Source organism: Yersinia aleksiciae, assembly GCF_001047675.1.
In the GTDB taxonomy this organism is placed as follows: domain Bacteria; phylum Pseudomonadota; class Gammaproteobacteria; order Enterobacterales; family Enterobacteriaceae; genus Yersinia; species Yersinia aleksiciae.
This window is the reverse complement of record NZ_CP011975.1, coordinates 3,800,132-3,855,785: the sequence shown is the minus strand read 5'-3', so window position 1 is coordinate 3,855,785 and position 55,654 is coordinate 3,800,132. Positions and strand designations below refer to the sequence as shown.

Genomic DNA, 55,654 nt, shown 5'->3' with positions numbered 1-55,654 from the left:
GCGCTGGTGAAAGTCAGCGAACACACCTGCGTTTATCGTGGATTTTCTATTACCCGCCTGAAGCGGAACAAAATAAATTTGATTACTCGCTACCAAGTGAGCCAAGGCGATCAGTCGTACGGCAAGTTTGATGCTCAGGCACAGGCAACAGCTTATGTTGATCAACTGCATCAGATGAGGAATGTGTCATGACTCAAGTCCAGCAGTGCCCATCCCTCGCCGCTTTATTGGTGAACGGCCAGCAAGTCACACATTACCGTCACCAACGCGGATGGTTAGAAACACCAGACGGTCGGCACTTCCAACCGAAAGCTAGCGAAGTGCAGTTTATCCCAGGACTGAGAACACCTTATATGGCGAAACCCAGAGCACCACGTCGCTGGTTTTCCCGCCTTATGGGGATATTCGCTTAACTCATCTTTGCCGGAGGTATTGCTATGCAAAAGTCTGCAAGAGCAATTGAACTCACAGCGGAGCAAATAAAAATCGGCCTTATTCAAACGGCCAACGTCCGGCTAATGCTTAACAAAGCATTAAGGAGAACAAACAGAGTTGCCGCATTTTTATCAGGTGTGTCATTTCGCCACAGAGGATTGATCTACTTCACTGCTGGACTGCACCGGGATAAGCATAAATTGAAGTTTCACGAATTAGATAAATCAGACCGATTAGGGGTGATTAAGGCCATGAGAGAATTATCCGAATTAACGGCCTCATTTCCTAAAGAACTACCCGATGCTGACGCTGTAATCAATCAAGACCAGTAATTAACCACCCGAAAGCCACAGGCGTTTTATATCGCGCCGGGATTCTTATTGTCTGAAAACAAGGAATAGCAAAATGATGAATCGCAGACTTGCCGCAATATCCACTTCAACTGAAGCCATGCACCAATATTTAAATAGCGCCCGAATGGAGGAACGAAAAGCCTTTGCGCTTAATTTGTCAGAAAAGTTAACGGCCCTTTCAGATCATATTTCCCAACGTGACCTTAACAGCATTGAAGCTATTGAATTAATTCGCCAAGTTGCTGACAACCTCAAAGCCATTTCTGGGGGCCAACACTGATGCCTGATTTAATCGATCTCGTCCAAGAACGGCAAGAGATGGTATTAGCCGCTCAGATCGCCAATGCTCGCAGTAAGCCAACTGCACCATCTGCTTTTATCTGTGAATCCTGCGAGGCTGCAATTCCAGAGCAACGGCGCGTTACCGTGCCGGGAGTGGTTTTTTGTGTTACTTGCCAGCAAATACATGAAGAGAAAAAGAAACACTATCGGGGTGCTTTATGAATCGCTCCCCATTGAAATGGGCCGGTTCAAAGGCTCGTATCATGCCAACCTTGCGCCAACACTTACCAACAGGTAAACGACTGATAGAGCCGTTCGCTGGCTCCTGTTCTGTCATGTTAAATACGGATTATGATAAATATCTGATAACGGATATCAATGATGATCTGATTAACTTCTATGAAGTCGCCAAAAGAGAAACGAGCGACTTAATCAATGTGGCTTCCGCACTGTTTCTTACGGCTAACTCCCCCGAACAGTATTATATTTTCCGCAAAATATTTAATGCGCGAAACCGCGATGATATATCCAGAGCAGCAATCTTCCTTTATCTAAATCGTCACTGTTTTAATGGTATTTGTCGCTATAACCAACAAGGGCAATTTAACGTCCCCTATGGCAAGTACAAAGCGCCCTATTTCCCCGAAGCCGAGATCCGTTTCTTTGCTGAAAAAGCCAAGAAAGTGACCTTCTTATGTTGCGATTTTACCGAAGCGCTGGATATGGCTGTTGCAGGCGATGTGATTTATTGCGATCCACCTTATATCCCAGTATCCCGTACCGCTGATTTTACGAGTTATCACACCGACGGTTTCAGCGCTGATCAGCAATTTCGGTTAGCTCGCCTACTGGCAAGAGCGGCTGAAAATGGTTGTCATGTTGTTGCGTCCAATAGCGATAACCCTATCACCCGCGATCTCTATAGCTGTTTCACCCTCCACTCAATTACGGCTCCGCGCTCTATAAGTTGTAAGGGGGATGGTAGAAAAAGCACTGGGGAAATCATCGCTACTCTTAGGCACAATTGAATGGCTAACCATTCTCGCGGTCGTAGCGCCCCAACCCCGTCTGAACCTTACCCCGGTAACACTGAAACGTTTACCGGGGCTTACTCATGGAATGCGCCACGACCAGCGATTACGACTGCTGCCGGTGAGAAACCGATCAGCGAGGATTTATTCAGGCGCTTTGCTCAAATCAATGAACCCATTCCGCGTGCGCGTCGTGTTATGCGCCGCCTTGAGTCGCTGCCTCACTATATCCGCCGTTACTACACCCAACGAGTGGAGAACATCAAACAAAACAATGGAGCCAAACGAGCCAATAGCTATTTAATTAACTCAATCGAAAAGTATCTATTGCCGCGTATCGACTGTGTAACGGAACAATATCAGATTGATATCCAATCCCATGTATTGCTTCCATTTTACGATGATTTTCGCCGTATTCCGTACTATGGCAAGCGTGAGATAAAACGATTGGCCTATCGCCTGTCAGATTGTATGGCTGGCGAGTTTATCCGCGAATACGATCATCAAATGGGATTGCCTGACGGTGATATAGAAACCGCGATTGTATCCGGTTATGGCTATATAGGTTTTCTTTCTCGTCAGCTAAATACCTGTGCGCCGGGTTGGGGACTATACGAAAACCGAACGATGACAGCCGACGAAGCATTGCGCGCAACTGCACGTATTGAGTCCCCTTCATGGTGGTTGCGCCGTCTGAAGCATATCCATGATCAGTGGCGTGAACACCTGATGATTGCGGCGGGTTATGTTCACGCCAAATCAGCACCCTATTGCAGTGATCCCACCCTCAAAGAATGGCAAGCACAGAAGAAATCTAACCGTGAATTTCTGCAGGCGTTTGAACTAGAAGATGAAGACGGAAACCGGATTTCGCTGGTTGATAAATACAACGGTAGCGTAGCCAATCCCGCGATCCGCCGTTGCGAATTAATGACCAGAATGCGTGGGTTTGAAGATATCGCTGAACAAGAAAATTTAGCCGGTGATTTCTACACCTTAACCGCGCCCTCGAAATACCATTCAATGTACAACAGTGGCAAACGCAATCATAAGTGGCGCGGTGCCAGTCCGCGGCAAACGCAGAAGTATTTATGTCGTATCTGGTCACAAGTTCGCGCAGCTTGGAAACGCGCCGATATCCGGGTATTCGGTTTTCGTGTGGTAGAACCTCACCATGACGAAACACCCCACTGGCATATGCTGCTGTTCATGTTGCCCGCTGATATCGAATTGGCACGCGACATTTTTTGCACCTATGCCCGTTGGGAAGACTCGGAAGAACTGCAATCACAAGATGCGCTTAAAGCCCGTTTTCATGTCGTTCCCATTGATAAAGAACTGGGTAGCGCCACCGGCTACATTGCCAAATATATATCAAAGAATATCGACGGTTACGCGCTTGATGATGAGCTGGACGACGAAAGCGGCAAACCTCTGAAGGAAACGGCCAAGCGGGTCAGTGCTTGGGCTTCTCGTTGGCGTATTCGTCAGTTTCAGCAAATTGGCGGCGCGCCTGTCACGGTATACCGTGAATTACGCCGTCTGCGGGATAAGGAGCTGTATTTATTCCCAGAGATATCACCAGCTCAGGTTGCCGCCGATGAGGGTAACTGGGCGGGTTACACCCTCGCACAAGGCGGCCCGCTAGTCGCCCGTAAAGATTTGCGCGTAAGGCTCAATTACGATATCACCGAGAATGGCAACGATTACGGGGATAACGTCAGCCGGATCACTGGCGTTTTTGCCCCTGAATCGGGTTCTAATTCAATTATCTATACCCGCACCACCACTTACAAAATTGTCCCTAAAATCAAAGCTGACGCGGATTTTTCTGTTGACGTTCAGGGCGGCCCGCCGCCCCTTGGAGTTCTGTCAATAACTGTACGCGGTAGCGATCCTCAACCGGAAAAATCGGTTGAAAGCACTCCGCCAAGCGCAGAATTTAGTTATCCAATATTACCCAAGAACGCCACAGCCAAGCAGATAAAACGCTATCACCAGCAAACTAGCCAGCTTTTTGAGGATATGAGGCGTAAAGAACAGCGAGAACTAGCCGAACGTATCCACAATGAAGGGAATCAAGGTAGAAAAGCGCCTGATAGTAGCCAGGTGAAAAAAGCAGACGTAGCGGCTCAGTATCAGCCTGTTGGCGAATTAGCGGATCAGGTGCTGAGTTTCCTGCGAAAAATTGGCATAGAGCCGGAGCCGTGGGAATTGCGGGCGTTTGTAATGGGGGGGAAGGTGGATTTTGGGGAAGGAATTATCCTAGATAGATGTTAGAGAATATTAAATATTTTCAGTAAATACTCATTGTAACGAAATAGTAAAAGAATAAAGAATAAAGAATAAAGAATAAAGAATAAAGAATAAAGAATAAAGAATAAAGAATAAAGAATAAAGAATAAAGAATAAAGAATAAAGAATAAAGAATAAAGAATAAAGAATAATTATTTTACGTTAGGAAAAAGTTAGAATTATATATTTCTATGTACATCAAGCATCCTAGATAACATTTTTGTATTGAATCTAGACACATCATCAACTCTGATTTTTTTCACTTCAGTTTGGTGATTATCGACATCATTATCTAATTCATCACAAATTTGATCTAAGCTATCTATACTGGCTTGCATATTTGGAAAACAGTTAAGCATACTGAAAGTATCACGTAACTCCCCCATTTTCATCAATACAACATCCTCGTATTGTCTTGCAAATTCAGTTATATCCAACTCGAAACTTGCTTTTAACTCATTACAAAAATCAAACATTAACCCATTGATTTTTGGGAAAATAACCTCACGCAACCAAAAACCTTCGTTTATGGCATCTTTTTTTTGCTTACGATGCAGTAACCAAGGAACTAACACTGATGATAGTAACGCCAGTACTGATATACCTATAGCCCAATAGTCCGTTTTACCATCTGGAATTTTGATAATATTATATATTTCTCCATCGCCAATGAGATAATGCTCATTGGCATATTTATTCGTGTCTTTCGATAAATACTTTGGCGAAAATGAGCTATCAATTTCTTTATATATTATTAGTGGATTTTTCTCAATTGAATTTGTGTATACATATTCATTTAAGTTCATTGTTTTATTGGGTAGAAAGTTCTCATCTCGAGTGGATATTTGTTTTCCACTAGTTGCAAATGTAACTTTGCCTGACAATGCTATATAAAAAATGACAGTGATAACTGTCAATCTTGAAAAAACTAAATAATTAGAATAGTGGTGCATTTTTCCGGAGTCCTCTTTTAACAGCTCTGTCGAATTCTGCTAACATACCTTCTTTATAATCTTTACCATCAAGTAAAGTAATCTTATAGAAATCAGAAGGTTTAGAAAACTTAGGAAGAATATTTTCGAGCATACCTAAAAAATATGAACTTGAAACCACTATGTCATTAGGTATAAAAATAGAAATACGATCACTGCTTCCTGTATTAAATTCATTTAACTTAAAATAATCGTATGCCTGCTGACCATTAGCTCTACCAGCAAAAAGCTTCTTCGCTGAACCTAAAACTAACTTATTGAAATCTATTGTAATATTAGACATTTTCATTATTCCTATTCCTATTCCTATTCCTTAAATTTGTGTCTTCTTCTGAAGAGGAAAACGAATATTAACCATTACGCCAGGGAAATAGGCATTTTTCATCTCATTAAGATAAGCTCGATCTGGTGCACTTGCAAGGCTCTCACTATTAAATGGATATGAGAAAGTCTCACTCTCTTCATCCTCTTCCACTTTACAAATCAGTGGGTAACGGCCATCAAAAGAGATATGAGTTCTCCCTGAAATCAATGACATTCGCGGTTTTTCCACTTCTACTCCCCTGATTCTTCTTATGTTATCATGCATATCTTGGAAAAACTTTAATAACTCAATTGTCCCAGTACCAGAGCTATCTGAAACGGTAACATTTTTACAACTAACTCGTCCCTGCAAGGCAGCTACAGTTATTAATCCCTCTTCAAACATTCCTTTTTTGTTTAAGTGACGATTTACATATGGTTCTACCTGTTTTTTTAATGAATAGTGCACATCTGGTAAATTTTTAAATGTTTCCGCGATTGTTGTACCGAAATTTATAATTGCTAGCTCACAAACTGGTTGACGTGCATTATTATTTACATACCCCCTTACGAACCAGCGTGGGCGCTGTATAAGACCACAATGTCTTTCAGCATTATCTAATAACTCACCCATGCACGAAGTAAGATGTTTTTCCGCCGCTTCTTTTAACACTAAGCTATGGTCATTCAAACATTCGTTTATATATGCAGTAAACTTTTCTGCGGTTATATTTTTCCGATCCTGAGCAAAGGCTGATGGATCCTCTTTACCTATTGAGTCTACCTTAAATATTCTTTGTTTAGGGTTTTCATTTTTTTTAGTAAAATCCTTTACGATCCCTGGATTAGCTTCATCCATTTCTTTAACAATGCCAATACTCTTAATTATTTCACGATGCGATTCTCTTTTGGGATAAATACCATTAACAGTAACATTACTATCAAAGTTAATGTTTGACTGTCTAGCTTCGGTAACAACCATACCTAATAAACACTCAGCCCCTAAACAATTATACTTCGCTGATGTATAGTCAATCGTAACAGACTTGCGCTCCCCCCTACATATTGACTTACTCGCAGAGTGTATAAATAAAAGTGATTCTTCGGGATTATCATAAAAACTAAAGTTACGTGGAACTCTGATTTTTTCTTTAGCAAAAAATTGCTTAGAAACACCTTTTTTTAATGAGATTTTTTCGATAAACGTAACTATAGGGTTTTGCACAATACATGTTTCATCTTTAATTATTACATTCGAGTTACTTCCTCCATAGCTACATCTGCCCTTTCTACGAAGCACTACATAAAGATGCTGATTCCAAGCGCGGAGAAATGCTTCTTTTCCTGATTTTTTTAGCTTTCTCATTTTGCCCCTATGATAATTTACTTGCTATCTTTCTCGCCATACTGATAACTAGCTACAAAGTGATTTTAATCATATAACTAGAGTTCAATGTACACTATTTTGGATTGAAAGATTTGCACAAAAATGAACAAATTTCTAGTTTTCTTAAATTCTCTTTCAGCCCAGAACTGGCGCGGTCTGCGGCCACTTGCACAGATGCACAAAAAACACCCCTTTTTGCGTGCAGGCGTGGAGGGGAGACAATCGCGCGCTGAAGGGTCTAGGGGAGGTCGAGCACCTCCGGCTGACTCGCCGCTTGTGGGTCATGGTGATGTGCTTTTGGGTGATGGGGGTCGTGTTCGGATACGTCAGGCTTGCGCCTCGCTAAGGGGCGCACAGCGCGTTACAGCGTGATCGGAATATCGCACGGGTTGCAATGTGCGCCCGTGCAGATGTGAATGAAAATTATTGAATGAATCCGTTAGGCAGGCTTAAGCCTCGGCCAGTGCGTAGGGGTTGAACTGGAATACATCAACACCGATCCAATCATTCAGGGCTTTGAGATCTTCCATGATGGGGTACAGCTCGTTGATGGCGAACACCTTCGCGGCCTTCTCCACATCCCCAAAACCGCTGGTATTGGTCGGCATGATCCCCATCAGCTGTGGCGGTACGCGGTGCGCGGCCAGTAAATCATCACGAGTCACGTTCTTGATGCCATTAAACTCATCCTTGGCGGTTATTTCACTGAAGGGCATGATTTGCAGGCCGTCTTTCTTCCCGCCTGCCGCGTACACAAATACGTTCTTGAATGCTCCCTTCCCTCTGGCATCGGTCAGGGTGCGTTTTAGTGCCTGCACATCGGTATCGTTCTGCATGGCATCAGACAGATAAACAATCACCCCGGCATGACTGCCGTTAATATAATACTTGCGCCGGAACAGCGTAGCGTCCTCATTGAGCAACGCCGACGGGATGGCCGCCAGATACCCCGGCAAGCCGTAAATTTCCTGATGGATATCCGGCTCGGCCAGATGGAACACCGATCCAGCCGCAAAGGCGTAGTCCTCTTTCTCGTAGGTCACAAACCAATACTGATCCAAATCGCTCCCGCGCCGCATGTACTTGGCCGGGACATGCTTCAGTGCCAGCGGGCCGCCCAAGCGATTCTTGCGCAGTTCAAGATAGGCATTACCGAACACCAGAAAATCCTGCACGAATGCCCCGGCATCAGCACGGGACAATAACGGGTGCGGCCGGTAGCAACTCATCAATACCCGGCGTTTAAAATTAAGCGGTGATTGGTGGTGAATGGCTGAGTGAAAAATACGCGCCAGCCCATAGAAGCTGATCGGCGTCTCATACCAGTCACCATTGCGGGCGCACTCCATGCAATCCAATAAGTCGCGCTGATCCAATACCGGCGTCGGGTCGCCAAAAGTGAACGATTCCATTGTCGAGATGGGCTGCTGGGTTGGCGGTGCATCAGCGGGTGTTGCGGGTAAAATAGTCTTCATTTCCACGGTTAAAACTCCTGTACAAAGCCGCCGCCGGTGCTGCCGGTTTCTGCGCCAATCGGTTCATTTTGCAATGCGTGCATGATGGCCCACGCCACGTCGCCGTGGCTGGCCCCTTTGGAACGGTCAGACACATAGGTCGTCATTCCGCCCGGTGTCACTGATTTACGGATAGTCATAAAGGATTGAGCGATAACACTTAGCCCAGCGTCATACTCAAAACGGCCTCGACGCATCACCATCTGCGCCTTGAGGACCAAAGCAGACTTCACGCTGATGCTGTAGACAAATTTCACGGCGGTCGGGAAGAATTTCAGTACCAGCGAATGCACCGCGCCGCCAATGCCGGTGCCGTCAATACCGATAAACTGCACGTTATAGCGCTGGGTCATTTTCCTGATCTCCTCCGCCTGAAGTTCAAACGGCATCCCGCGCAACTGAATAGCTTCCAGCACGCGGAACTTACCCCCTTCCACCTGTGGCGGCGCAATTGCCACCAGTCCGGCACTGTCGCCCCCTTCACCTTCCCCGTTGGGGTCGTAGCCAATCCACACCGGCGTATTGCCCAGCGGTCGTGGCGAATAGGGCCGCCAGTCGTCCCACACGCCCGCATTCCAGCCATCCACGCCGCAGTTAATCAACTCACTGTAAGAGAATGGCCGCTCGCCATTGGTGATGGGCTGGCACATGTACAGGTTGTTGAATTCATCCGGGGATTTCTTGGCGATTAGGTCGTCAATATCGATACGGTCAAAACCCAACCCCGCAGCGTCTTTCACTGTCACGATCTGCTTCCACTGCATATCCGCGCAAATCTTGCCGTTTTTCAGGTTCTTGTGGGTGATATCAATGTTGACGCGGTCAGCCTTTTTGCGGCCGTCGTTGAACAGCTCGCCCGACCAGAAACGATAGGCTTCGTGTTCCTCACTGGAGATGGTAGAGAAATAGGTTTCTATCAGCCCGCTCTGTGTTGCCATCCCAGCGGCCACGCTGCGCAGATTGATAAAATTACTCGTCCAAAAATATTCATCGAAATACAGGTTGCCGGTATACGATTGCGCCGACGCCGCCGAGGTGCCAAGGAAATGCAGCTCGGCACCGTTGGACAGCATAATCGGATCGCCTTTCAACTCGACGCCCACCTCGGCGGCAAACTTGATAATAAAGCGCTTAAACTGATGCGCCTGAGCGCGAGAGGCGGACAGGAATATCTGATTACGGCCGGTTTCCAATGCATCGATCAGCGCTTCGCGGGAAAAATACCAAGTTGCCCCAATCTGGCGCGACTTGAGGATATTGCGGATAGTGATCGCCAGACTTTTGGCTTTATACCAACGCTTTTGGTGCTCATAAAGCCCATCGTAAAACCGCGCTCTCAACTGCGCGATCTGTTCATCACTGAAATGATTTTTCGGCAGTTTCTTACGACCCTCGCCACCCTCATTATTCAGCTGGCGGTCAAAGCGCACCAGTTGGCGCGCCAGCAAATCAATCTCTTTAAAATCCCGCCCGCTTTTCTCGGTTTTATCAATCAGTTGGTTATAACGGGCCTCAGTGGTAAAGCGCACCCGGTCAAGGGGCGCGGTTTTGTCCCAGTTCTCACGCTTGCGCCGGGAGTACAGCGTATGCACGTTGAAACCGGTCAGTTTGGCGATATGGGATATCTGGTATCCCTGCCAGTAAAGACTACGGGCATCGCGTGCAGAATCGGGGGCTAATTTGTTCATGAGGCTAGGCTATCGCGCCCGCGTGACTGTCGGCGAGGCGATAAAGTTGTAGCAGGTCTCTTACAATAACAAGGCTTTGCGCGGGTTTAGCCGCTGGGGTGATGATGGTCTCCGCTGCTTATTGCACACCGATTGCTGATACCCGGAGCATTGTTATATGCCTAAATTATCCAAGTTTTTCCGCGTTGCCGTTGAAGGGGCAACCACTGACGGCCGCGTGATTAACCGTCAGGATCTACTCGACATTGCACTCACTTACGACCCAAAGGTCTACGGTGCCCGCGTGGATCTGGAGCATTACAAAAGCCCCTACCCTGATAGCGTGTTTCGCTGCTATGGCGATATCACCGCCGTGAAAACAGAAGAGATCACCGAAGGCGCACTCAAGGGCAAAATGGCGCTGCTTGCCCAGATTGACCCGACCGACGAATTACTGACGCTGAACAAGAGCCGCCAGAAGGTTTACAGCTCTATCCAGTTTGATCCGAACTTCGCTACCAGTGGCCGCGCTTATCTGAAAGGGCTGGCGCTGACTGACGACCCCGGCAGCTTAGGCACGGAACTGCTTCAGTTCTGCGCTCAACAAGTATCTGAATCCAAACCTAATCCGCTGGCCGGTCGCAAACATTCCCCTGATTGCCTATTTACCGCGCTGGAAGAGACCTTTATTGAGTTTGAAGAGGTGCAGGCAGCGGACGACACCAGCAAGAAATTCACCGCCAAAATCAAAGAATTGCTGTTTGGTGCTGAAAAGAAAACCGACGGCAATTTGGATGACATTCGCCAAGCGGTGCAGCTGGTTGCCGAGAGCCAAAAAACACTACTGGAAACTCAACAACAGTTTGCCGCCAATCAGCGAGAAATAACCGACCTGAAAAGTCAGGTAGCCCAGCTGTCGATTTCGCTCACCACCGTGACAACCAAGTTGCAATCCGAAGATAGCCAGTTCAACCAACGGCCACCGGCCAAAGGTGGCCCGGAAGGCAGCGCCGACGACGTTATCGACTGCTAAGTCGCCCTATTGAATCCACAGGAATGAAGAACATGAGAAATGAAACACGTGATAAATGGGACGAATACCTGTCCGCACAGGCCAAGCTCAACGGCTTATCGCTGGATCGCGTTGCCAAACAATTTACGGTAGCCCCGTCTGTTGCTCAAACGCTGGAAGATAAAATTCAGCAATCTAGTGATTTTTTAAAACGTATCAACATTAACCTCGTGCCAGAGCAGGAAGGCCAGCGCATTGGTATTGGTGTCAGTGGCCCGATTGCCAGCCGCAACACCTCCACCACGGTACGCCGTGAGCCGAACTCACCGGAAACCATTGAGGATAACGGTACATACCGTTGCGAACAAACCAACTCTGACACCTATATCAGCTATGCCCGTCTGGATGCGTGGGCCGGTAAACGTGATTTTAAAACCCGCGTCACCAACCAGATCATTACGCGCCGCGCACTGGATCGCATCATGATTGGCTTTAACGGGAAGTCAGTAGCTGCCAAGTCAGATATTGTCGCTAACCCTTTATTGCAGGACGTGAATTTCGGCTTTTTAGAAAAGTATCGTCTGTTTGCCCCACAGCGTGTGATGGCTGATGTGATGGTATCCACCCGTGATGAGGACAACAAACTTATCACCAAGGGGCAATATGGGAACCTTGATGCACTGGCCTTTGACGCCGTCAACAGCCTGATTGATCCATGGTATCAGGACGACACCGGCCTGATTGTTATCTGTGGCCGCAAACTGCTAGCAGACAAGTATTTCCCTGTGCTGAACACCGTCAGCGGCAGCAATCCTAATACGGAAGCACTGGCCGGTCAGATGTTGGTATCCCAGAAGCAAATCGGCGGGATGCAGACCTACCGCGTGCCGTTCTTCCCCGCTGATGCCATGTTTATCACCACATTCGACAATCTGGCTATTTACGTGCAGGAAGGAACACACCGCCGCACCATCAAAGAGGAACCGGAGTTTAACCGCGTCACTACCTATGAGTCCGATAACGAGGCTTATTGCGTGGAGGATTACGGTTTCGGTTGCCTGATTGAAGGTATCAAAGCCGGTGAGCCGGTTTAACGGTCGCCGGTACACGCGGGCGGCTCTGCCGCCCCATTACGCCTAGGGGGCATGATGTTAACTCCAGCACAGCGCCATTACGATAAAGTGATGGCAGAACGGCGCGGCACCAAGGACGATGTGGTGCAAGGCTCCGCCTATGAACAACAGCTTTACCGGTTGCGCATTGATCAGCGCCGCCTGTCGCAATTCCAGTCACATATCACCCGCGCCAGCATGAAGCGCGAAATGCTGCCCGCTTACGACGGCTGGATCGACGGCGTCCTGACGGCCAACACCGGCCAAAGTGACGAGGTGGTCACTACCTGCATGGTGTGGTCGGTGGATGCCGGTTTATACCGCGACGCGCTGCGCCTGGCCGAATATGTGATCAGCCATAACCTGCCAATGGCGGACAAATACCAGCGCACGGCCGCCTGCTTCATTGTCGATCAGGTGTCAGAAGCTGCATTGCTGCGCTACAAAGGGGCGGCAACCGATAATCCGGCGATTGAGATTGATCTCTTGCTGCGGCTGCAAGAGCTGACGGCGGATAAAGATATGCCGGATGAAGCCCGCGCCAAGCTGCTTAAAGCGATTGGTTATACCCAACGTGAAAGCACCCATTTGGCCGATCAGGCATCCGCTCTGATCTGGTTGCAGCGGGCTTTAGCTGCACATAAAGATGCGGGCGTGAAAAAAGATATTGAAGTGCTGGAACGGAACCTGAAAAAAGCCGCACTGATTGCTGCGAGCGCGGCCAGTGCTGGTGTAGGCGATACCGAGCAAACCACCGCTACCGACGTTATCACGACCGCAAGCGCTGACGTGACCGCTACCGCGCCCGATATCCCTGTTGTTGCCGCAGAAGCACCGGCGAAACCGGCCAGAAAAACCCAATCTGCTGCCGCTGCCAAAAAATCGGCGGCCAAAGCAAAAACAAACACGGTACGCGCCAAACGTACCCCCTGAATCGTGCCCCGCACGTCGGGCGGCACGCGGAAATGAGGTTTATCCCTGATAACCGCGTCCACCGCCCATTTTATTAACGGTGATGATATGAGCCTGTTAGCCACTGAACCGGTACACCCGGCAAGCCCACCAGAAGGGCCGAACGTGACGATCGCCAGCGCGCCGTTTTGGCCGGAAATCTCGCTAGGTGATTTACGCAAGGTGATGCGTCTGGACGGCAATGTTACCGCTGAACGCCTGAAAGAGGCGGTGATCGAAGCCATCAGTAACACCAACGGTCAATTACGGGCATGGCGTAGCGGACAGGAAGCCGCTGGCGTGATGACGCTGGACGCGGTGGAGTCGGAACAAGTCGCGGGCGAATCCATCCGGGTACAGCGCTATCGGCGGGCGGTCTACTGCCATGCCAAGGCAAATCTAACCGAACGTTATCGCGATATGGACACCACTGGCGACGGCAATAAGCGGGCCGACGCACTTGATCCGCAAATCACCGGCCTGTGGCGGGATGCCCGCTGGGCCATCAGTGATGTGCAAGGCCGCGAACGCGGCATTGCCGAGTTGGTGTAAATGCGTGTTCAGGCTCAACAGTATGACACCGTCGACGCCTTGTGCTGGCGTCATTACGGCCGCACCGAGGGGGTGACTGAGGCGGTTTATCAGGCGAATCCGGGACTGGCCGAACTGGGGCCAGTGCTGCCCGTCGGTCACTGGCTGGAACTGCCCAACGTCACTGAATCAGCACAACAAAATATTATTCAGCTGTGGGACTAATCGCCACAGCCACGGCACCCCAAAGGGGTAACGGACATGAAAATGCCAGAAAAAGATCCGCGCTGGCTAGGCGCGATGGTGGATTTTTATTCCACGCATTCCACGGTAATCAACGGCTTTCTGGTCGGCTTTATTGTGGCATTTCGCCGCGTGGTATGGGGAGGCGGTAAATTGCGCGAAGGCATCGGCGAGGGGGTGGTCTGTGGGCTGGTCGGCGTCAATATTGGGCCGGTGATTTCCCCTATGCTCATTCACTTGATTGATGCCATTCCTTGGCTAAACGGCGCATTAACCGAAGTCGCCGCCGGAAAAGTAGAAATCTTTATCAGCTGCTTAATCGGGCTGATTGGCTTGCAAGCCATTCGTGAACTGGTCTTTAAAATCGTGAATAAAAAGGTGGGAACCCCTGATGCCAAACAATAAGTTTATTTTCGGCAAAGCCAGCGAAAGCAACTTGATCGGCGTGCATCCTGATTTGGTCAAGGTGGTACGCCGCGCACTGGCATTAACCCCGATGGATTTTAAAGTGATCGAAGGTGTTCGCACGCCAGAACGCCAGCGTGAACTGGTTAAAATCGGTGCCAGCCAAACGCTGAATAGCCGCCATTTGACCGGCCATGCGGTTGATATCGTGCCGCTGCCGGACGGTAAAGTTAGCTGGGAATGGAAATATTTTTACCCGATGGCCGATGCGATGAAACAGGCCGCTGCCGAGCTGGGGATCGCCGTGGAATGGGGCGGTAACTGGACCGCCTTTAAAGACGGCCCGCATTTTCAATTGCCCGCCCGTCACTATCCGGGCTGACACCATGCCACTCTTCAACACGGCCCCGATCGCATGGGCGATTGCTGCCGCGCTGCTCCTTACCAGTGGCGTGCAAACTTATCGTTTGTCTGAGGCTAGACAGGCGGTGATTGACCAGCAAGCAGCCGATGCGGTGATTAAAAGCGGGCAACTTATCGCGCTGGCACTGACCGCCAATGCCAATAATCAGGCGCAGGCACAATTGCGCCAACAGGTTGCCAGTGCCGATCAGCTGTTGGCCCAGCGTAACAGCCAGTTAAAGAGGTTATATCGTGAAAATGAAACGTTACGCCGTTGGGCTGATACTCTCCTGCCTGATGATATTATCCGGCTGCGTCAGCGCCCCGCCCTCACTGGGGCCGCAGATTACCGTCAATGGCTGTCCGAAGGTCGCAGCGTGCCTGTTTCCGGCGGCCAACCCACAAACTAACGGCGATTTAAACGACGATATCGACCAGTTGGAAGCGGCTTTACACGCCTGCGCGGCGCAGGTTGATACCGTGCTGGCCTGCCAGCAAGGAATGTCCGATGCTAAAACCTAACCTGCTACGCGCCGCACTGAGTCAGGCGGTGCCTTATCTGCGGGATAACCCCGATAAACTGGCTATCTGGCTGGATAAGGGCGTCGTGGTCGCCACTGGACAAAAGTCGCTCTCATTCGAATACCGCTACACCCTGCACGTTATCGTGATGGATTACCCCTACGCCATGGATACGGTGACGTTGCCCGCCATGCTGTGGATACACCGCCATCAGCCAGATTTGATTTTTAATCCCGACCGACGCAAAACCGGCTTTACCTTTGAGGCGGATATTCTCAATAACGCCACCGCCGATATCATGCTGCACCTTGAACTGACTGAGGCGGTCAGGGTGGCGGACGTGAATGACCGATTGGAATTAACTCACCTTGACGAACCCGCCGACCCGCGCGGCGATATGTTGGCTGATTGGGAGCGGGCCGCCGCCAACACACCTTGGGCGGGATGATATCGAGTACAGACAAAAATGACTGTGTTGGCCACAGACGAAAAGAGGCGCTATGGATAACGAATTTCAGGAACTGGAACAGTATTTACAACGTCTGGTTAATCGCGGGAAATCAGGCGCGCGGCATAAATTAAGCCGGGACATTTCCATCACCCTGCGCCGTGGTCAGCAACAACGTATTCGTCAGCAATTAAACGCGGATGGCTCCCCGTACACCAAACGCAAAGACAGCATTAAAACCGTGCAAAAACGCCTGCGGTTTATCTATCAAGGCTCGGTGCGCGACCTGAAAAACTGGTCGGGCAATAAGCGCCAGATAACCGGCTGGGATAATAACCGTAACGCGATCCGCACCTTTAACCGTGTCGATATTGACCGGTTTTTATCGGTCGAGGCGGAGGCCACCACTAAACGCACCAGTAAAAAACAGCCGATGTTTCGCCGCTTGCGCAATGCGACCTTTTTGCGCCTTCAGGCATTACCCGACTCAGCCGGGGTCGGTTATGTGGGGGTCGCCGCCAAAATTGCCCAAATACACCAGTACGGCGGCACCGATCAGGTGAACCCCTATGTGAAAGCGGATTACCCCGCCCGTCAATTGCTCGGCATCACTAAAAAAGACAGTGATAATGTGCTCGGCCAAGTGTTTGACTTTATCGCCCGTGGCTAACATAACGCTGGGATGAAAAACTCCGCTGGATCGCGTATATTTGTTTTATCTACATTTCTATATGCACTACCGGAGATCGTAATGGCTAATGTAATGACGAGTCTGGCTGAGAAAAAACAGTACTTCGACCGTGTGAAGTTAGAAAACTATCGCCAAAGTATGCGTTTGGAAGGCTTGAACAGTACCAATCAAACGTTGCCAACCTCAAAGAACGAAAGGGCTAAACTGAAGCAAAGCCTGATGAATAAATACGCCACCAAAAGCCAGCCGAGTTCGCGGTGAACAGCGATAAATACGGTGACGGCCCCGATCCTTATACCTACCCGAACAGTCAGGTGTTAATCAATAAATTCGGCATTACTGATGATGACCAATTTATTGAGATGGAAAAAGATTTTTCTGAACTGGCGATTATGGAGATCGAATTTAGCCCGCCACCCTATGATTTGCGCTACTGGTGCGCACTGCATCAAGCCTTGTTTGGCGATATTTATCATTGGGCTGGCGAGCTGCGCACCATTGATATTTCCAAAGGCACCACCCGATTTTGCAATATCAATCGTATTACACCTGAAGCTAACCGGCTATTTAATCAACTGGCACAAGAGAATTATCTGGTTGGCCTGCCCTATGACGCGCTGATTGTAAAACTGGCGGAATACTACTCTGATCTTAATGTTATCCACCCCTTCCGTGAAGGTAATGGCCGGGCGCAGCGGTTGCTGTTCGAACATCTTGTTATCAATTGCGGCTTTCACATTTCCTTTGCTAGCATCAACCCCGATGAATGGATTCAAGCCAATATTGATGGCTACCATTGCCGTTATCAACGCATGACTGCGTTATTCGCCCGCTGTATTAGCTAAACCGCCTGACATTTCCCGCTAAAAGTTGTCACAGCCCCCCTACAACTGCCGCGCGTTGCACCCCTGCCCGCGCGCGTAAACAATACCGTTACGCTGAATAACGAGTATTGCCCCATGACCAACGCCGAAATCTATCGCCTGATAATGAATCTGATCCGTTTCGGTATCGTGGAACAGGTGGATTTAACCCTCGATCCGCCCAAAGCCCGCGTGCGCTGCGGTGAATTGCTCACTGACTGGTTACCGTGGTCGGTTCGCCGTGCCGGTACCGCTAAAACATGGTGGCCGCCGACCGAAGGGGAGCAGGTGATTATTTTGGCCGCTGGCGGTGAACTGTCCGCCGGTGTGATCATTGCCTCCCTGTATCAACATAGTCTCCCTACGCCGATGAACACCGCCAACACCCAGCACACCACCTACCCCGACGGTGCGGTGATTGAGTACAACGCTGACACCGGCGCGCTGAAAGCCAGCGGCATTAAAACCGCCACCCTTGATGCGGGTGAATCTATCCATGCCACCGCACCAGAAATCACCTGTACCGCCTCGGTCAAAATCACACTGGATACGCCCATAGTGGAATGCACCCAGCATCTGACCACTACCACCTTAGAAGTGAAACAAGGCGGCAAAATGACCGGAAATATTGAGCACTCCGGCGGCACCTTCTCATCCAATGGCGTAGTGGTTGATAGCCACACCCACGGCGGCGTGCAGCGCGGTGGGAGTAGCTCGGACGGGCCAAACAAATGATGTATTTAGGCATGAATGCCCAGACCGGGCGGCGCATTACCGATATGGACCATATCACCCAGTCAATCACCGACATCATCACCACACCGACCACGACACGGTGTATGCGGCGGGGCTATGGCTCATTACTGTCTGATTTGATTGACGACCCGCAGAACCCGCTGCTGCGATTGAAAGCCATGTCGGCAGCCTACAGCGCGATCATGCGTTGGGAGCCGCGTGTGGTACTCACTCGCGTGTTATTGGCGGAGCCGCAGGCGGGCAAAATGACGCTTGAGCTTCAGGGCCAGCGCACGGATCTGGCTGACATTTTTAATCTGGCAATCCCCGTTGGAGGCGGTTCATGAGCACTATCGATCTGTCACAGCTGCCCGCCCCGCTGGCGGTGGAAGCACTGGATTATGAAACTCTACTCGCTGAACGCAAGGCGGAACTCATCGCCCTATATCCAGCCGACGAACAGGAGGCAATCATGCGCACCTTATCGTTAGAATCTGAGCCTTTAGTCAAGCTATTGCAGGAAAATGCGTACCGTGAGCTGGTATTGCGCCAGCGGGTTAATGAGGCGGCACAGGCGGTCATGGTGGCCTATGCCAACGGCAGCGATTTAGACCAACTAGGGGCCAATAATAACGTTCAACGTCTGATTATCACGCCCGCCGATCCGGATGCCATTCCGCCCATTCCTGCCGTGATGGAGTCTGATACCGATTTTCGCCTGCGGATCCCGCAAGCCTTTGAGGCACTGAGTGTTGCCGGACCGACCGGAGCCTATGAAGCCCACGCCCGCAGCGCTGATGGTCAGGTTGCTGATGCCTCGGCGCTGAGTCCGTCACCAGCCTGCGTCACTGTCACCGTGCTGGCGCGGGCTGGAAACGGTGAAGCCACGTCGCAGTTGCTGGACATTGTTCGCACCGCCCTGAATGACGAGGACGTGCGGCCGGTGGCTGACCGTATCACCGTGCAATCCGCCGCCATTGTCGAATACCAGATTGACGCCGTGCTCTATATCTATCCGGGACCGGAAGCTGAACCGGTCCGCGCGGCAGCTGAAGCAAGACTGAATGCTTATATCAGCACCCAGCGCCGACTGGGGCGAGATATCCGTATTTCTGCCATTTATGCCGTGCTGCATGTTGAGGGGGTGCAGCGTGTCGAACTGAATGCGCCACTGGCTGACGTGGTACTCGACAAAACACAAGCCGCCTACTGTACCCGCGCCGTGCTGACGGTCGGGGGAACCGATGAATAACCGCCTGCTACCGGCCGGATCATCCCCGCTGGAAATCGCCGCTGCACAAGCCTGCGCCCGTCTGGGCGATGTGCCAGTCCCCCTGCGTCTGTTATGGAATGCTGACCTATGCCCGCTGCCGTTGCTGCCCTATCTGGCATGGGCGTGGTCGGTTGATCGCTGGGATGAAAGCTGGCCGGAAACCACCAAACGCGCAGTAGTGAAATCCTCGGCTTACCTGCACAAACGCAAAGGCACTATTGGCGCATTGCGGCGCGTGGTTGAGCCGCTCGGCTATCTCATTAAAGTGATCGAATGGTGGAAAACCAACGAAACGCCCGGCACCTTTCGCCTTGATGTCGGCGTGCTGGAAACCGGCATTACCGATGAAATGTATTTTGAACTGGAGCGGCTGATTGATGATGCCAAGCCCTGTAGCCGCCATCTGGTCGGCCTGTCTATCAATCTGGATGTCTCCGGTGCGATCCCTATCAGTGTCGCCAGTTACGACGGTGACGAGCTGACCGTTTACCCCTATTTACCTGAAACTATTACTGTGACCGGCCAAGGCTATACCGGCGGCACACTTCATCTTATTGACAGCGTGAGCGTGAACCCATGACCACAAAATTCTTTGCCATACTGACCCATCTGGGGGCGGCCAAACTGGCAAACGCCACGGCCCTCGGCACCCAATTACAGATCACCCATATGGCCGTGGGCGACGGCGGCGGCGTATTACCGCTGCCGAACGCCGCGCAAACGCAGCTGATTGGCGAGAAGCGCCGCGCTGCATTGAATTCATTAAGTATTGATGCGGCCAACAGTAGCCAGATTATCGCGGAACAAGTGATACCCGAAACAGATGGCGGTTGGTGGATTCGTGAGATTGGCTTGTTTGATAAATACGGCATTCTGATCGCCATTGCCAACTGCCCGGAAACCTATAAGCCGCAGTTGCAAGAGGGTAGCGGCCGCACGCAAACCGTGCGCATGGTGCTGATTGTCAGTAGCACTGAGGCGGTCACATTAAAAATCGATCCGTCGGTAGTGCTGGCAACGCGTAAGTATGTGGATGATAAAGTAATTGAGGTTAAAGCCTATGCCGATGGGTTGATGACAGCGCATTTGGCAGCGACTGATCCGCACTCACAATACGCGCCGAAAGCCAGTCCGCCATTAACCGGCAAGCCCACCGCCCCTACGGCCGTAAAAGCAGACAACAGCACACAACTGGCAACTACAGCGCATGTTAAACAGGTGGTCGCAGACTATGCACCGCTTGCCAGTCCGGTACTGACAGGCACACCAACCACTCCCACGCCAGCGGCGGGAAATAATACGCAACAGTTGGCGAACACTGCTTTTGTGCAAGCCGCACTGGCGGCATTGGTTGCATCCTCACCGGCGGCGCTCGACACCCTAAAAGAGCTGGCCGACGCGCTGGGCAATGATCCGAATTTTGCTACAACAATGACCAACGCATTGGCAGCAAAAATGGATAAGGCCAAAAATGGTGGTGATATTCCGAATGTAGCAACCTTTCGCACAAACCTTGGATTAGGGACTGCGGCAATAAAAAATGTCGGAACCGGTGCGGGACAAATACCCGACATGAATTCATTCACTTCTGGCAGTGGTTGGGTGAAATATCCTGATGGCACCATTATTCAGCGTGGGAGGGCGAACAGCTCCGATGCGGGTTATGCATTGGTAAATTTCCCCGTTCCGTTTGCAGTCGGATTTACATTGGCTTTATTGCCAGTAAGTTCTGCAAACCCACCGGCTACGCGTTATTCAGCAAATATGGGGCCGTTGGGTGACGGTAGGACAAGCTTTTCATTTGCCGTGTGGGTCTTAAACTCAAACGCAATTAGCACTGTGGGTACCGATTGGATCGCTATAGGAAAATAAAATGAAATATTTATTCAGTGATATTAAGAATCTATTTTTCCCATATTCAAGCATGGAAGATTATAAACAAGCAGGAATGTGGCCAGAGTCTGGTGTAGATGTTGATGAGGATATATTTGCACTTTACACAGGGGAACCGCCAGCGGGTAAGGTGCGCGGTTCTGTTGATGGAATGCCTGCGTGGGTAGATGCTTCCCCACAACAACCACTAACAGCCGATGAACTTGCAGCAAAAGCTCGCTCTCACCGTGATGATTTTATTATGGCAACTGACTCCATGATGGTCAGTGATTATTCGATTGACGACACGCTGCTGACGGAGGCGCAACGTTCCGAGTTAACCACCACCCGCGCAGCCTATCGCACATGGCCGACCGTGGAAAACTGGCCGCTGATTGAGTTGCCCGAACTGCCGCAATGGTTATTAGTTGAAGCGGTAAATCAAGGGTATCGCGTGCCTGTCTGGCCGCCAGAAATGTAATAATAAAGCCCGCATAAGTTGCGGGCTTAACGTTGCTGCAGTACAGATAAAGCTGACGGTGTTCTCCGGTATTACAAAAAACCCAACCCCATATCCACATCGGCCAGCATTTCCCGCAAATCCTCACTGACCTTTTCCAGGCTGAGCGAAAACTCTATTTTCCTTGCCTTGCCGTCCTTAAAAAACTCAGTACGGGTTTCACTGATGCCAGTAATCACAAACATGCCATAAATCCCGCCGGTGCCTTCTATCAGCGGGTAGGCTTTGCCGGTGTAAGCCATGGTGCGCAGTGCCGCCAGCGACACATCACCGCCGGTCACTTCCGGGTACAACGTCCCGCCCAGCGTAATTTTATCCTCACCGGGGCCAATATATTGATAGCGCGGCGACTTGCCGACTCGACTGTTATTGACGTGCCGGAAGGTGCTTTCCTGCCCCAGATTCTGATAAGGCGCGGTGCGCAGTTCAAACACAAACAACCCGAAAACCATCATCATGATTATTGCTCCCTGTCGGTAAAGGTGGAGCGGCGGCGGGACTCTTTCTGGCGCTGTAGCGTGGCGATTTTGTCATACAGCATATTGACCAGTTTATTTTCGTCTATGCTGGCCGCTTGTTGGCCTTGCAGTGTGATCGTAATGTCGTAGCGATCACCTTCATAGGAAATCGGGCCGCTATTTCGCTGCGCACTGAGCGGCTTTCTTGCCAGTTGTGGAATATCACCGGCCAGTGATAACGCGTCAAAATCATTACCCGGTGCGATCATGTCCCGCGTGCGAGCCAGCATATCGCTGGCGCTCTGCTGCATTCTTGCCAACAGGCCGGGCTGCGCCGCTGCTTTTGCCGGGGCGGATAAATATGGCGAGGCCAGCGGCAGATAATCCGGCACATTTTTAAACACGATATCACCCAGCTTATCCCGTGCGTTATCCGCTGCCGCTGTGGCCGTCGAACTGCTGTCGAGACTGTCACCACTGCCTTTTTTCTTTTTACTGCGGTCAACTGCGCCGTAGATAGACGGGGCCGCCGCTGGGGCGCTGGCAATCGGGGATGCTGCCGCGTTCGCCATAGCACTGCTATTACCGGCGACCGGCTTATCAGGACTCCACGACCACGCGGATTTCGCCTCCACCATCTTTTTCAGTACCGGATCCCACTCGTACATCACGGGTGCTTTCGGCCCGTTCATCGCCGCCACCGCACCGCTGGCCGCATCCGCCGCTTTCGGGATGGCCCCCAGCTTTTCCAGTAGCCAACCCAGCCCTTTTGCCAGCTGTTCAACCGGCCAAAACAGTCCGCTAATCACTGCACCAACCACCTCACCAAAGGTTTTTCCGGCATTGGTGGCGGCTTCCAGCGAGGCTTTAGACGACTCGACCGGCGAAAGCAACTGAGTAAACCAGTTCCACACCCGCCCAATCGCGCTGCCGATGCCGTCAAAGATCGGGGCCAGTGGTGCAAAGGCTTCTCTGATTGGCCTTAACCCTTCGATTAATCCGGTAAAGAAACCGCTGAAAAATGCTTTTATCGGCTCCCAATACTTATAAATCAGCACGCCCGCCCCAATGACGGCCGCCACCAATAACCCGACCGGACTTAATACCAGCCCCACCGCCGACCCCAGTGCACCAAACACCGCGCCGCCAATACTGCCCAACAGGCGAAGCGGGGAAGTCGCCACCCATTTCAGCATATTGCCAAGACGACCCAGCGCCGCCCCCGGCTGACTAAAGGCGGTAGACATTGCCGCACCGGCACGACCAGAAGCGCTGGACAGGGCCATCTGCGCATTAGAGCCGAGCAACGCCATTTTCGACCGTAGGCCACCCAGTGCGGAACCGGCCACGCTGGCACTGGTTCGCCACGACAATAACGCCGGAGAGACACGCAATATATTAGGCACCAACCGACTGATCCCCCCTGATAACCAAGTAAATTTAGGCAGTAACGCACCCAGCCCCCCGTTACCAGCTAGCAGCGAGAACCCCAACCGCAGGGCCAGCATCGGCCCCAATAATGCCGCCGCAGCCAGTGCCAATCCGCCCAGCGTAATAGTGGCAATTGACAGCGCCGCGACCACTTTCATGATAGTGCCTGCCAGTTTGGGGTTAGCCTCGACCCAACGACGCACGCCGCCAATCATGTTTTTTAAGGTCTCGACCACCTCCAGCATCGGCGCACGCAGGGTTTCCCCCATCGAACTCAGCGCGTTACCGCCGCCGGATTTCAACAGCTGCAATTGCGCCGAAATAGAGTCTTTATCAATATCAGACTCTTTCTGCATCGAACCTTTGGAGCCCGCCGAACTGGTCAAGGCGAGTTGCCGGTCCAGCTCATCAATATTGTTCACCAGCTTGGCGGCGTCTTTACCGAAGTCTTTACCAAACAGCTGCGTGAGTACCCGCAACCGGTCAACATCGGGCAGTTTTTTAACTGCGCCCAACACTTCGCGAATGGTGCCCATGGCATCGACCGACATCGCCTTTTCAATCTTTTTGTCATCCATGCCCAGCGCGTCTAACCCATCAAAAAATTTATTGCTTTGCATGGTGGCAATTGACAGTTCGCGCACCATGGCGTTAGCCGCGCTGGCGGCAATTTCAGACTGTGCCCCCAAGGACAAGAAGGTCGATCCCAGTGCGGCCGCCTGCTTGTAGTTCAGTCGATCAGCCACGCCACCCATGCGTTGCAGCACATCAATAATATCCGCCCCTTTCGACTGGGCGTTATCATCCAGATAGTTCAGGGCGTCGCCCAGTTGCTCAATATCTTGGGTCGGGATCTTGTACAGCCCGGAGATTTTACCGAGGCTTTCCGCCAGTTCACCGGCGGGCAGCTCAAAGGCTTTCGACGCCTTGGCGGAGACATTGGCAAAGTCCAACAGCTCTTTTTTCTGCTGTGCCCAGCCGGCCCCCTCGGTTGCCACCCCCATGCGTGCGCCGCCTTCGACCAATGCGGCAAAGTCTGACGCGCCCCCCGGCAAGGGGGCTTGCTCGGCCGCGTCTTTAATGGCGTTTTGCATTTCATAGAATTGTGCGGTGCGCTGGCCGTTATCATCCCGCAGGCCATTAACCTGTTTTGCCACCCCCTTCATGGCATCTTCCATGCCGCTGTAACTTCTCAGCGCCAGCGCGACTGGGGCCGCCATCACCGCACCGGTTGCGAGTGCCGTCATTCCGCCGGATTGCAGCTTGCCACGCAGTTCCTGCCCGCGATCGTAACTGCCGCGCGCCGCCGCCACCCGTTTTAACCGCTGCTCTTGCAGTTGCAACTGGCGGTTATATTGGGCGGTGCGGTGAGTGATTTGCTCCGTGGCGGTGCTGTTACTGGCAACCGAAACACCGTGCTGGTAAAGACTGGCGCGCAGTTCAGCCAGTCGCCGCACTTCAACGGTCTGTTTTTCCTGTAACTTACCCAGACGGCTATCCCACTTTTGCACGGCGGCGATCTGCTTCTGGGTAGGATTATCGAGGGATTTCACCGCGTCGGAGGCTCGGCGCAATTTCTCTATACGGGCGGCGGCTTTATTGCTGGACTCGGCCAGCTTGTCGAAACTGGCGGCCTGTTTGGGTAAGTCGCGCAGGTTATCGCGCGTGGCTTTGATTTGCCGCCCCAGTGCGGCGGTGCTCTTCTGGGCGGCATTAAAAGGTTGAGTCAGATTATTGACCGCCCCTAAAGCCACTTTTATCGATAGGTTGCGGTCAGTCATGGCTTATTCTTCCGTGGTTCCCCAGCGTACCGCAGCGCGTTCACGCCAGTCTAAAAGGTCGGGCACGGTCATCGCCCAGAGATCAGGCAATGACCAGTGAAAAACAAAAGCGATATCTGCGATCACATCTTCTATTTGGCTAAATCCAAATTCGCGGGAGGGGTTTCCGTTGGCGTCGGCTCCCCCTCCGAGGCTGGTTGTAAAAAAGTAACAACCTCTTGTGCTAATTGGGAAAAGTCCCAAGTGTCCATCGTGACCAATTCAATCTCGGTCAGCGCTGGAGAAGTGACGCGCGGCAACAGCTTAATTAGGGCGTTAACATCGGTGGTAATGATGTCGTACATTTTCAGACCGCGCAGGGAACCGGCCTGCTTCAATGCGCCAGTCAGAGATACCTCTTTAATGACTGTCTTGCCGCGCTTGATCGGTGTTTGTAAAACAATGGTATTCGACATAAATAAATTCCCAGATTAAAGGCCAATGTTAGCGCGGTGTTTTTCCAACATATCCACACCGTTCACTCGGTAGATCATGTTCAGGACATCCAACTCTAAAAGTTCCTCGTTGTTTGCCGTGATCTTGCAGTAGGTGTTTTTCAGCGTGTATTTATGGCTGGTATCATCACCCTGTTTTGCACTGCCGGGATCGTGCTCGGTGTAACGGCCGCGCGTCTGGATTTCCAGCGGGATAGCCTCGCCGGTATCCTCCGCCTGATAGGAGCCAGCAAAACGGAACTGCACCCCATCAGCGGTAGGCGTGCCCCACAGTTTCAGTAATTCAGGGGCCAACCCGCCGAGGGTTAATTCCATGTCCAGCGCACCCGCCTCAAAGCCGAGATCCACCGCGACCGAGCCGGGCATACCGGCACCCTGATAATCTTCCGTCTTGATAGTCAACTTCGGCGGCGTCAGCTCCGAGGCTTGCCCCAGATAGCTATCGCCATTGACATAGACGTTGAAATACTTAAGTTTTCTTGGCAATGCCATAGTAATAACCCTTAGCTATTGACGGCATTCGCAAAACTCGCGAAATATTCGTCGGTGAATTCCTGAATTAACCCCAGATTTTCTAACGGCGGCACCGGGGTGTAGTTGTAGCGGATGGTCAACTTGCCCAGCTTCAGCGTGTCGGTGGTGTTGGCGTCGGTGTCATACCAGCAGCGGGCACCCAGCAAGCGACCGGCGGTAACATAGGCCGACAATTTGCGATTGATACCGTCGATAACATCTTTCGCCAGCGACGGCGTTAGCGGCTTATCGATATAGTAAAAATGAGCCTCCGCAACGGTATCCAGCAGGATCTGCGCGGTGCGGGTATAACTTTCGAAAATAAAGACCTCTTCCTCGCAGGTGCGGGAACCCCAGAAGCGAAAGCCCTTTTGTTTGATCAGCGTGGTGATGTGGTTGCTGTTCAGTTCGTCGGCGTCGGTGTCTTTGCCTTGCAAGGAAAAATAGATATCAACCGAGGTGCCCAGCACACCATCCACCGGCACATTGGACAGCGTTTTATGCCAGCCAATATCCGCGTCAATCTTGGCGCGCAACCCCAATGCATAAGCCGGTGCGGGTACCACAACATTGCTTTCGGCTTCGCTGTCATAGGCCAGCCAGTCGGGATAAATCACCATCACTTCCCGCTGAATAAAGTTCTTGCGGTAAAGTTTGGCCTCGGCAATGGTTTTACAGCCGTTGGCACTGATATAAGCAAACGCCTTCAGTTCGCGGGCAAAAATGGCAATTTGGTTAGCCACTGCCAAGGTATCCAGCCCCGGAGCGCCAATAATGCGCGGCTTCACGCCGACCCGCATTTCAGCAACCAGCAAGGCATAAAGACCGGTGTATAAGCCGTTCTCATCCACGCCGCCAATCACATTGGCTTCGGTGCTTTTTTCGCCCTCTTCCGTACCACCTTCAGCCACGCGGATAACCACGGTTTGCGGGCTGGCTTGGTCAGAGATGGCTTTCAGGGTTTGGCGCAATGTGCCGGTTTTCCCTGCTTTGCCGAGCACGTTTTTAACCCGCGTCAGTAATACCGGCGTATTCAACGGAAAGGTGGCGGCGTCAGCATCGTCCGCTGTACAGACCACGCCAATCACGGCGGAGTCGATATCGTTAATGATGGTCGATGTGTCAGTGGTTTCCTCACCGCTCACACCATGGTGATAATTTGTTGCCATTGGGGTACGCTCCGAAAAGGATTAATCCTTGCCGAAATCATCAACCAACCTCGCGCGTAAATCACCGCCTGCCTGTTGTATCAGGCATGACACAGTAAACAGCGGTATGTCCGCGCGTCGTTTCCCCGCAAAATTACCCCATGCAATTACTCCCGGACGACCTCACCCCACAACCCGCCTTTGATATCAAAATAGGCGGCAAAACCCAGACCACGGTTAACGACCGGCTGATCAGTTTAACGCTGACCGATAACCGTGGTTTTGAAGCCGATATGCTGGAACTGGTTATTGACGACGCCGATCAGAAAGTCGCCCTGCCTGCACGCGGGGCACAGATTGATATTGCGCTGGGCTGGAAAGGTGAACCGCTGGTCAATAAAGGCCGCTTTACCGTGGATGAAATCAGCCACACCGGCCCACCGGATCAGTTGATTGTCACCGCCCGCAGTGCTGATTTTCGCGACACCTTCAATGTGAAACGGGAATACAGCTGGCACGATATTACCGTCGGTAAACTGGTTGCCAGCATTGCAGCACGCTATGACCTGAAAGCGGGCGTCAGTGAAGATTTAGGCAAGATAGAGATTGACCACGCCGACCAGACCAGCGAGTCAGATATCAGCTTTTTAACCCGCATGGCGGAAAAGCTCGGCGCAATAACCACCATTAAAAACGGCATGTTGTTATTTATGCATCCGGGGCGCGCGGTATCCCAAAGCGGCAAGCTGTTACCGGCCATTACCATCACCCGCGCCAGTGGTGACAAACACAATTTTCGGGTGGCTGACCGTGACGCTTACACCGGCGTAACCGCCTACTGGCTGGACCTCAACTACGGCAAGCCGCAAAAAACCAGCGTTCGCCGCAAACGAAAGACCAAAACGCCACCGAAAGTAAAAACCCCGGCATCGAGCAGCAAGGAGGGAAATTATCTGGAGGGTGTCGAGGGAAATGTCTTTGTGATGCGGGAAACATTCAAGACAGAACGGGCCGCCCGTCGTGCCGCCGCCGCCCGCTGGTCAAAACTGCAACGGGGTGCAGCTGAATTCACTATGACACTGGCGCGTGGTCGTGCTGACTTATTTCCAGAGCTGCCCGCTGTCATGCAAGGTTTTAAACCTGAGATTGATCAGGCTGCGTGGATAATTACCCAAGTCACGCACACCATTGGGGATAATGGCTTTACGACTGCGCTGAATTTTGAAGTGAAAATATCCAGCTGGGATATGGCGGGAGAAGGAATAGAGGAAAAGAATTCGGAGAATGAATAGGTTATACTTTAGCCAAGCAAGAGAAGGTTGGAGTTATTATCATGATGTCATGCCCACAATGTGGTGCCGTCACCCGCACCCGTACCAGCAGAATGATAACTAATAATACAAAAGAGAATTATCACCAATGCCAAAACCTGCTTTGCAGCTGCACGTTCACCACGCTGCAATCAGTCGATAAAATCCTGTCCCGCCCCAGCCGTAATAACACCGCAACCCTACCCCGCGATCTGTTTCTGCCGGGGCATCTGGGTGATGACCAGTTTGATTTGGGCTTTTGATACTCCCCCGCTCTCAATCAGCCTGCCGCGTGCGGGCTTTTTTGTATCTGAGGGTGGACAATCTTCGAGTGGAGGCCATGATGTGGACAGTTAAAATAAATAATTCAATAAAATCAACAAATAAACCATAAAAAAAGGGAGGCATAAGCCTCCCTTTTGCACTCCCCTGACCTGAATTAATGGTTACGGATGTACTCGTCCATATCTGTTTTCAGGTTATCAGATTTAGTCCCGAAGATAGCCTGAACACCTGAGCCTGCGACCACAACGCCCGCAGCACCCAGTTTCTTCAGACCAGCTTGGTCAACCTTGGATATATCCGCCACGCTGACACGCAGACGGGTGATACAAGCATCCAAGTTAGTGATGTTTTCTTTACCGCCAAACGCATTAACCAGTGCCGCTGACATTTCTGTGCCGCCCTGTACAGTTTGTTCAGTAGAATTGTCTTCACGGCCTGGTGTTTTCAGATCCAGTTTGGCAATCAGCACACGGAAGATGGTGTAGTACACCAGACCGTAGCAGATACCTACCAGAGGGAACAGCCAGATACGGCTGCTGTTGCCACTCAGTACGATGAAGTCAATCAAGCCGTGGGAGAAGCTGGTACCGTCACGCATCCCAAGCAGGATACAGATTGGGAACGCCAGACCTGCCAGAATTGCATGGATAACATACAAAATTGGTGCCACGAACATGAAGGAGAATTCGATTGGCTCGGTGATACCGGTCAGGAATGAGGTCAGTGCAGCGGAGATCATGATCCCGCCCACTTTTGCCCGGTTTTCCGGTTTAGCTGAGTGCCAAATCGCTATCGCTGCCGCTGGCAAGCCGTACATTTTGAACAGGAAGCCACCTGACAGTTTACCCGCAGTTGGGTCACCCGCCATATAACGTGGAATGTCACCGTGGAATACCTGGCCCGCAGCATTGGTGTATTCACCAATTTGCATTTGGAATGGTACGTTCCAGATATGGTGTAGACCGAATGGCACTAACGCACGTTCAACCACGCCGTAGATACCAAACGCCACGACGGAGTTCTGATAAGCAGCCCATTGGGAGAATGTCTGGATAGCCGTACCGATTGGAGGCCATACGAAAGACAGAATCACACCCACGAAGATCGCAGTGAAACCAGAGATAATCGGAACGAAGCGCTTACCCGCAAAGAAGCCCAAATATTCAGGTAACTGAATGCGGTAGAAGCGGTTAAACATGTAGGCGGCTATCGCACCTGCAATGATCCCGCCCAATACCCCAGTATCGGCTAAATGCTTAGCCGCAATTTCTTCTGCCGGCAGATGCAAGACCAGTGGTGCGACCACAGCCATGGTTTTCACCATGATGCCATAAGCAACCACTGCCGCTAACGCGGATACACCGTCGTTATTGGTAAAGCCAAGTGCAACGCCAATAGCAAAGATTAATGCCATGTTAGCAAAAACGGAACCGCCCGCTTCTGCCATTACGTGAGAGACTACCGTTGGTAGCCAGCTAAAATTCGCGGAACCGACACCCAGCAGAATACCTGCGATGGGTAAGACGGATACCGGTAGCATTAGCGATTTACCGACCTTTTGCAGGTTTGCAAATGCGTTCTTAAACATAGTTGAGTGAGCTCCTGAGTAATAGTGCTTTTCTGCTTTTTCTCGCGTTTATTGGCGTTACAAAGGGGGGAGTAAGCCTTTGCGAATAAGGGTGTCTAAAGCACCCCTTTAATTTTTACGAAGAGTAAAATAAATAGCCTGCTTAATGTTTGATGGCAGTCACGTTTCTTTCAAGAAGGCGCTGATTTTGATTCAAATCGCACATTTTTTGTAAAAAAACGTCAATAAGACCTGCCATCACCCAATAAATTGGGTGAGAACATTACTCGTTTCAGCGATTAATTACGAGCTTAAAAAAAAGTATTATTAAGGAAGTTAGCACTTCTCACTGGCGAGTCTCGATGAGTCCAGATGAAACAATCGACAGAAGTTGTCTGTGGTGGCTTGGGCCAGCGCTTCAATACTCACGCCTTTCAATACCGCCATATACTCTGCGACATCACGGACATAGGCAGGTTGATTCTCTTTACCACGATGAGGAACGGGTGCTAGATAAGGTGAATCGGTCTCCACCAACAACCTGTCCAGCGGCACATAGCGAGCAACATCACGCAGTTGTTCTGCATTGCGGAAGGTGAGGATCCCCGAGAAGGAGATGTAAAAACCTAAGTCCAGCAAGGTGGCTGCGGTTGCTTTGTCTTCTGTAAAGCAATGTAAAACCCCACCAGACTCTTGAGCTTGCTCTTCACGTAAAATAGCGAGGGTATCTTCACGCGCATCACGGGTATGCACGATCACTGGCTTGTTCAATTCACGGCCAATACGAATGTGCTCGCGAAAGGAGGCTTGTTGTAGCGGGATATTATCTTGCTGATAAAAGTAATCCAGCCCGGTTTCTCCCATAGCGACCACATTATCTGCCGCCGCCAGTGTTCTCAACTGCTGAAAATCATAGCCACCGTCAAGATTGAGCGGATGAACACCACATGAGAATGCCACATCTTTGCGCTCACCAATTAGCGCTGTCATCGCCGAAAAGCCCGGCAAGGTAGTAGCAACCGCCAGCACAAAGCCCACATCCCGCGCATGCGCTTTGGCTAATACATCATCGACGCTGCCGTGCAACGTCTGGTAATCAAGGCTATCTAGATGGCAGTGTGAATCGACTAACAACATAATATTAAACCCATTTACAACGAAGATAAGGTGGAATAGGTGCCACTGGATAGTGCAGTTTCCCAGTTGAGCAGTTGCTCGGTGAGTAACAACTCACGGTTGACACCGACCACAGTCAATAATTGATGGTGGCATTGCGCTAGCTGCTTGGTCGAATGCAGTAACACCGGCGTGGTCGCTATCTGTGCCAGCTGTTGCACCAAAGGTAATTGATCCTGATTCACCACGAACTCACCCGCACCCTGCTGCCACTTCAAGGCATCCAGTAGCAGCGAAGAGAGCCACTGTAAGCGCTCAGCCGCATCATCATGGTTCAATTGCGGTAGTAGCGACAGTAGATCTAAACTGCTTAGGGCGCTACTGAGTGCGCCACACAGGGTGGTTCGAATCGTCCAGCGCTCCGGTTGAAGTAAACGCTCTGCCGCCAGCGGTGCGCCCTCACTCAATTTAAGCGCCGCCAGTGCCGCAACGGGTTCAGCTTGAATCTTGCGTTGAAGCCATTGCAGACTGAGTGCCGTATCAGGACACGCCAGATACCAGTAAAAACAGCGGCTGCGCAAAGTAGCTAACAAACTCGCCGGTTGGTGGCAATCGAGCAGGAAATAGGTTTTCTCTGGCGGCTCTTCCAGCGTTTTCAGCAAGGCATTGGCCGCTGCATCTGTCAGTTGTTCGGCGTGAGGTAACCACACCACTTTGGCCCCGCCTTGCTGTGCATGAGAGTAAAGTTTCTCGATCTGCTGACGCACCAGTTCAACCCCGATGCTGCTTTTGCCTTTTTCCGGTGCCAGCACATACCAGTCTGGGTGGTTACCCGCCAACATCAAACGGCAGCTATGGCATTCGCCGCAGCTTTTTTCACCTTGGCGTTGCTGGCACATCAACCAACGGCTGAGGCCATAAATCAGTGCCTCTTCACCATTACCGGGCAAAGCGTGCAGCAGTAATGCATGGTGCCCACGCCCGGCGATGTGCTGCCCTATCAACTGACGATAAGGCGCAGTTAGCCAAGGATACCATTTCATTACAGGCTTTCCCGGCTGGCCAGCCATTGGCTCAGCACTTGGCTGATAGATTCACTCACCTGTTCAAGCGGTTGTGAAGCATCAATGGTTCTAATGCTTGAATCTGCGGCAGCCAATGCAAGATAGCGCGCACGGGTGCGTTCGAAAAAGGCCAGAGACTCTTGTTCAATGCGATCCAACTCGCCACGGGCACGGGCGCGGGCCAGACCGACTGTCGGCGGTAAATCCAGATATAACGTCAAATCAGGGCGAAAATCACCTAAAACGGTGTCACGCAATGAGGTCATAAGCTGGCTATCAATCCCACGCCCTCCGCCCTGATAAGCCTGAGACGACAAATCATGACGATCACCCACCACCCAACTGCCACGGGCTAGCGCAGGTTTGATCACGTTTTCAACCAATTGCACGCGCGCGGCATACAGCATCAATACTTCCGCTTTGTCCGTCAGCACTTCGCCATCAATGCCTTGCTTAATCAAATCACGCAGCTTTTCTGCCAACGGCGTCCCTCCCGGTTCACGGGTAAAGACAATATCGCTAATCCCCTGGGCGCGCAGCGTGGCAACCACGGTCTCTCTGGCGGTGGTTTTTCCTGCCCCTTCAAGCCCTTCAATAACGATAAATTTACTGTTCATTCTTATCCTTTAGCGATTGGCGATAAACCCGCACCGCTTGGTTATGACTGGCTAAATTAGTGGTAAATGTGTGCCCGCCCTTACCATCTGCCACGAAATAGAGGTAGGCAGTTTTGGCTGGATGCGCAGCGGCAGTCAAGGATGCTAGCCCCGGCATCGCAATCGGGGTCGGCGGCAGGCCGGAAATAACGTAGGTATTATAAGGTGTCGGGGTTTCTAAGTCTTTACGGCTAATGTTGCCATTATAGTTTTCCCCCATACCATAAATCACCGTCGGGTCTGTTTGCAGCCGCATCCCCATACGCAGACGGTTGATAAATACCGATGCCACTTTGGTTCGTTCTTCATTTAGCGCTGTTTCTTTTTCGATGATAGAGGCCATCGTGACCAGTTCGCCCGGCGTCTTATAGGGTAACGACTTATCGCGACCTTGCCAGATGTCATCAACTGTTTTTTCCATCTTCACATGGGCGCGTTTAAGCAATGCGAGATCAGTGGTGCCAGCAGTGTAGGAGTAGGTATCAGGATAGAGCCAGCCCTCAGGATGCTCACTGTCTTTCAGCCCCAGCAAGGTCGCGATCTCTGCGTCACTTTTCCCCTCGAGCACATGTTTCACGTATTTGGATTGTTGTAGCTCATCCATCCAGTCACGCAGCCGTTTGCCTTCGATAAAGCGCACGGCAAATTGTGCTTCTTTGCCGCTGGCAAGCAGTTGCAGCATATCGCGCACTGTCATTCCGGGGGTAAAACGGTAAGTCCCCGCTTTGAATTTGGCGAGTTCAGGCTCGATACGCAGCAGCCAGGGGAATAAACGGGTATTTTTAATCAGGTGATCACGTTGCAGTAAATTCTCCAATGCCACCCGCCCTGTACCCGCCGGCAGCTTAAAGATGGTCTCTTGCGTAATCGCCAATGGCTGGTTGGCAAAGCGCTGTACTTTTTGATAACCCAGTAGCAGTAATCCCAAACAGATCACCACCAACAGGATTATCGCTCTGGTGCTTTTTATTTTCATCGGACGGCCATCTTCACATTAAAAGTATTCATGAAAGCTATATCGAGTCACTTATGCATCGCAGCAATGTTGGCTCAGGAAATCAAATAATTGCCGCGAATGATAAACCCAGTTATTGGCGCAGTTGACCGGCAGTAGCGGCATTAGCGCATTACAGATAACAACTTCATCCGCATCAGCCAGTACGCTCAGCGGTTGTGCCACAATATCTACCCGCCTGCCGTGAGTCATGAGACAGGCGATAATCTGCTGGCGCATGATGCCATCAACACCTGATTGACTCAGATCGGGCGTAAATATCACCCCATTTTTACGCCAAAATAAATTAGCCGCACAGCATTCCACCAGCATGCCTTCAGTGTCAAGTACCAGTGTCTCATCGGCTGTTGTGTGTTCAAGATGCGCACGAATCAAGACTTGTTCCAGGCGATTGAGATGCTTCACGCCAGCCAGCAAGGGGCTACGCGCCAAAGGTACTGGACTGAGTGCCAGTGAGATACCTCGTTCACGCCAGCTATGGTAGTGAGCCGGATAATCACTGAGGGAAATAATCCGTGTAGGATGCTGACATGCCGTGCCACTGTAGCCGCGCCCACCGCTACCTCGGCTAATAATCACCTTCAGCACCCCTTCCTCGGTGTGGTTTCCCGCTTCAACCATTTCCTGTGTCAATGTGTTCCAGTTTACTGCGGGCATCAATAAACGCTCAGTCGCCTGCTGCAAGCGCAGTATGTGCTTATCAAGCCACACCACTCGCCCGTGAGAGACCCTTGCGGTGGTAAAACAGCCATCACCAAACTGCACCGAGCGGTCAGAAGCTGAAATCAAATTTTGCTCTACGCCATTAATCCAGAACATTCAGATTCTCTTTAAATGGGATGCGATTGTTTGTCATCTGACAGTATCAGTTTAAGCCAATGGATGTTTTCAGATCTGAGACAATTATTATTGAGGGATGTTATGAGTGTGGGTGATTTAGCTAATAAAAGACCCGGAAAACCGGGTCTTTTAAACAGCAGAAGCTTAACAGCCAAAGGTTATACCTTACGGAAAACCAAAGAGCCGTTTGTGCCGCCGAAGCCGAAGGAGTTACACAGGGTGTACTCCATCTCTTTTACCTGACGGGCGTCATGGGGAACAAAGTCCAAATCACAACCTTCATCTGGGTTATCCAGGTTAATGGTCGCTGGTATGGCCTGATCACGTAGAGCCAGCACAGTGAAGATAGACTCAACTGCCCCTGCCGCACCTAATAAGTGCCCAGTCATGGATTTGGTGGAACTGACCATTACTTTACGGGCATCTTCACCAAATACAGACTTAACTGCCTGCGTTTCGGCTTTATCGCCAGCAGGAGTTGATGTGCCGTGGGCATTGATATAACCAATTTGAGACGTGGTCACACCCGCATCACGTAAAGCATTTACCATGGCTAACGCTGCGCCAGAGCCATCTTCCGGTGGAGAGGTCATGTGGTAGGCATCGCTGCTCATACCAAACCCAACAACTTCAGCGTAGATTTTCGCGCCACGTTTCTTCGCGTGTTCGTACTCTTCCAACACCATCATGCCTGCGCCATCACCCAGCACGAAACCATCACGGTCTTTATCCCATGGGCGACTTGCTGCCTGTGGGTTATCGTTGCGAGTAGACAATGCTCGAGCAGCACCAAAACCACCGACACCTAATGGTGTGCTGGCTTTTTCAGCCCCACCCGCCACCATGACATCAGCATCATTGTAAGCAATGATACGTGCCGCGTGACCGATGTTGTGCACACCAGAAGTACATGCAGTCGCAATAGAGATGCTTGGCCCACGCAGACCATACATAATGGTCAAGTGGCCGGCAATCATGTTAACAATAGTTGAAGGCACGAAGAATGGGCTGATTTTACGTGGCCCACCATTCACCAACGAGGCGTGGTTTTCTTCAATCAGACCCAAGCCACCAATACCCGAGCCAATAGCGGCACCGATACGAGGCGCATTGGTTTCTGTCACTTCAAGTCCGGAGTCTTGCATGGCTTGCATACCCGCAGCGACACCGTACTGTATGAAAGCATCCATTTTGCGTGCATCTTTACGCGAAATGTAATCTTCACAATTAAAATCTTTTACTAAGCCAGCAAATCGCGTTGCATAGGCACTAGTATCGAAATGGTCGATCAGGCTGATGCCACTCTGCCCGGCAAGAACAGCTTTCCATGTGGATTCGACTGTATTACCGACAGGAGACAACATGCCCAGTCCAGTCACAACAACTCGACGCTTAGACACGGTTGTCCTCCAAGGAGGGAAAATAACGCTTAGGACAAAAAAAACTTAGGCGGTCGAGTGACCGCCTAACTATCTAAACTAAAAGCATGTTCGCTTACTGCTGATTAGCGTTGATAAAATCAATAGCTGCCTGAACAGTAGTGATTTTCTCTGCTTCTTCGTCTGGAATCTCAGTATCAAACTCTTCTTCCAGAGCCATTACCAGCTCAACGGTGTCCAGAGAATCCGCGCCAAGATCTTCAACGAAAGAAGCACTGTTCTTCACTTCGTCTTCTTTAACACCCAGTTGTTCAACGATGATTTTCTTAACGCGTTCTTCGATAGTGCTCATACTCTTAAATTTCCTATCAAAACTCGCTTTCGCGATGGTTTTCGTAGTGTATAAAATGTTGAAAAAGATGCAACTAAATCTCGGCTGGTCAAACCACGATTTTACGCTATTTTGCGGTTTCCACCCCAAATAACGCAAATACTTTCGTGATTTTTAAATCATATACATGCCGCCATTGACATGTAATGTTTCACCAGAGATGTAGCTGGCCTCGTCAGAGGCTAAAAATGCAACAGCGCTGGCGATTTCTTTAGCTTGCCCAAGCCGGTTAGCTGGTACTTGGGCTAAAATGCCTGCGCGTTGATCATCTGTCAACGCCGTCGTCATGTCCGTCTCAATAAAGCCAGGTGCCACAACGTTGACAGTAATGCCACGTGAAGCAACCTCACGCGCCAAAGACTTGCTAAAACCGATCAGACCCGCTTTAGCTGCCGCGTAGTTAACCTGCCCCGCATTGCCCATTGTCCCAACTACAGACCCGATGGTGATGATACGCCCAAACCGCTTTTTCATCATAGCGCGCATTACCGCTTTTGACAGACGGAATACGGAAGTCAGATCGGTGTCAATAATATCTTGCCACTCTTCGTCCTTCATACGCATCAGCAGGTTATCACGCGTAATACCTGCATTATTCACTAAAATGTCGACTTCGCCAAATTCCGCACGAATCGTTGCCAAAACTGACTCGATTGATGCCGGGTCCACGACATTCAGCATTAAACCCTTGCCACTATCGCCCAGATAGGTGCTAATTGCTTCTGCGCCCTTCTCACTGGTCGCTGTACCAATAACACGGGCACCACGTTCAGCCAATAATTCTGCAATCGCACGGCCGATACCGCGGCTAGCGCCAGTTACCAGCGCAATTTTTCCTTCAAAGCTCATGTTATCCTCTTTCTTGGTTTTCAAGCGCACTCGTCAGCGTGGCAACATCGTTTACCGGTGCTGCGGCTAAAGTATCAACGATGCGCTTGGTTAAGCCAGTCAAGACCTTACCCGGCCCAACTTCTAACAGCAGCTCAACGCCTTCTGCTGCGATAAATTCAACACTTTCAGTCCAACGTACCGGGTTATACAACTGACGCACCAACGCACTACGGATAGCTTCTGGTGATACTTCAGTTTTCACGTCTACGTTATTCACGATTGGGTATAGCGGCGCCTGGAATTCAATGTTTTCCAGTGCTTCTGCCAGCTTATCAGCCGCAGGTTTCATCAGCGCACAGTGGGACGGTACGCTGACAGGTAAAGGCAAAGCACGTTTTGCACCGGCAGCTTTACAAGCAGCACCAGCACGTTCTACAGCCTCTTTGTTGCCAGCAATAACCACCTGACCCGGTGAGTTAAAGTTTACCGGTGAGACAACCTGCCCTTGAGCGGACTCTTCACAGGCTTTGGCAATGGATTCATTATCCAGACCAATAATGGCGTACATTGCGCCAGTACCTTCGGGTACGGCTTCTTGCATCAGTTTGCCGCGCAGTTCAACCAGACTCACCGCCTGTTTGAAATCCAATACGCCAGCACAAACCAGCGCTGAATATTCACCCAGACTATGTCCAGCCATCATCGCAGGCAGTTGACCGCCTTGATGCTGCCAAACACGCCAGATAGCCACGGACGCCGTCAGCAATGCAGGCTGTGTTTGCCACGTTTTGTTCAGCTCTTCTACCGGGCCTTGTTGCACTAACTGCCACAGATCGTAACCCAGTACCGATGATGCTTCACGGAAGGTTGCTTCAACTATCGGAAATTGTGCGGCCAAATCGGCCAGCATGCCAAGGGATTGAGAGCCCTGACCTGGAAATACCATTGCAAATTTCGACATTCTGCATTCCTGTTAAATCAAAAGAATCGCTATTAAATCAAAAACGAACCAGCGCAGAGCCCCAGGTAAAGCCGCCGCCAAACGCTTCCAGCAGCACTAACTGCCCACGTTGAATACGTCCATCTCGTACTGCTTCGTCAAACGCCGCAGGTACTGATGCCGCCGAGGTGTTGCCATGACGATCAAGAGTGATCACCACTTTTTCCATCCCCATGCCTAATTTTTTAGCCGTTGCGCTGATAATACGCAGGTTAGCCTGATGTGGCACCAACCAATCCAGCGCCGAGCGATCCAGATTATTGGCCTGCAACGTCTCGTCCACAATGTGGGCAAGCTCAGTCACCGCAACTTTGAATACTTCATTCCCTGCCATCGTGACATAGGCAGGTTGGTCTTGCTGTTGGCGATCCTGATACGGCAGTGCGAGCAACTCGCCATAACGACCATCAGCATGCAGATGAGTCGAAATGATCCCCGGCTGCTCAGATGCACCCAGTACCACTGCGCCTGCACCATCACCAAACAGAATAATTGTGCCACGATCTTCTGGGTTCAATGCGCGAGATAACACATCTGAACCGATCACGATGGCATGTTTGACTGCACCACTTTTGACGTACTGATCTGCAACGCTCAGTGCATAGGTAAAGCCAGCACAGGCCGCAGCCAAGTCGAACGAAGCCGCATCTTTAATGCCCAGCATTTGCTGTACCTGGCAAGCCGAGCTTGGGAAAGCGTGGCTTGACGAGGTGGTGGCAACGATGATCAGCCCAATTTCGTCTTTATCAATGCCAGCCATTTCCAGGGCTTTTTCTGCCGCATGGAAACCCATGGTCGCCACTGTTTCATCCAGCCCAGCGATACGCCGCTCACGAATACCTGTCCGGGTGACAATCCACTCGTCAGATGTATCCACCATTTTTTCTAAATCAGCATTACTGCGCACTTGTACGGGCAGATAACTCCCCGTACCGAGAATCTTAGTATACATGTACGATCAGTCACTCTTGGGTAGTACCGCTTCAAGGCGCGCGGCAATCCGTTGAGGGACTTGCCGCTGCACCGCCTGCACAGCCTGTTCGATGGCGACTGCGAATGCTCGTTGATTCGCCGCGCCGTGGCTCTTGATTACAATGCCCCGTAATCCTAACAGACATGCACCATTATACTGGTCGGGATTCAAATGACCGAACCGCTTTGCCACACGTTTTTGCAGCCAACGCCCAATGAGTTTAAGCCACCAGGACTGTTTACTGCCTTCGCCCGATGACTTGAGCAGTGACAAGAACATTCTTATCACACCTTCCATGGTCTTTAGAGTGACGTTACCCACGAAGCCGTCACAAACCATTACATCAGTCTTGCCAGTCAGCAAATCATTGCCTTCCAGATAACCAATATAATTGATTGCCGGTGTATTTTTTAATACTGCGGCGGCTTCGCGGATATTATCTAGCCCCTTGGTTTCCTCTTCGCCAATATTAAGCAAAGCAACACGTGGGTTCGTTATTCCAACAACTTCTTCTGCCATTACCGATCCCATGACAGCAAACTGCACCAACATTGTACTATCACATTCAACGTTAGCGCCTAAATCTAATACCACTGTTTTACTGCGCTGTTGGTTTGGGATAACTGACATCAACGCCGGACGTTCTATGCCATCCAGTGGCTTAATCATCATCTTCGCCAACCCCATCAATGCCCCAGTGTTCCCCGCACTAACACAAGCCTGAGCGTCACCGTTTTTGACTAATTCCAATGCAATACGCATAGAAGTACCGCGGCTGGCACGAATAGCTTGTGAGAGTTTAGCATCGCTGGCAATAACATGCTCAGCAGCGATTACCTGCAACCTCTCCAGCAACAAAGGAGCGGCATTAACAAGTAACGGAGTGATGGTGTCGGGATTCCCGACCAGCAAGAGTTTTAGCTGTGGATTAGAGGCCAGTGCCTGCAATGAAGCAGGCACTGTGACGCAGGGACCGAAGTCCCCACCCATTGCATCTAACGCCAGGGTTAGACAAGTCAAGGTATCGCCTTGCTAAAGATTAGCAAGTACTACTCAGCCGATAACCTTGCGGCCACGGTAGAAACCGTCGGCTGTGATGTGGTGACGCAGGTGAGTTTCACCGGAAGTTTTGTCCACAGACAGAGTGGCAGTGGTCAGCGCATCGTGTGAACGGCGCATGCCACGTTTGGAACGAGTTGGTTTGTTCTGTTGTACGGCCATTGACCTTACTCCTTAATTACTTTTTCTTTAAACTGGCTAATACGGCAAATGGATTAGGTTTCTCCACCTCTGCAGGCAGTTTACCAAATACCATGTCCGCCTCGGACACTTCACAGTGTTCAGAATCATGTACCGGAACGACAGGCAGTGAAAGAATAATTTCGTCTTCAATCATTGCCAGCAGATCAACTTCGCCAAATTCGTCGACTTCGATCGGCTCGTACGCTTCCGGTAATGCTTCAGCCTGCTCATCATTGACGATCGGGCTAAAACAATACGTTGTATGAACATGGTGTGCAAACGTGTTATTGCAGCGCTGACACATCAATGTTACATCGACGTCCGCATGACCTGTAATAACCGCCAGACGCTGATTATCGATATTAAACGATAATGAGGCCACGACATCGCTGTCCACACTTACCACTGAGTCGGCTACTCGTGTAACCTGCTCAGGCGAATAGATACCTGCGTAATCTAAACGTTTCTGAGCGGTACGAACCGCATCAATGGTCAGGGGTAATTTTACCTTTTGCATAGGGCGCGCATATTAACTTTGTAACGACATAGAGTCAAAGAAAAAGGCCGTTTTACTGCACCTTTCACCAATATTCGCTTCCGAAGCGGTAGACAGTTTAAAATGCCTGATTAAATTACGCCACGGTTTATGGAAAATATTATGCCGCAACTTGTTCTTGCCTCAACCTCATCCTATCGCCGCACCTTGCTCGAAAAGCTGCAATTATCCTTTATTACCGCCGCACCGGAGACCGATGAGTCGCCATTACCGGGGGAAAACGCTGACGTACTGGTGCAGCGGTTAGCGCAAGCCAAGGCCCAGGCGCTGGCTGTACGCTATCCACAACATCTGATTATCGGTTCAGATCAAGTTTGTGTGATTAACGGCGAAATCGTCGGAAAGCCCCACAATCATGCCAATGCAATGAAGCAATTGCAGCAAGCCAGCGGAGAATGTGTCACTTTTTATACCGGTCTGGCACTGCTCAATTCGGCAACGGGCAGTATTAATTGTCTTTGTGAAACCTTTGATGTCTATTTTCGCACCTTAAGTGACGCAGAAATAGATGGCTACTTGAGGCGAGAACAACCATGGAATTGTGCGGGTAGTTTTAAAAGCGAAGGATTGGGAATCACATTATTTGCGCGTTTGTCAGGCCGTGATCCCAATACCCTCATCGGCCTGCCGCTCATCGCCCTCACCCAAATGTTAATTGAGCAAGGGCTAAATCCATTACTGTAGGCTGCTTTAAACTGCCGCTTTCTTACGCAATATCAGCAGGCAATGACGCAACTGATTATCCAGCGGTGCTTCAATACGCATCGTTTCACCGGTATTCGGATGCTCAAAACGTAATGCAGCAGCATGCAGGAATAGACGATGCAGACCTGTCCCCTGCAACTGCTGATCAAACTCACGGTCACCATAGCGATCATCAAAAGCGATTGGATGGCCTGCATGGAGTGCATGAACACGAATCTGGTGGGTTCGGCCCGTAATGGGGCTGGCTTTAACCAGCGTCGCATGCTCAAAACGCTCTTCTACTTTAAAGCGCGTTTCTGAAGGCTTGCCCTCGCTGCTGACTTTCACCACCCGCTCACCACTTTGCATAATATTTTTCAGCAAAGGTGCCTGCACGGCTTTGCAGTGAGATTGCCACTGACCACGGACTAACGCCAGATAGTCTTTCTGCATCCCTTTCATGCGCAACTGCTCATGTAAAGAGCGTAACGCCGAGCGTTTCTTGGCGACCAGCAAGACACCCGATGTGTCACGGTCAAGGCGGTGAACCAATTCCAAGAAGCGAGCTTCAGGGCGCAGCGCACGTAATGCTTCAATCACCCCGAAGCTCAAACCACTGCCACCATGTACCGCCGTGCCTGAAGGTTTGTTCAGCACAAGTAGGTAATCATCTTCAAATAAAATGCAATCGGCCAGCGCCGCAACTTTATCAAGTTTGGCTGATACCTGGATCTCTTCACGCTCGGCAACGCGCACCGGTGGCACGCGCACCACATCACCGTCGGCCAGTTTATATTCTGGCTTAATGCGCCCTTTATTAACGCGAACCTCACCTTTGCGTACGATACGGTAGATCATACTTTTAGGCACACCTTTCAATTTGGTGAGCAAAAAGTTGTCTATCCGCTGGCCCGCTTCATCGGCAGATATGGTTATTAATTGTACTGCTGGAATATTCGTTTTCATGGGGCGCGATTCTAAATACACCGAGGAATTAGCGCCACCCCTTTTTCTGTGCTTAACTGTCATTCTGACTATTTAAAGATAACGTTTGCGTGCATTTATTGTTTAATAAGACAACGATAGCCGCCAACACTGTGGAAACAGTAAAATAATCTTTCTGTAGACAGGTAAAGTCATCTTGCTATATCAGTGTCAGCAATGGAATAATGACAGTAATTCTGCGTTGATTCTCGTTAGACCAAGAGACTTGTGGAATAAAAAGATTTGCCTGATCACACAAAAACGCAGCAATGGCGTAAGACGTAATGTGAAATCAAGCAATTAGCGGGCTGCGGGTTGCAGCTTGGTCGGCAAGTGGGTAAAGCTCTGTTGTCTTATATTCAGAAGCTGCCCTTTATATAAAAGCGCTGTTTTTCAGAACGAAACACAGGCTTACCGAAATAATGCGCCCCTATGCAGGCGACAACCGTGAGGTTGACGGCTTTGCTAGAAGACTCGGGGTCATCGGTTTATCCGACCATGAGGTTATTTTGCCCGCAGTTCTAATGACAATGTAAAAATAACGAGTAAGTAAAGATGAAAAGAATGTTGATTAACGCAACTCAGCAAGAAGAGTTGCGTGTTGCCCTTGTAGATGGACAGCGGCTGTATGATTTGGATATTGAAAGTCCAGGCCATGAACAGAAAAAAGCGAATATTTACAAAGGTAAAATCACCCGAATCGAACCCAGTCTGGAAGCCGCTTTTGTTGATTACGGCGCTGAACGACATGGTTTCCTCCCACTAAAAGAAATTTCTCGCGAATATTTCCCTAGTAATTACTCTTCCCATGGCCGCCCGAACATCAAAGATGTGCTGCGCGAAGGCCAAGAAGTTATTGTTCAGGTTGATAAAGAAGAACGTGGCAATAAAGGTGCCGCACTCACGACTTTCATCAGCTTGGCTGGCAGCTATTTAGTTCTGATGCCAAACAACCCGCGAGCCGGTGGTATTTCTCGCCGCATCGAGGGTGATGACCGCACCGAACTGAAGGAAGCCCTATCCTCTCTGCAATTGCCTGATGGCATGGGTCTGATTGTCCGTACTGCGGGTGTTGGCAAATCTGCTGATGCACTGCAATGGGATTTGTCATTCCGCCTGAAGCACTGGGATGCGATTAAAAAAGCTGCGGAAGGTCGCCCTGCGCCGTTCCTGATCCATCAGGAAAGTAACGTGATTGTCCGTGCTTTCCGTGATTATCTGCGCCCAGACATCGGCGAAATTCTGATCGACAACCCGAAAGTTCTCGAGTTGGCGAAAGAGCATATCGCCGCGTTAGGTCGCCCGGATTTCAGCAGCAAGATCAAGCTCTATAGTGGTGAAATCCCACTATTCAGCCACTACCAGATTGAGTCACAAATTGAGTCTGCCTTCCAACGCGAAGTGCGTCTGCCATCGGGTGGTTCTATCGTTATCGACACCACCGAAGCCCTGACCGCGATTGATATCAACTCCGCACGGGCGACTCGTGGTGGTGATATCGAAGAAACCGCCTTCAATACCAACCTTGAAGCCGCTGATGAAATTGCCCGTCAGTTACGTTTACGTGACTTGGGTGGCCTGATTGTTATCGACTTCATCGATATGACCCCAGTGCGTCATCAACGTGAAGTAGAAAACCGTTTACGTGATGCCGTCCGCCAGGACCGCGCCCGTATCCAGATTGGCCGCATCTCACGCTTTGGTTTGCTGGAAATGTCCCGTCAGCGTCTCAGCCCATCATTGGGTGAGTCAAGCCACCACGTGTGCCCACGCTGTAGCGGCACCGGTACAGTGCGTGATAACGAATCCCTGTCACTCTCTATTCTGCGTTTGATTGAAGAAGAAGCGCTGAAAGAGAACACCCATGAAGTTCACGCCATCGTGCCGGTACAGATCGCTTCGTACCTGCTAAACGAAAAACGTGAATCAGTGAACGCCATTGAGAAACGTCAAGGCGGTGTGCGTGCGGTGATCGTGCCAAACGATCAGATGCAAACACCACACTACTCTGTCCTTCGGGTACGTAAAGGCGAAGAAGTTCCTTCCCTTAGCTACCTGTTGCCACAACTGCACGAAGCAGAAATGGCACAGCCGCAAGAAGAAGCCACTATTGAGCGTAAGCGCCCAGAGCAACCCGCGCTGGCGACTTTCTCTTTACCGACTGAAGTGCCACCAGAATCAGCACCTGCTGCTGCCAGTGTTAAACCCACTGCTGCACCACAAGTTGCGGCTTCTGCCAGCGCTGAACAACCGGGCTTCTTCAGCCGCCTGCTCACGGGTCTGAAAGGCATCTTCGCCACACCAGCAGAAGCCGAAGTTAAACCGGTTGAAGTTGAAAAAACCGAAGCTAGCGAAACGCGTCGTAATGATCGCCGCAATCCACGCCGCCAAAACAATGGCCGTAAAGATCGCGGTGACCGTACACCACGCGAAGGTCGTGATAACGCTAGCCGTGACAATAATGGTCGTGATAACGCGAACCGTGACAACAATGCTCGTGACAACAATGGCCGCGACACTGCCAATCGCGAAGGTCGTGAAGATCAACGCCGCAATAATAAGCGTCCAACTCAACAAACTGCTGTAGCGCAAGCATCAACTGACATTGTTGAAGCCGATAAAGAGCAGCGCGAAGAGCAGCCGCAACGTCGTGGTGATCGCCAGCGTCGTCGTCAGGACGACAAACGTCAGGCGCCGCAGGATGTTAAAGCTAACGTTGATGTCCCTGCAGTCAGTGCCGATGATGCACAACCTGAGCAAGAAGAACGCCAACAGGTTATGCAACGTCGTCAACGTCGCCAATTGAATCAGAAAGTCCGTATTCAATCTGCGAACGATGAGCTGAATGCTCAGGAAAGCACTGCACCGGTTGCCCCAGCTAGCGTACCCGTCGCTGCTTTTGCTACGCCTGTCGTGCAGGAAGAAGTGAAATTACTGCCGCAAGCCACTGCTCAGGCAGATGATGACGCGACTAACGATCGTAATGCCAACAATGAAAATGGCATGCCGCGTCGTTCTCGCCGCTCACCTCGTCACTTGCGTGTGAGTGGTCAACGTCGTCGTCGCTATCGTGATGAACGTTACCCGACGCAATCTGCTATGCCTCTGGCTGGCGCTTTCGCCTCACCAGAAATGGCGTCAGGTAAAGTTTGGGTTCGTTATCCGGTCGCTCAACCGTTTGAACAAGCTGCCTTTGTTGAAAACCCGGTTGAAGAACAATTGTTAACCGAGGTTGCCGCAGTGGAAGTTGCGGTAGTTGAAGCGCCCGCTGTTGAAGCAGCTTCAGTCGAAGTCGCGGTAAATGTTCCCGCGGCCATCATTGCAGCGCCAGTGGTTGTCGCAGCGGTGACTGAAACTGTTGCTCCGGCATCAGCGTCACAACATAAACCAGGCGGTTCTTCATCTTCAGTTGCCGCCGTTCCAGGCCGTGCACCTGTTGTTGTGCCTGAAGTTATCGCCGAACCCGTTGCTGAAGAAGTGGTAACAGAAACTGAAACCATCGCTGCGATTGAAGCGACCCCTGTCGTCGATGAAGCTATCGCGCCAGCAGCAGCTATCGAAGATACAATCGTGCCTGAAATCCAAGCTGAAGAGACTCTTGTTGCTGAGACGGCAGTTGAAGAAACCGTTATCGCTGAAGAGCCTGTCGTTGTTGAAGAGTCGGTTGAAGTGCTTAGAGTGACTGAAACTGAAGTTATCGTTGAAGAAACTGCCGCTGAAGAAGTGCATGTGACTGAAGCTGTTGCCGCGGTACAACAACAGCCAGATGTAGCGCACCCTGAAGGTGTGTTGTTCAAGCACTACGCTTCTGCCCCGATGACCAAGGCACCGGCACCTGATTACGCGCCAGAGTCGCAAACCAAAGGCAATTGGGAACGTCCAGCCTTTGATTTTGCAGGTAAAGGTTCTGCGGGTGGGCATGCTGCCGCCACTCAGGCAACGGCCCCTGCGACAAAACCGCAGTCAGTCGAATAACTGTATTATTGTTAAAGCAACATGCAAAATAAAACCCGCTTCGGCGGGTTTTTTTACGTTACACCTAGGCTATCTGTTTCAATTTCTTGATTTCAATGCTTTCTAGCTTGCCATCTATCGATTTGACAAAATCGCTGAAATGTTGAGTTTTATTATGTTTTTCTAATGCTTCATCAGACGCCCAGCGTTCGAAAAACACAAAAGAACCATTTTGGTCGCTTTCACTGTGGAGATCATATTGCAGATTCCCCTTCTCCTCACGACTCGGTTCTATAATCTGATGAACCGCCTCTTTAACTTCAGCAATAAATTCTGGCTTAGCCACTAAACTGGCAATGACACGGACTTCCATAGCTACTCTCCCATGCAGTACATTCAATTCACGTATATACAGCTAATTAATCACTCATCTTAGTGGTCAATTTTACCTAATGCCTCTCTATAAGATGCCCTTTTTGCGTAATTTTCAACTCACCACACACAATGTTTTCAACTTAACCCTAACAATCAGATGCATCCTGCGCACTTTCCGCTTATCCTTACACCCCGCCGGAAACAGTATAAAAAACCCGAAATCTCATCATGACTGCGGAGCTCGTTGAATGACTGCACAACCCCAAACCCTGAAAATTCGCCGCCCGGATGACTGGCATATTCACCTACGTGATGACGAAATGCTCAGTACCGTGCTGCCTTATACCTCCGAGGTGTTTGCCAGAGCTATTGTCATGCCGAATCTGGCTCCGCCCATTACCACTGTTGCCAGTGCTATTGCGTATCGGGATCGTATTCTGGCGGCCGTGCCAACTGGGCATAAATTCACGCCGTTGATGACCTGTTATCTGACCGATTCACTTGATGTCAATGAGTTGACCGCCGGTTTTGAGCAAGGCGTGTTCACAGCAGCGAAACTCTATCCAGCCAATGCCACCACCAACTCAAATCATGGTGTATCCGATATTCCTGCTATATATCCATTGTTTGAACAGATGCAAAAAATAGGTATGCCGCTGCTTATCCACGGTGAAGTCACGGACGCCGCTGTCGATATCTTCGATCGTGAAGCGCGTTTCATTGATCAAATTATGGATCCGATTCGCCGCAAATTTCCCGAACTGAAAATTGTCTTTGAGCATATCACCACCAAAGACGCCGCCGACTACGTGCTGGCAGGCAATCGTTTCCTTGGCGCTACCATCACCCCACAACATCTGATGTTTAACCGCAATCATATGTTGGTCGGTGGTATTCGCCCCCATTTGTTCTGCCTGCCAATACTGAAACGCAGCACGCATCAAGAAGCATTGCGCCAGGCTGTCGCCAATGGCTCGGATCGGTTCTTCCTTGGAACTGACTCAGCACCTCATGCTAAACACCGGAAAGAGTCATCCTGCGGCTGTGCCGGTGTGTTCAACGCACCATCAGCACTGCCTGCTTATGCAACCGTGTTTGAAGAGATGAACGCATTGCAGCATTTGGAGGCATTTTGTTCCTTAAATGGTCCTCGCTTCTATGGTCTGCCGGTGAACGACGATTTTGTTGAGTTGGTTCGGACTCCCTGCCTGCAACCGGAAGAGATTTCGCTGGGGAATGAATCGATCGTCCCTTACCTGGCGGGTCAAAGCATTAACTGGTCAGTTAGGGACCTATAGTCATCAGGGCGGGGAGTCACATTCCCTGCCCTTGAAGATTTTTATATCAGTCACTTGCAACCTGAATACTTACACTGTATAAATAACCAGTATAAATATTCGGAGGGCCAGATATGCGTGTTGAAGTCAGTATTGATAAAAAAAACCAGTTACCCGCAGGTGCTATCGAAGCGCTAACCAGTGAATTGAGCAAACGGCTAGATTCGAAATTCCCAGACACCACCACCACAGTACAAGTGCGTTACGCTGGAGCAAATAACCTTTCTGTTTTGGGCGGAGCTAAAACGGATAAAGATCTGATCTCTGAGATATTACAAGAAATATGGGAAAGCGCTGACGATTGGTTTGACGCAAAATAACCCACTACATGCTGTTTTTTTTGCCGGGGAGTCGCTCCTCGGCTTTTTTATATCAATGTGTAGGCCATTGCCTTTACCCAGCTTATCAATCACTCACCATCGATTAATTAATCATCAGAAAATAAATAATTTGTAAAGATCTGTGGATAATCGCCATATTTATTAGCCGTTGCGTATACTGAAAAAGCTCACTTGATAACGAGCCGCATTGATCCTCATTAGTCACTCCAGTCAGTAACTACTATATAAGGGGTCTTTATGGACAGAAATGATGAAGTTATTCAGACTCACCCGCTTGTAGGTTGGGATATCAGCACGGTAGATGTATACGACGCGATGATGATACGCCTTCATTACCTGTCTTCCATGGATCAACCGCCAGAGGATGCACTGGTTGACAGAACGCTCTGGTTGACGACCGATGTTGCACGCCAATTAATAAATATTTTAGAAGCAGGCATTGCTAAAATTGAGTCATCAGAATATCAAGATCTTGATCACCGTAAGCATTAATTTTTGTCCACCAGTTAATTTCTCAATGCTCCCAAAAATAGGCACCAGTGAATATCACTTGGTGCCTTTTTATTAACCAGATCCACCGCCATCAAGCTAACATCTCTTTTTCTACCCTCACTCCCGTGCTATTACTATTGCTTTAGTTTTATTGTTTCTGAATTGAAATCGTTTTGACAATTACCACGAAAAATGCGCGCAGCCAATTCAAAACGTGGTAAATGAAGCCAGCAACGATATTCCCCAAGGTGCAAAATATGGATTACGATTTGATTGTCATTGGTAGTGGTTCTGTTGGCTCTGCCGCGGGCTACTACGCCTCACAAGCCGGTTTAAACGTGCTGATGATTGACAGTGCAATGCCGCCTCATCAGGCTGGCAGCCACCACGGCGACACACGTATCATTCGTCATGCATATGGTGAAGGCGAGAAATATGTACCCCTAGTATTACGTGCTCAAGCGCTTTGGGATCAACTGTCAGCCGAAACGGGTGAGAAGTTATTTCAGGCCAGTGGCGTGCTTAATTTGGGGCCAGATGATTCAACTTTTCTGCAAAATGCACAACACAGTGCGCAACAATATCATTTACCGGTAGAAACGTTAACGGCGGCACAGGTCCGCGAAAAATGGCCAGTATTTACTGTACCGGATAATTATGTTGGCGTGTTTGAGCCACAGGCTGGTTTCTTGCGTTCAGAATTAGCCATCAAAACATTGATTAAGGCGGTCACTGAGGCAGGCTGCGGTATCTTATTCAATTGTCCGGTCACTGCGATTGTCCCTCTGGATGAAGGGATAGATGTTGTGACCATCGACGGTACCTACAGCGCCAAAAAAGTCGTCGTCACTGCAGGCACCTGGGTCAAAGAGTTGTTACCTACATTGCCAGTGACAACAATCCGCAAAGTTTTCTCCTGGCATCATGCCGATGGCCGCTACAGCGAAGAGAATCATTTCCCGGCATTTACCGTAGAAACACCGGATAACATCCACTATTACGGGTTTCCCTCACAGAATGAGGAGCTTAAACTCGGCAAGCATAATGGCGGGCAGCCTATCGAGTCAGCGGCTCAGCGAAAAGCTTTTGGCAGTTATGCCGAAGATGGGACGGAAGTTTTTGGATTTTTGCGTAATTTTTTACCCGGCGTTGGCGTCTGCCTGCGCGGTGCCGCTTGTAGCTATGATATGAGCCCCGATGAAGACTTCATCATTGATACCCTCCCGGAGAACAAGGATATTATGGTGGTAACGGGTTTAAGTGGCCACGGGTTTAAATTTGCGACAGCCTTGGGAGAAGTGGCGGCGCTCTTCGCACAAAACAAGCCTTCACCCATTGATATTTCTGCGTTTTCTTTGTCTCGGTTCACTAATCCCTAGTCTCAGCTCTGACCCTTAGGGCATATATAATTACCGGCGACCATTTATTGAAAAATAGGTCGCTTGAATTTCATTTATATTATTTATAGCTATTTTTTGGTATAAAATATCACTGTGCAAATAGTAGCACCTATATTTACTCGCATATTCCGTGCGAATGAATCGATAATCCCGAATTGACGTTTTAGGCATCTTAGGACTACCTTATCCCTGTACGCGGCCAGGTATGGTTGCTGTTAGACAAGGATGTATGTCACATGAAAATATTAATTATTGATGAATGTTTTTATACCCGTTCAGGGGTAAATACTTATTTTAATAACTCTGTATCACTTAATTTAATGGATTCGCCTACTGTTGAGCAGGCGACATTAGCTATTCATGATTTTGCTCCAGATATCATCATTGTTAACCTTACAAAATATTGTCGATTTGGTGGGCACTGTCCATTACTCGAACAATTCTTAAATTGTTGTGGGCAAGCCAAAGTCTATATATACCTAGATGCTTCCTACCCATTCAGTGAAACACCTATTCCCCTGACCGACTCAGTATCAATTTTGGCGAAAAGGTATTTACCCGAGCTGCTGCAAAAGCTTTCGAATATCTCAAATGATATGCGTAAACCACACTCGCCCTGCCCATCTTCACTGTTCAGCCCACAAGAGCATAAAGTGATGTGTTACTGGATGATGGAGATGCCCAATTACCGCATTGCCAGAAAATTGAATATCAGTGATAGCACCGTTTATTCACATAAGCGGCACATTACTGAAAAAATAAAAGTTAGAAATCGGCTGGAATTGTGCTTTATTTATAATGTTTTTAAATATTTATACTAAAATAATTATCGATTAAGACGATACATAAGTATTGCTGATAGAAAATGTAGCCGGATTAATATAGTCAAAGATAACTTGCAGATACAAAACCGGTTGCATTTAATTTAATATTTTTAATGAAAGACACTGCTATTACTGACGACTTTATTACTCTGGTTATCCAGTCCCGCCTTCCCCTGTTAAGATCCACGCACTGGAATTTAATCTGCTAGCTTATTGTTTGCTAAATTAAAGATCCCTATAATGGGCAACGATTTTAGCCGTAGGCAGTCAGAATGTTAAATAAATTGCTCTCGATGGTTATCAATAATGTACGAGAGCACCTTTTGCTCTATATCTGCCTATGGTTGATTTTACTGGCACTAGATATTTATTTCTTTTTCTATTAATTTAGTTAATACGTTTGCGTTACTCAGCCTCTCTTCCCTCTGTGGGTCACGGGTATCAATCCCCCGAGGCCCACAGCTGATAGCCACTGACCTTGTGCTACTCAGTTTTGCTCGGTTTACCATCACTCAGTAAAACTGCAAATTTATAACCTGCTGGGGTTAGCTCAAGTGCAATTTTGGCAATAATGGTCAAAGGAACGGAGAGCAGCATGCCTATTGGCCCTAATAGCCAACCCCAGAAAATCAGTGATAAGAACACCACCAGTGTTGACAGCCCTAAGCCGCGGCCCATCATGCGTGGATCAATAATATTACCGCCAATCAGATTGATCAGAATATAGCCGATGGTTACCGCAAAAGCATCACCAAAGCCGTTAAACAGCAGTGCCTGAATAATGGGTGGAATAGCCGCTAGTACAGAGCCGATATTGGGAATGTAGTTTAGGACAAAAGCCAGCAGCCCCCACAAGAAGGCAAATCTGACACCCATTGCCGCCAGGAATAACCAAATAACAATCCCCGTCGCGATACTAATAATTGTTTTGATCACCAGATAGTGGGTTACACCATTTAACGCCCGTTTGAGAATCGCATTACCCTGCTCTGGATTATCAAACATCAACTGCATTTTATAAGGCAGGCGTTCCACTTCAAATAACATAAACACCACGGTCATCAGCAGCAAGAAGGTGCTGGCCATCGCCCCGGAAAGATGGCTAAGCAGCCGGGTCACAAAGTTCACCGCTGTGCTGGGATCGACATGTTTCATGATGTCATCCACCGAGAATTCGATATTAAAGCGCATGGCAAACTCTTGCAGGTCGCGCATTTTCTCCAACATCATGCCGCGATATTGCGGTAATGAACGGGCGAATTCATTTAATGAAGAGCCTAAACGGCTAAAGAGTAATGCCATCAGCAAAATAATGAGGCTGACTAATAAGACAATAGCTAGCGTGCGGGGGATTCTTATTTTCTCGAGTAATTTAACCAGTGGATTCAGTACAATAGCGAGAAAAATAGCCAGTAAAAATGGCACTACAATCGGTGAGGCAGCCTTAATTCCGGCCATAATTACTACCAGCATTGCCAGCATTGCAACTAGCCGCAGCCCTTGGTGACTTACCACAGGTGTTGTCATTATCAATCCTTGTATTGGAACCGCCACCGCTCAAAATGGCAAAAAAAGACGCTGTCGAATAAAATAACCGACAACGTCTTTATTTAATAGTATAACCAGCAGGTTAATACTCGGATTAATTAGGTATCACGCTTTATTATCCGAATCCTTTTCTGGCATTGGAATATGCATGGTTGTTTGCAACAACCCTTTCGATTTATTAAAAATCTTAATACCATTTTCACGCCCTGCCCGACGAGAACGCTGCTCTTCTTGCGGTAATTTCAGCTCTTCCTGGCAAATCTGGCTACAGCAGCCTTCAAATTTAGCCGCACAAACCGGACACTGAATAAACAGCAAGTGGCAACCATCATTCTTGCAATTGGTGTGCGCATCACACGGCGTACCACACTGATGGCAATGGGCGATCACATCATCAGAAATTCGCTCACCCATTCGCTCATCAAAAACAAAGTTTTTGCCGATAAATTTCAGCGGTAAACCTTGCTCTTTGGCTTTACGGGCGTATTCAATGATCCCGCCTTCAACGTGATAAACGTTTTTAAAGCCGTTGTGCAACATGTAGGCGCTGGCTTTCTCACAGCGGATCCCACCGGTGCAATACATCACAATATTCTTCTCTTTGTCATGTTGCAGCATGTCAACCGCCATCGGCAGTTGTTCACGGAAGGTATCGGATGGCACTTCTATCGCGTCTTCGAAATGGCCTACTTCGTATTCATAGTGGTTACGCATATCGACAAACAAAGTATCTGGGTCATCAATCATTTGATTGACCTGATCCGCTTTCAGATAGTGCCCCACATTGCTGGGGTCAAAGCTGTCGTCATCGATACCATCGGCCACAATGCGCTCACGAACTTTCAGACGCAGCACCCAGAATGACTTACCGTCATCTTCATGGGCCACATTCAGCCGCACTTGATCCAGCGCGGGGTGTGAGGCGAACAGCGCGACTTTAAATTCGTCATAGCGGTTAGCAGGCACGCTAATTTGGGCATTAATCCCCTCTTTCGCCACATAAACCCGGCCAAATACCCCGAGTTTAACAAATTGGCTATAGAGACTATCGCGGAAGGCTTTGGCATCTTCTAGCGTGAAATATTTATAAAAAGAAACTGTGGTGCGCGGTTCGGTTTCAGCCAACATGCGCGCTTTAAGTTCCTCATTAGAAATTCGGTTATGTAACACTGGCATGGTGTACGTTCCTGTCTTTCAAAGAGGTTACTGATAGATATTTAATTACTGCTCAATGGGTTACGTAAGTCATTAGACAGCTAACCAAGGTAATTCATCGCGCAATAGAACTGATGTTTCGGGCACCGGTTTCCCCGTGCGGCGCATATAATACCCGAAACAGCGTGGCGACACATCCTTGGCGCATGTGGGAGAGTGAGTCGGGGCGCACTGAAATCACCGGCTACTTGCAGCGATGATCCTCATCAGCAAAACTCGCACGGTCAGTAAAGCCAGAGACAATAATACCGGCGAGCAGGGTGATACCCGCCGCTATCAACAACGTTTTTGTCTGCCAAAAGGCCCCCAGGTAACCCAAAAGGCCGCCAACAGCCAATAGACCTGCGCTGAATTTTGCTGCTGACATTGCCGACTCTCCGCTAAATACTGATTATGCTGATTTATACATCAAAATTATCATAACCCAGAAATGATAAATCCCTCTCCAGTGGCGAGGGATTTAGGTAAAAATAATCAGCCGTTAATCACCACGTTAAAAAATAACGTTTTTTAGCTGATCAACGCCAGTTTCGCCGGTAAGCCCTGCCGGACCGCGGCACCGCTCACCCAGTCCAACCAAGTGTTGGGGATCTCCCGCGTCGGATCGGTAA

General features: G+C 49.9%; 66 protein-coding genes and 1 pseudogene (2 of these 67 cut by a window edge). 36 read left to right on the top strand and 31 right to left on the bottom strand.

The window, feature by feature from the left end; genetic code table 11:
* From ACZ76_RS17275 to ACZ76_RS17245, 7 genes are all read left to right on the top strand, one after another.
* Nucleotides 1-192, top strand: the 3' portion of a protein-coding gene (locus tag ACZ76_RS17275; RefSeq protein ID WP_315852471.1) for a hypothetical protein. 60 nt of this gene lie to the left of the window's left edge; only the last 192 of its 252 coding nucleotides appear in the window; the start codon falls outside the window, past its left edge; it ends in the stop codon at nt 190-192.
* Nucleotides 189-413 (top strand): phage filamentation protein Fil family protein, encoded by a 225-nt coding sequence (locus ACZ76_RS17270; RefSeq protein WP_048620015.1) that lies wholly within the window; start codon nt 189-191, stop codon nt 411-413. The genes ACZ76_RS17275 and ACZ76_RS17270 overlap by 4 nt, the downstream gene beginning before the upstream one ends.
* A 24-nt stretch (nt 414-437) precedes the next feature.
* On the top strand, nt 438-767 hold the full coding sequence (locus ACZ76_RS17265) for a DUF5347 family protein (RefSeq protein ID WP_048620014.1): 330 nt from the start codon (nt 438-440) through the stop codon (nt 765-767).
* 73 nt (nt 768-840) lie between these two features.
* On the top strand, nt 841-1,068 hold the full coding sequence (locus tag ACZ76_RS17260; RefSeq protein WP_048620013.1) for a DUF2732 family protein: 228 nt from the start codon (nt 841-843) through the stop codon (nt 1,066-1,068).
* Nucleotides 1,068-1,292 (top strand): TraR/DksA family transcriptional regulator, encoded by a 225-nt coding sequence (locus ACZ76_RS17255; protein WP_048620012.1) that lies wholly within the window; start codon nt 1,068-1,070, stop codon nt 1,290-1,292. Before ACZ76_RS17260 ends, ACZ76_RS17255 begins: the two co-directional genes overlap by 1 nt.
* Nucleotides 1,289-2,098: a Dam family site-specific DNA-(adenine-N6)-methyltransferase gene (locus tag ACZ76_RS17250; RefSeq protein ID WP_048620011.1), complete on the top strand. Its 810-nt coding sequence runs from the start codon at nt 1,289-1,291 to the stop codon at nt 2,096-2,098. Before ACZ76_RS17255 ends, ACZ76_RS17250 begins: the two co-directional genes overlap by 4 nt.
* On the top strand, nt 2,099-4,381 hold the full coding sequence (locus ACZ76_RS17245) for a replication endonuclease (RefSeq protein ID WP_053082184.1): 2,283 nt from the start codon (nt 2,099-2,101) through the stop codon (nt 4,379-4,381).
* 194 nt (nt 4,382-4,575) lie between these two features.
* On the opposite strand, the gene ACZ76_RS17240 is transcribed toward ACZ76_RS17245, so the two are convergent.
* The 5 genes from ACZ76_RS17240 to ACZ76_RS17220 all read right to left on the bottom strand — a co-directional run bounded on the left by ACZ76_RS17240 (nt 4,576) and on the right by ACZ76_RS17220 (nt 10,280).
* Nucleotides 4,576-5,349: a hypothetical protein gene (locus ACZ76_RS17240; RefSeq protein ID WP_048620010.1), complete on the bottom strand. Its 774-nt coding sequence runs from the start codon at nt 5,347-5,349 to the stop codon at nt 4,576-4,578.
* A complete protein-coding gene (locus tag ACZ76_RS17235) occupies nt 5,333-5,671 on the bottom strand; it encodes a hypothetical protein (RefSeq protein ID WP_144413930.1) in 339 nt (112 codons plus the stop codon). The genes ACZ76_RS17240 and ACZ76_RS17235 overlap by 17 nt, the downstream gene beginning before the upstream one ends.
* Nucleotides 5,672-5,701: 30 nt before the next feature.
* Nucleotides 5,702-7,057 (bottom strand): hypothetical protein, encoded by a 1,356-nt coding sequence (locus ACZ76_RS17230; protein WP_048620008.1) that lies wholly within the window; start codon nt 7,055-7,057, stop codon nt 5,702-5,704.
* A 470-nt stretch (nt 7,058-7,527) separates the two neighbouring features.
* A complete protein-coding gene (locus ACZ76_RS17225; protein WP_048620349.1) occupies nt 7,528-8,553 on the bottom strand; it encodes a phage portal protein in 1,026 nt (341 codons plus the stop codon).
* Between the two features lie 8 nt (nt 8,554-8,561).
* Nucleotides 8,562-10,280 carry a terminase large subunit domain-containing protein gene (locus ACZ76_RS17220; protein WP_048620007.1) on the bottom strand — a complete coding sequence of 573 codons (1,719 nt, stop codon included), beginning with the start codon at nt 10,278-10,280 and terminating at the stop codon, nt 8,562-8,564.
* Between the two features lie 157 nt (nt 10,281-10,437).
* On the opposite strand from ACZ76_RS17220, the gene ACZ76_RS17215 reads away from it, so the two are divergent.
* From ACZ76_RS17215 to ACZ76_RS19620, 19 genes and pseudogenes are all read left to right on the top strand, one after another.
* Nucleotides 10,438-11,292: a GPO family capsid scaffolding protein gene (locus ACZ76_RS17215; RefSeq protein ID WP_048620006.1), complete on the top strand. Its 855-nt coding sequence runs from the start codon at nt 10,438-10,440 to the stop codon at nt 11,290-11,292.
* 32 nt (nt 11,293-11,324) lie between these two features.
* Entirely contained in the window at nt 11,325-12,365 is a 1,041-nt protein-coding gene (locus tag ACZ76_RS17210; protein WP_048620005.1) for a phage major capsid protein, P2 family, read from the top strand.
* 51 nt (nt 12,366-12,416) lie between these two features.
* Nucleotides 12,417-13,316, top strand: a complete 900-nt coding sequence (gene gpM / locus ACZ76_RS17205) for a phage terminase small subunit (RefSeq protein WP_235428201.1) — start codon at nt 12,417-12,419, stop codon at nt 13,314-13,316.
* A gap of 87 nt (nt 13,317-13,403) precedes the next feature.
* Nucleotides 13,404-13,886 carry a head completion/stabilization protein gene (locus ACZ76_RS17200; protein ID WP_048620004.1) on the top strand — a complete coding sequence of 161 codons (483 nt, stop codon included), beginning with the start codon at nt 13,404-13,406 and terminating at the stop codon, nt 13,884-13,886.
* Nucleotides 13,887-14,090, top strand: coding sequence for a tail protein X (locus ACZ76_RS17195; protein ID WP_048620003.1), 204 nt, complete (start codon nt 13,887-13,889; stop codon nt 14,088-14,090). It begins immediately after the preceding gene.
* A gap of 36 nt (nt 14,091-14,126) precedes the next feature.
* Entirely contained in the window at nt 14,127-14,513 is a 387-nt protein-coding gene (locus tag ACZ76_RS18655) for a phage holin family protein (RefSeq protein WP_071840517.1), read from the top strand.
* Nucleotides 14,500-14,895, top strand: a complete 396-nt coding sequence (locus ACZ76_RS17185) for a M15 family metallopeptidase (protein WP_048620002.1) — start codon at nt 14,500-14,502, stop codon at nt 14,893-14,895. Before ACZ76_RS18655 ends, ACZ76_RS17185 begins: the two co-directional genes overlap by 14 nt.
* A 4-nt stretch (nt 14,896-14,899) precedes the next feature.
* Complete coding sequence (lysB, locus tag ACZ76_RS17180; protein WP_048620001.1) at nt 14,900-15,325, top strand: Rz-like lysis system protein LysB; 426 nt, start codon at nt 14,900-14,902, stop codon at nt 15,323-15,325.
* Nucleotides 15,237-15,437: pseudogene (lysC, locus tag ACZ76_RS19625) on the top strand (Rz1-like lysis system protein LysC); the annotation flags it as partial. The gene lysB and the pseudogene lysC, both read left to right, overlap by 89 nt.
* On the top strand, nt 15,424-15,885 hold the full coding sequence (locus ACZ76_RS17175; protein WP_048620000.1) for a phage tail protein: 462 nt from the start codon (nt 15,424-15,426) through the stop codon (nt 15,883-15,885). The pseudogene lysC and the gene ACZ76_RS17175, both read left to right, overlap by 14 nt.
* A 52-nt stretch (nt 15,886-15,937) precedes the next feature.
* Entirely contained in the window at nt 15,938-16,555 is a 618-nt protein-coding gene (locus ACZ76_RS17170) for a phage virion morphogenesis protein (protein ID WP_048619999.1), read from the top strand.
* An 81-nt stretch (nt 16,556-16,636) separates the two neighbouring features.
* On the top strand, nt 16,637-16,837 hold the full coding sequence (locus ACZ76_RS17165; RefSeq protein WP_229714857.1) for a YhfG family protein: 201 nt from the start codon (nt 16,637-16,639) through the stop codon (nt 16,835-16,837).
* Nucleotides 16,834-17,421: a putative adenosine monophosphate-protein transferase Fic gene (locus tag ACZ76_RS17160; protein WP_048619998.1), complete on the top strand. Its 588-nt coding sequence runs from the start codon at nt 16,834-16,836 to the stop codon at nt 17,419-17,421. The genes ACZ76_RS17165 and ACZ76_RS17160 overlap by 4 nt, the downstream gene beginning before the upstream one ends.
* Before the next feature lie 114 nt (nt 17,422-17,535).
* Entirely contained in the window at nt 17,536-18,174 is a 639-nt protein-coding gene (locus tag ACZ76_RS17155) for a phage baseplate assembly protein V (RefSeq protein WP_048619997.1), read from the top strand.
* On the top strand, nt 18,171-18,521 hold the full coding sequence (locus tag ACZ76_RS17150; RefSeq protein ID WP_048619996.1) for a GPW/gp25 family protein: 351 nt from the start codon (nt 18,171-18,173) through the stop codon (nt 18,519-18,521). Before ACZ76_RS17155 ends, ACZ76_RS17150 begins: the two co-directional genes overlap by 4 nt.
* A complete protein-coding gene (locus tag ACZ76_RS17145) occupies nt 18,518-19,426 on the top strand; it encodes a baseplate assembly protein (protein WP_048619995.1) in 909 nt (302 codons plus the stop codon). The genes ACZ76_RS17150 and ACZ76_RS17145 overlap by 4 nt, the downstream gene beginning before the upstream one ends.
* Nucleotides 19,419-20,027, top strand: coding sequence for a phage tail protein I (locus ACZ76_RS17140; protein WP_048619994.1), 609 nt, complete (start codon nt 19,419-19,421; stop codon nt 20,025-20,027). Before ACZ76_RS17145 ends, ACZ76_RS17140 begins: the two co-directional genes overlap by 8 nt.
* Nucleotides 20,024-21,319, top strand: a complete 1,296-nt coding sequence (locus tag ACZ76_RS18650; RefSeq protein ID WP_054888092.1) for a phage tail protein — start codon at nt 20,024-20,026, stop codon at nt 21,317-21,319. The genes ACZ76_RS17140 and ACZ76_RS18650 overlap by 4 nt, the downstream gene beginning before the upstream one ends.
* A gap of 1 nt (nt 21,320) precedes the next feature.
* Nucleotides 21,321-21,800 carry a tail fiber assembly protein gene (locus ACZ76_RS19620; protein ID WP_048619993.1) on the top strand — a complete coding sequence of 160 codons (480 nt, stop codon included), beginning with the start codon at nt 21,321-21,323 and terminating at the stop codon, nt 21,798-21,800.
* A gap of 71 nt (nt 21,801-21,871) precedes the next feature.
* On the opposite strand, the gene ACZ76_RS17125 is transcribed toward ACZ76_RS19620, so the two are convergent.
* Genes ACZ76_RS17125 through ACZ76_RS17105 form a run of 6 tightly spaced genes read right to left on the bottom strand, consistent with a single transcriptional unit; the run spans nt 21,872 to nt 27,685 of the window.
* Nucleotides 21,872-22,297, bottom strand: coding sequence for a phage tail protein (locus ACZ76_RS17125; RefSeq protein WP_048619992.1), 426 nt, complete (start codon nt 22,295-22,297; stop codon nt 21,872-21,874).
* A gap of 2 nt (nt 22,298-22,299) precedes the next feature.
* Entirely contained in the window at nt 22,300-25,509 is a 3,210-nt protein-coding gene (locus tag ACZ76_RS17120; RefSeq protein WP_048619991.1) for a phage tail tape measure protein, read from the bottom strand.
* Between the two features lie 3 nt (nt 25,510-25,512).
* On the bottom strand, nt 25,513-25,581 hold the full coding sequence (locus ACZ76_RS19615; protein ID WP_229712307.1) for a GpE family phage tail protein: 69 nt from the start codon (nt 25,579-25,581) through the stop codon (nt 25,513-25,515).
* 59 nt (nt 25,582-25,640) lie between these two features.
* Nucleotides 25,641-25,964 (bottom strand): phage tail assembly protein, encoded by a 324-nt coding sequence (locus ACZ76_RS17115; RefSeq protein ID WP_048619990.1) that lies wholly within the window; start codon nt 25,962-25,964, stop codon nt 25,641-25,643.
* A 15-nt stretch (nt 25,965-25,979) separates the two neighbouring features.
* Nucleotides 25,980-26,495 (bottom strand): phage major tail tube protein, encoded by a 516-nt coding sequence (locus ACZ76_RS17110; protein ID WP_048619989.1) that lies wholly within the window; start codon nt 26,493-26,495, stop codon nt 25,980-25,982.
* A gap of 11 nt (nt 26,496-26,506) precedes the next feature.
* Complete coding sequence (locus tag ACZ76_RS17105) at nt 26,507-27,685, bottom strand: phage tail sheath protein (protein WP_048619988.1); 1,179 nt, start codon at nt 27,683-27,685, stop codon at nt 26,507-26,509.
* A gap of 140 nt (nt 27,686-27,825) precedes the next feature.
* Between ACZ76_RS17105 and ACZ76_RS17100 the strand changes: the two genes are divergently transcribed.
* Nucleotides 27,826-28,956: a phage late control D family protein gene (locus tag ACZ76_RS17100; RefSeq protein ID WP_048619987.1), complete on the top strand. Its 1,131-nt coding sequence runs from the start codon at nt 27,826-27,828 to the stop codon at nt 28,954-28,956.
* 41 nt (nt 28,957-28,997) lie between these two features.
* Nucleotides 28,998-29,237, top strand: a complete 240-nt coding sequence (locus ACZ76_RS17095; RefSeq protein ID WP_048619986.1) for an ogr/Delta-like zinc finger family protein — start codon at nt 28,998-29,000, stop codon at nt 29,235-29,237.
* Between the two features lie 176 nt (nt 29,238-29,413).
* On the opposite strand, the gene ptsG is transcribed toward ACZ76_RS17095, so the two are convergent.
* From ptsG to yceD, 14 genes are all read right to left on the bottom strand, one after another.
* Nucleotides 29,414-30,847 carry a PTS glucose transporter subunit IIBC gene (ptsG, locus tag ACZ76_RS17090; protein ID WP_048619985.1) on the bottom strand — a complete coding sequence of 478 codons (1,434 nt, stop codon included), beginning with the start codon at nt 30,845-30,847 and terminating at the stop codon, nt 29,414-29,416.
* Nucleotides 30,848-31,162: 315 nt separating this feature from the next.
* On the bottom strand, nt 31,163-31,963 hold the full coding sequence (locus tag ACZ76_RS17085) for a metal-dependent hydrolase (protein ID WP_048619984.1): 801 nt from the start codon (nt 31,961-31,963) through the stop codon (nt 31,163-31,165).
* Between the two features lie 14 nt (nt 31,964-31,977).
* Nucleotides 31,978-32,985: a DNA polymerase III subunit delta' gene (gene holB, locus ACZ76_RS17080; RefSeq protein WP_048619983.1), complete on the bottom strand. Its 1,008-nt coding sequence runs from the start codon at nt 32,983-32,985 to the stop codon at nt 31,978-31,980.
* On the bottom strand, nt 32,985-33,623 hold the full coding sequence (tmk, locus tag ACZ76_RS17075) for a dTMP kinase (RefSeq protein ID WP_048619982.1): 639 nt from the start codon (nt 33,621-33,623) through the stop codon (nt 32,985-32,987). Before tmk ends, holB begins: the two co-directional genes overlap by 1 nt.
* Nucleotides 33,613-34,638, bottom strand: coding sequence for an endolytic transglycosylase MltG (mltG, locus tag ACZ76_RS17070; protein ID WP_048619981.1), 1,026 nt, complete (start codon nt 34,636-34,638; stop codon nt 33,613-33,615). The genes tmk and mltG overlap by 11 nt, the downstream gene beginning before the upstream one ends.
* Nucleotides 34,639-34,689: 51 nt before the next feature.
* The gene (gene pabC, locus ACZ76_RS17065; RefSeq protein WP_048619980.1) at nt 34,690-35,496 is read right to left on the bottom strand and encodes an aminodeoxychorismate lyase; all 807 of its coding nucleotides are present in this window, start codon (nt 35,494-35,496) and stop codon (nt 34,690-34,692) included.
* A 179-nt stretch (nt 35,497-35,675) separates the two neighbouring features.
* Complete coding sequence (fabF, locus tag ACZ76_RS17060) at nt 35,676-36,917, bottom strand: beta-ketoacyl-ACP synthase II (protein WP_071840516.1); 1,242 nt, start codon at nt 36,915-36,917, stop codon at nt 35,676-35,678.
* Between the two features lie 94 nt (nt 36,918-37,011).
* Nucleotides 37,012-37,248, bottom strand: coding sequence for an acyl carrier protein (gene acpP, locus ACZ76_RS17055; RefSeq protein ID WP_002220787.1), 237 nt, complete (start codon nt 37,246-37,248; stop codon nt 37,012-37,014).
* Between the two features lie 153 nt (nt 37,249-37,401).
* On the bottom strand, nt 37,402-38,136 hold the full coding sequence (fabG, locus tag ACZ76_RS17050; protein ID WP_048619978.1) for a 3-oxoacyl-ACP reductase FabG: 735 nt from the start codon (nt 38,134-38,136) through the stop codon (nt 37,402-37,404).
* 1 nt (nt 38,137) lies between these two features.
* Nucleotides 38,138-39,079 carry an ACP S-malonyltransferase gene (fabD, locus tag ACZ76_RS17045; protein ID WP_048619977.1) on the bottom strand — a complete coding sequence of 314 codons (942 nt, stop codon included), beginning with the start codon at nt 39,077-39,079 and terminating at the stop codon, nt 38,138-38,140.
* 37 nt (nt 39,080-39,116) lie between these two features.
* Complete coding sequence (locus tag ACZ76_RS17040) at nt 39,117-40,070, bottom strand: beta-ketoacyl-ACP synthase III (protein ID WP_048619976.1); 954 nt, start codon at nt 40,068-40,070, stop codon at nt 39,117-39,119.
* A 6-nt stretch (nt 40,071-40,076) separates the two neighbouring features.
* Entirely contained in the window at nt 40,077-41,111 is a 1,035-nt protein-coding gene (plsX, locus tag ACZ76_RS17035; protein ID WP_050125943.1) for a phosphate acyltransferase PlsX, read from the bottom strand.
* A 33-nt stretch (nt 41,112-41,144) separates the two neighbouring features.
* Entirely contained in the window at nt 41,145-41,312 is a 168-nt protein-coding gene (gene rpmF / locus ACZ76_RS17030; RefSeq protein WP_002210931.1) for a 50S ribosomal protein L32, read from the bottom strand.
* A 16-nt stretch (nt 41,313-41,328) separates the two neighbouring features.
* Entirely contained in the window at nt 41,329-41,850 is a 522-nt protein-coding gene (gene yceD, locus ACZ76_RS17025; RefSeq protein WP_048619974.1) for a 23S rRNA accumulation protein YceD, read from the bottom strand.
* Nucleotides 41,851-41,991: 141 nt separating this feature from the next.
* On the opposite strand from yceD, the gene ACZ76_RS17020 reads away from it, so the two are divergent.
* The gene (locus tag ACZ76_RS17020) at nt 41,992-42,573 is read left to right on the top strand and encodes a Maf family protein (protein WP_048619973.1); all 582 of its coding nucleotides are present in this window, start codon (nt 41,992-41,994) and stop codon (nt 42,571-42,573) included.
* A 6-nt stretch (nt 42,574-42,579) separates the two neighbouring features.
* Here ACZ76_RS17020 and rluC read toward each other — a convergent pair whose 3' ends face one another.
* On the bottom strand, nt 42,580-43,539 hold the full coding sequence (gene rluC, locus ACZ76_RS17015; protein ID WP_048619972.1) for a 23S rRNA pseudouridine(955/2504/2580) synthase RluC: 960 nt from the start codon (nt 43,537-43,539) through the stop codon (nt 42,580-42,582).
* A gap of 573 nt (nt 43,540-44,112) precedes the next feature.
* Between rluC and rne the strand changes: the two genes are divergently transcribed.
* Nucleotides 44,113-47,532, top strand: coding sequence for a ribonuclease E (gene rne, locus ACZ76_RS17010; RefSeq protein ID WP_048619971.1), 3,420 nt, complete (start codon nt 44,113-44,115; stop codon nt 47,530-47,532).
* Between the two features lie 64 nt (nt 47,533-47,596).
* Here the strand turns inward: rne and ACZ76_RS17005 are convergent, their stop codons facing one another.
* Nucleotides 47,597-47,884: a putative quinol monooxygenase gene (locus ACZ76_RS17005; protein ID WP_048619970.1), complete on the bottom strand. Its 288-nt coding sequence runs from the start codon at nt 47,882-47,884 to the stop codon at nt 47,597-47,599.
* 250 nt (nt 47,885-48,134) lie between these two features.
* Here ACZ76_RS17005 and pyrC point away from each other — a divergent pair, with 250 nt between their 5' ends.
* The 6 genes from pyrC to ACZ76_RS18640 all read left to right on the top strand — a co-directional run bounded on the left by pyrC (nt 48,135) and on the right by ACZ76_RS18640 (nt 52,666).
* Entirely contained in the window at nt 48,135-49,184 is a 1,050-nt protein-coding gene (gene pyrC, locus ACZ76_RS17000; protein ID WP_048619969.1) for a dihydroorotase, read from the top strand.
* Nucleotides 49,185-49,297: 113 nt separating this feature from the next.
* On the top strand, nt 49,298-49,543 hold the full coding sequence (dinI, locus tag ACZ76_RS16995; RefSeq protein WP_048619968.1) for a DNA damage-inducible protein I: 246 nt from the start codon (nt 49,298-49,300) through the stop codon (nt 49,541-49,543).
* Nucleotides 49,544-49,801: 258 nt separating this feature from the next.
* Entirely contained in the window at nt 49,802-50,056 is a 255-nt protein-coding gene (gene bssS, locus ACZ76_RS16990) for a biofilm formation regulator BssS (protein WP_032813201.1), read from the top strand.
* A 257-nt stretch (nt 50,057-50,313) separates the two neighbouring features.
* Nucleotides 50,314-51,435, top strand: coding sequence for an N-methyl-L-tryptophan oxidase (gene solA / locus ACZ76_RS16985; RefSeq protein ID WP_048619967.1), 1,122 nt, complete (start codon nt 50,314-50,316; stop codon nt 51,433-51,435).
* 257 nt (nt 51,436-51,692) lie between these two features.
* Nucleotides 51,693-52,277: a helix-turn-helix transcriptional regulator gene (locus ACZ76_RS16980; protein WP_048619966.1), complete on the top strand. Its 585-nt coding sequence runs from the start codon at nt 51,693-51,695 to the stop codon at nt 52,275-52,277.
* A gap of 275 nt (nt 52,278-52,552) precedes the next feature.
* On the top strand, nt 52,553-52,666 hold the full coding sequence (locus tag ACZ76_RS18640; RefSeq protein WP_005183270.1) for a DUF2770 family protein: 114 nt from the start codon (nt 52,553-52,555) through the stop codon (nt 52,664-52,666).
* A gap of 97 nt (nt 52,667-52,763) precedes the next feature.
* On the opposite strand, the gene ACZ76_RS16975 is transcribed toward ACZ76_RS18640, so the two are convergent.
* The 4 genes from ACZ76_RS16975 to ttrA form a co-directional block, all read right to left on the bottom strand.
* On the bottom strand, nt 52,764-53,807 hold the full coding sequence (locus ACZ76_RS16975) for an AI-2E family transporter (protein WP_048619965.1): 1,044 nt from the start codon (nt 53,805-53,807) through the stop codon (nt 52,764-52,766).
* A gap of 126 nt (nt 53,808-53,933) precedes the next feature.
* Entirely contained in the window at nt 53,934-55,004 is a 1,071-nt protein-coding gene (gene trhO, locus ACZ76_RS16970; RefSeq protein ID WP_048619964.1) for an oxygen-dependent tRNA uridine(34) hydroxylase TrhO, read from the bottom strand.
* Between the two features lie 223 nt (nt 55,005-55,227).
* Nucleotides 55,228-55,410: a hypothetical protein gene (locus ACZ76_RS16965; protein ID WP_048619963.1), complete on the bottom strand. Its 183-nt coding sequence runs from the start codon at nt 55,408-55,410 to the stop codon at nt 55,228-55,230.
* Between the two features lie 143 nt (nt 55,411-55,553).
* Nucleotides 55,554-55,654, bottom strand: partial view of a tetrathionate reductase subunit TtrA gene (gene ttrA, locus ACZ76_RS16960; protein WP_048619962.1) — the final stretch only. It continues 2,986 nt past the right edge of the window; 101 of the gene's 3,087 nt are visible here — the last part of the coding sequence; its start codon lies off the right edge, out of view — the gene reads right to left on this strand; its stop codon occupies nt 55,554-55,556.

Coding starts and splice junctions, on each gene's coding strand:
- holB (WP_048619983.1), bottom strand. CDS start 32,985: ATGAAATGGTATCCTTGGCTAACTGCGCCTTATCGTCAGTTGATAGGG.
- ACZ76_RS17150 (WP_048619996.1), top strand. CDS start 18,171: ATGATGTATTTAGGCATGAATGCCCAGACCGGGCGGCGCATTACCGAT.
- ACZ76_RS17235 (WP_144413930.1), bottom strand. CDS start 5,671: ATGTCTAATATTACAATAGATTTCAATAAGTTAGTTTTAGGTTCAGCG.
- rpmF (WP_002210931.1), bottom strand. CDS start 41,312: ATGGCCGTACAACAGAACAAACCAACTCGTTCCAAACGTGGCATGCGC.
- ACZ76_RS17220 (WP_048620007.1), bottom strand. CDS start 10,280: ATGAACAAATTAGCCCCCGATTCTGCACGCGATGCCCGTAGTCTTTAC.
- ACZ76_RS18650 (WP_054888092.1), top strand. CDS start 20,024: ATGACCACAAAATTCTTTGCCATACTGACCCATCTGGGGGCGGCCAAA.
- ACZ76_RS17225 (WP_048620349.1), bottom strand. CDS start 8,553: ATGAAGACTATTTTACCCGCAACACCCGCTGATGCACCGCCAACCCAG.
- ptsG (WP_048619985.1), bottom strand. CDS start 30,847: ATGTTTAAGAACGCATTTGCAAACCTGCAAAAGGTCGGTAAATCGCTA.
- ACZ76_RS17100 (WP_048619987.1), top strand. CDS start 27,826: ATGCAATTACTCCCGGACGACCTCACCCCACAACCCGCCTTTGATATC.
- lysB (WP_048620001.1), top strand. CDS start 14,900: ATGCCACTCTTCAACACGGCCCCGATCGCATGGGCGATTGCTGCCGCG.
- gpM (WP_235428201.1), top strand. CDS start 12,417: ATGATGTTAACTCCAGCACAGCGCCATTACGATAAAGTGATGGCAGAA.
- ACZ76_RS16975 (WP_048619965.1), bottom strand. CDS start 53,807: ATGACAACACCTGTGGTAAGTCACCAAGGGCTGCGGCTAGTTGCAATG.
- pabC (WP_048619980.1), bottom strand. CDS start 35,496: ATGTTCTGGATTAATGGCGTAGAGCAAAATTTGATTTCAGCTTCTGAC.
- ACZ76_RS17270 (WP_048620015.1), top strand. CDS start 189: ATGACTCAAGTCCAGCAGTGCCCATCCCTCGCCGCTTTATTGGTGAAC.
- ACZ76_RS17245 (WP_053082184.1), top strand. CDS start 2,099: ATGGCTAACCATTCTCGCGGTCGTAGCGCCCCAACCCCGTCTGAACCT.
- mltG (WP_048619981.1), bottom strand. CDS start 34,638: ATGAAAATAAAAAGCACCAGAGCGATAATCCTGTTGGTGGTGATCTGT.
- ACZ76_RS17250 (WP_048620011.1), top strand. CDS start 1,289: ATGAATCGCTCCCCATTGAAATGGGCCGGTTCAAAGGCTCGTATCATG.
- ACZ76_RS18655 (WP_071840517.1), top strand. CDS start 14,127: ATGAAAATGCCAGAAAAAGATCCGCGCTGGCTAGGCGCGATGGTGGAT.
- ACZ76_RS17255 (WP_048620012.1), top strand. CDS start 1,068: ATGCCTGATTTAATCGATCTCGTCCAAGAACGGCAAGAGATGGTATTA.
- ACZ76_RS17170 (WP_048619999.1), top strand. CDS start 15,938: ATGGATAACGAATTTCAGGAACTGGAACAGTATTTACAACGTCTGGTT.
- ACZ76_RS17165 (WP_229714857.1), top strand. CDS start 16,637: ATGGCTAATGTAATGACGAGTCTGGCTGAGAAAAAACAGTACTTCGAC.
- ACZ76_RS17145 (WP_048619995.1), top strand. CDS start 18,518: ATGAGCACTATCGATCTGTCACAGCTGCCCGCCCCGCTGGCGGTGGAA.
- solA (WP_048619967.1), top strand. CDS start 50,314: ATGGATTACGATTTGATTGTCATTGGTAGTGGTTCTGTTGGCTCTGCC.
- fabG (WP_048619978.1), bottom strand. CDS start 38,136: ATGAGCTTTGAAGGAAAAATTGCGCTGGTAACTGGCGCTAGCCGCGGT.
- ACZ76_RS17230 (WP_048620008.1), bottom strand. CDS start 7,057: ATGAGAAAGCTAAAAAAATCAGGAAAAGAAGCATTTCTCCGCGCTTGG.
- ACZ76_RS16980 (WP_048619966.1), top strand. CDS start 51,693: ATGAAAATATTAATTATTGATGAATGTTTTTATACCCGTTCAGGGGTA.
- dinI (WP_048619968.1), top strand. CDS start 49,298: ATGCGTGTTGAAGTCAGTATTGATAAAAAAAACCAGTTACCCGCAGGT.
- ACZ76_RS17195 (WP_048620003.1), top strand. CDS start 13,887: ATGCGTGTTCAGGCTCAACAGTATGACACCGTCGACGCCTTGTGCTGG.
- ACZ76_RS17260 (WP_048620013.1), top strand. CDS start 841: ATGATGAATCGCAGACTTGCCGCAATATCCACTTCAACTGAAGCCATG.
- ACZ76_RS18640 (WP_005183270.1), top strand. CDS start 52,553: ATGTTAAATAAATTGCTCTCGATGGTTATCAATAATGTACGAGAGCAC.
- ACZ76_RS17200 (WP_048620004.1), top strand. CDS start 13,404: ATGAGCCTGTTAGCCACTGAACCGGTACACCCGGCAAGCCCACCAGAA.
- fabD (WP_048619977.1), bottom strand. CDS start 39,079: ATGTCGAAATTTGCAATGGTATTTCCAGGTCAGGGCTCTCAATCCCTT.
- rluC (WP_048619972.1), bottom strand. CDS start 43,539: ATGAAAACGAATATTCCAGCAGTACAATTAATAACCATATCTGCCGAT.
- ACZ76_RS16965 (WP_048619963.1), bottom strand. CDS start 55,410: ATGTCAGCAGCAAAATTCAGCGCAGGTCTATTGGCTGTTGGCGGCCTT.
- ACZ76_RS17095 (WP_048619986.1), top strand. CDS start 28,998: ATGATGTCATGCCCACAATGTGGTGCCGTCACCCGCACCCGTACCAGC.
- ACZ76_RS17155 (WP_048619997.1), top strand. CDS start 17,536: ATGACCAACGCCGAAATCTATCGCCTGATAATGAATCTGATCCGTTTC.
- ACZ76_RS19620 (WP_048619993.1), top strand. CDS start 21,321: ATGAAATATTTATTCAGTGATATTAAGAATCTATTTTTCCCATATTCA.
- acpP (WP_002220787.1), bottom strand. CDS start 37,248: ATGAGCACTATCGAAGAACGCGTTAAGAAAATCATCGTTGAACAACTG.
- yceD (WP_048619974.1), bottom strand. CDS start 41,850: ATGCAAAAGGTAAAATTACCCCTGACCATTGATGCGGTTCGTACCGCT.
- ACZ76_RS17240 (WP_048620010.1), bottom strand. CDS start 5,349: ATGCACCACTATTCTAATTATTTAGTTTTTTCAAGATTGACAGTTATC.
- pyrC (WP_048619969.1), top strand. CDS start 48,135: ATGACTGCACAACCCCAAACCCTGAAAATTCGCCGCCCGGATGACTGG.
- ACZ76_RS17020 (WP_048619973.1), top strand. CDS start 41,992: ATGCCGCAACTTGTTCTTGCCTCAACCTCATCCTATCGCCGCACCTTG.
- ACZ76_RS17105 (WP_048619988.1), bottom strand. CDS start 27,685: ATGGCAACAAATTATCACCATGGTGTGAGCGGTGAGGAAACCACTGAC.
- ACZ76_RS17265 (WP_048620014.1), top strand. CDS start 438: ATGCAAAAGTCTGCAAGAGCAATTGAACTCACAGCGGAGCAAATAAAA.
- ACZ76_RS17085 (WP_048619984.1), bottom strand. CDS start 31,963: ATGTTGTTAGTCGATTCACACTGCCATCTAGATAGCCTTGATTACCAG.
- tmk (WP_048619982.1), bottom strand. CDS start 33,623: ATGAACAGTAAATTTATCGTTATTGAAGGGCTTGAAGGGGCAGGAAAA.
- ACZ76_RS17215 (WP_048620006.1), top strand. CDS start 10,438: ATGCCTAAATTATCCAAGTTTTTCCGCGTTGCCGTTGAAGGGGCAACC.
- ACZ76_RS17125 (WP_048619992.1), bottom strand. CDS start 22,297: ATGATGATGGTTTTCGGGTTGTTTGTGTTTGAACTGCGCACCGCGCCT.
- ACZ76_RS17140 (WP_048619994.1), top strand. CDS start 19,419: ATGAATAACCGCCTGCTACCGGCCGGATCATCCCCGCTGGAAATCGCC.
- ACZ76_RS17110 (WP_048619989.1), bottom strand. CDS start 26,495: ATGGCATTGCCAAGAAAACTTAAGTATTTCAACGTCTATGTCAATGGC.
- rne (WP_048619971.1), top strand. CDS start 44,113: ATGAAAAGAATGTTGATTAACGCAACTCAGCAAGAAGAGTTGCGTGTT.
- ACZ76_RS17005 (WP_048619970.1), bottom strand. CDS start 47,884: ATGGAAGTCCGTGTCATTGCCAGTTTAGTGGCTAAGCCAGAATTTATT.
- ACZ76_RS17185 (WP_048620002.1), top strand. CDS start 14,500: ATGCCAAACAATAAGTTTATTTTCGGCAAAGCCAGCGAAAGCAACTTG.
- ACZ76_RS17210 (WP_048620005.1), top strand. CDS start 11,325: ATGAGAAATGAAACACGTGATAAATGGGACGAATACCTGTCCGCACAG.
- trhO (WP_048619964.1), bottom strand. CDS start 55,004: ATGCCAGTGTTACATAACCGAATTTCTAATGAGGAACTTAAAGCGCGC.
- ACZ76_RS17115 (WP_048619990.1), bottom strand. CDS start 25,964: ATGTCGAATACCATTGTTTTACAAACACCGATCAAGCGCGGCAAGACA.
- bssS (WP_032813201.1), top strand. CDS start 49,802: ATGGACAGAAATGATGAAGTTATTCAGACTCACCCGCTTGTAGGTTGG.
- ACZ76_RS17040 (WP_048619976.1), bottom strand. CDS start 40,070: ATGTATACTAAGATTCTCGGTACGGGGAGTTATCTGCCCGTACAAGTG.
- ACZ76_RS17175 (WP_048620000.1), top strand. CDS start 15,424: ATGCTAAAACCTAACCTGCTACGCGCCGCACTGAGTCAGGCGGTGCCT.
- ACZ76_RS17120 (WP_048619991.1), bottom strand. CDS start 25,509: ATGACTGACCGCAACCTATCGATAAAAGTGGCTTTAGGGGCGGTCAAT.